The organism is Yinghuangia seranimata, from assembly GCF_029953285.1.
GTDB lineage: Bacteria > Actinomycetota > Actinomycetes > Streptomycetales > Streptomycetaceae > Yinghuangia > Yinghuangia seranimata.
Window position 1 is genome coordinate 1 of the sequence record NZ_JASAOI010000026.1, and the last position, 57,671, is coordinate 57,671.

The following is a 57,671-nucleotide window of genomic DNA, read 5'->3' on the forward strand; positions in this document are numbered from 1 at the left end:
GGGGGCCCGCCCTCGGGCCGGCCGGGGGCGCCGGGGGGGGGGGCCCGGCGGGGCCCCCCCCCCCCCGGGCCCCCCCCGCCGTCCCCGTCGCCACCACCCATATTCGAGTCGCTTCGCTCCACCCCTTTTGCCCGTGGTGCGAGGGCGGGGTCCGGATCAGTCCTCGGACGCCGCCGTCGGGAGCTTGTCCTGGATGAGCGCCATCACCGAGGCGTCGGTGAGCGTCTGCACGTCGCCCAGCTCGCGGTTCTCGGCGACGTCGCGCAGCAGCCGGCGCATGATCTTGCCCGAGCGCGTCTTGGGCAGCTCCGGCACGATCATGACCTTCTTGGGCTTGGCGATCGGGCCGAGCGTCGCGCCGACGTGGTTGCGCAGCTCGTCGACGATCCCCGGGTCCTCGGCGGCGGTGCCGCGCAGGATGACGAACGCGACGATCGCCTGCCCGGTGGTGGCGTCCGTGGCGCCGACGACCGCAGACTCGGCGACCTTCGGGTGCGACACCAGCGCCGACTCGACCTCGGTCGTCGAGATGTTGTGGCCGGACACGAGCATGACGTCGTCCACCCGGCCGAGCAGCCAGATGTCGCCGTCCTCGTCCTTCTTCGCGCCGTCGCCCGCGAAGTACAGGCCCTCCCAGCGCGACCAGTAGGTGTCCTTGAAGCGCTCGTCGTCGCCCCAGATGGTGCGGAGCATCGACGGCCACGGCTCGGTCAGCACGAGGTAGCCGCCTCCGCCGTTCGGGACGGGCCGCGCGTTGTCGTCGACGACCTCGGCGGCGACGCCCGGCAGCGGGCGCATCGCGGAGCCGGGCTTGGTCTCGGTGACGCCCGGGAGCGGGCTGATCATCATCGCGCCGGTCTCGGTCTGCCACCACGTGTCGACGATCGGGCAGCGGTCACCGCCGATGTGCGTGCGGTACCACATCCACGCCTCGGGGTTGATCGGCTCGCCGACCGAGCCGAGCACGCGCAGCGACGACAGGTCGAACTTCGCGGGGATGTCGTCGCCCCACTTCATGCACGTGCGGATCGCGGTGGGGGCGGTGTAGAGGATGGTCACCCCGTACTTCTGGATGACCTCCCACCAGCGGCCCTGGTGCGGGGTGTCGGGCGTGCCCTCGTACATGACCTGCGTGGCGCCGTTGGAGAGCGGGCCGTACACGATGTACGAGTGGCCGGTGACCCAGCCGATGTCGGCGGTGCACCAGTAGACGTCGGTCTCGGGCTTGAGGTCGAAGACCGCGTGGTGCGTGTAGGAGGCCTGCGTCAGGTAACCGCCCGAGGTGTGCAGGATGCCCTTCGGCTTACCCGTGGTGCCGGACGTGTAGAGGATGAACAGCGGGTGCTCGGCCTCGAACGCCTCGGGGGTGTGGGTCTCGGGCTGGGAGCCGACGAGGTCGTGCCACCACACGTCGCGGCCCTCGGTCCACGCGACGTCCTCGCCGGTGCGGCGGACGACGAGCACGTTGCGCACGTCCGGGCAGGACGCGAGCGCGTCGTCGATGGCCGGCTTGAGCGCGGACGCCTTGCCGCGCCGGTAGCCGCCGTCCGCGGTGATGACGACGCGGGCGTCGGCGTCCTGGATGCGGGAGGCGACGGCGTCGGCGGAGAAGCCGCCGAACACGACGGAGTGCGGCGCGCCGATACGGGCGCACGCGAGCATCGAGAACACGGCCTCGGGGATCATCGGCAGGTAGATCGCCACCCGGTCGCCGGCCTGCACGCCCAGCTCGGTCAGCGCGTTCGCGGCCTTGGACACCTCGCGCCGCAGCTCGGCGTAGGTGATGGCACGGCTGTCGCCGGGCTCGCCCTCCCAGTGCAGCGCGACGCGGTCGCCGAGGCCGGCCTCGACGTGCCGGTCGACGCAGTTGTAGGCGACGTTGAGCCGGCCGTCGGCGAACCACTTCGCGTGCGGCGCGTTCGACCAGTCGAGCGTCTCGGTGGGGGCGGTCGCCCAGTCCAGCCGCGCGGCCTGCTCGGCCCAGAAGCCGAGCCGGTCCGCGGCGGCCGCGTCGTAGGCGGCAGCCGTCACGTTGGCCGCCTCCGCGAGCGCGGCGGGCGGCGCGAAACGGCGCTCCTCGCGCAGCAGGTTGGACAGTGCGTCGCGGGGCTCGGATCCCTCGGCTGCGTTGCTCACGCGTCTTCCTCCGTCATACACAGACTCTTCCGGCACCTTCTCTCGGCTGTAGCGAATCAGTCACGAGGCGCGGCTGACAAGACGCCGAAAGAAATTGGTTTAGACCTCTTGGGGTGCACCGCCGTGACTCGCGGCGGTGTCCGGGCGCGCCTGTGGAGCCGGGTTGGGGGGAGCCCGGCTCCACAGGCGTCGGAACCACCCTGGTCGGAGGTGATCAGCGGCCGATGGACGTTCCATGAACGCCGCCCGGCGAGTGCGGCGGCGTGGTCGCGGTGGGGCGGGTGCGCCGGTCGATTTCTGGCATGACGTGCCGGAAATCACGCCCGCGCGGACCGGCTCACGTGGGGTCCGGGGCGGGCGGCGGCGCGTCGTCGTCCGTCGCGGCGGGCTCACCGGTCGGCCCGGCGACGTTGTTCGCCGGCGCCGGGGCGTCCTCCATCGGCTCGGCGGGCGGCTGCCCGCTGCCGCCGAGCGGCGCCGCGAGCAGACCGGGGTCGGCGCCGAAGCCGAGGAACAGCTTCGCCCACTGCCGGTCGAGGTCGGTCGGCGGCTTGCCGTCGCAGAACGGCTTGAGGCCGTTCGCGGTGTAGTGCCGCAGCAGCTCGAACACCTTGCCGGTGTCGCCGTCCTCCTCGGAGGTGTACTCGGTGCCCGGCTGGTTGCGCTGGTGCTCCTGGCAGGCCGCGGTCGGCGGCGCGGGCGCGAACGCTCCTTGGGCACCCGAGGGGCCGCCTTTGGCGCCGCCCCCGCCGCCGGACGAACACGCGGTGAGGCCGAGCAGCGCGGCGAGCAGCACGGCGGGGACGGAGGCCGCGAGCCGCCGCCGCGGCCGGGACGAGGTGGTGTGCATGGCCGTTCCTTTCCGAACGTGGTTGGGACGCGCCGGATCACCCGAACGCGGCAGGCGAGGACAACCCGCGCCACGCCAGCACCAGCCCGACCACGAGCACGAACGCAGCGGTCAGCACCGGCAGCCGGCTGACGACAGGACGGATCAGACGCAACGACCGCTCCCCGGCCCCACGCCGCCGGACCCGGTCCCGGATCCGGACGAGGACGAGTCCGGCGGCGGTGAGCACGGACGCCATCCCGAGGCCGTACGCGAGGACGAGGAGAACCCCGAACGCGGTCCGCCCGAGCGCGATGGCCCCGAGCAGTACGACGAGCGCCGACGGACTGGGCACGAGCCCACCGGCGACCCCCATCCCGACGAGCAGCCGCCGACGGGCGAGGCGGACGTGGTCGTGGTGGCTGTGGCTGTGGCTGTGGCCGTGGTCGGCGTGAGGGTGGGCATGCCTGTGGCTGTGGTCGTGGCTGTGCCTGTGGTCGTGGTCGTGGCTGTCGGCGTCGACGTGCCCACCTACCCCCGAAAGGCTGACCCGCCCCGACATCGCAACTTCGACATCCACATCGCCCGTTGAGTGGGCAGGGGGGCTCCACCGCGCGGTCGGACCACGTTCGACCCGCCCCACCCCGACCGGCTCGCGCCGCCGCGTCTCGCCGCGGTGCACGTGCCCCGCACCGTGGCTGTGCTCGTGCCCGACGCCTGCTCCTTGCCACGCGCTCCGCAGCAGGCTCACTCCGACGCCAGCGACCAGCAGGCCGCTCAGGGCCCCTAGATACGCCAGGGCGCTCTCGCCCGTCAGGGACGTCGACAGCGTCAGCGCGAGCCCCAGCGCCAGCACTCCGGCCGTGTGGGTCAGTGTCACGGTCGCGCCGACCGTGACCGCGTCGCGCACGCCCTGGCGCCGGCCGTCGGCACCCCGGACCGCGAGGTAGGCGGCCATCACGGTCTTGCCGTGTCCCGGCAGCGCCGCATGGGACGCGCCGAGGAGGAGGGCGAGCAGCACAGCCGCGACGCCGGCGCCGAGGGTCATGTGGTCGGCGCCGACCAGACTGTTGAACGCCGACTGCACCGCGCCGTACGCCCGCACGACCACGTCCGGCAGCGGTCCTGACGGTGCCGTCGGTGCGGCGCCCGCCTGGTCGTGGCCCGGGGCGGTCGCCACGTCGATCCCGCGCACGTTGAGCGGGGAGCTCAGCAGGTCCACGGGGTACGTCCGTAGTTCGTCGCTGACGCTCGTGCGCGCGACGCCGTCCGGCGGCAGAGCCACCCCGTCGCCGACCGCGGTCATCTCGCGCCACCCGACCCGGTCGGCGAGGTGCGTGGTGGCGACGCTGAGCCGGGCGGGCCGGTCGAGTGCGGCCGGGGCGGTCAGTCGGCATTCCGTGCGGGTGGTCGGCAACCCTCCGCTGCCACGAGGCTGTTCGGCGTGCGCGGAGACGAGCGTCCATGCCGACGCTCGCCCGTCGACGGTGATCCGCAGGTCGTGCGCGATCTCCTCGCAGCCGGTTCGCGCGTACGCCGCCAGCTCGGCCGTCGACGCGGTGCCGTCGTGGTCGGTGTCGAGCCGCCCGCGCGCCTGGAGTGTGGGCAGTTCCGCCTCGTCGAGGACGGCGAAGTCGTCCACCCGGTCGGGGTGCACGGTCAGCCCGTGGTACTGGTTCACGCTCAGGTTGCCCATCGGGTGCGCCGACGCCGTGCCCGCGCCGAACGCCAGTTGCCCGGCCGCGAGGACGAGCGCAGCGAGCCCGACCAGGCCCAGTCGTCGGGGAGCGAACGCCCCATCGCGCTTTCGGTCTTCGCGACCACGACGATTCGCATGCGCCGCGCGCCCGGTCGTCCTCACGCCGCACCTCCGGAGCCGCTCGCCGCCAGCGCGGCCTTGATGTCCCGCAGGTGCCCCAGCGGCAGCGGGTCGTGCCAGCCGCCCGCGACCGCGCGTTCGGCGTACGTCAGCGCTTCCGCGTCGCGTCCGTTGCGGTGCAGCGCCCATGCGAGCGCATCGGCCACGAACACGGCCTGTCTGCGCCCCCATTCGGCCTGGGCGCGGCGCAGTGCCTCGGCGGGGTCGCCGTGGTCGGCCTCGAACTGGGCGCGGGCCAGGTCGTCGCTCGCGCCGTTCGCTTCGAGGAGCCGGAAGGACGCCGCGACCAGGTCGAACTGGGCGCGCGCGGCGTCCGGTCGGCCTGCCGCGTCGAGGAGTTCGCCGTACTCGACGAGGAACTGCGGCAGGGGGAGTGCGGCGGTGGCCGCGGCGTATTCGGTGAGCGCCTCGTCGCGGCGCCCGAGCGCTGCGAGTGCCGCCGCACGCCCGGCGCGCAGTGCGGGATTGCCCGGCGCGGCGGCGAGGCCCGCGTCGAAGTGCGCGAGGGCGCCGCCCGGATCACCCGCGCGGCGGGCGAGTTCGCCGAGGTAGCGGCGGCAGTAGGCGGTCTCGTCGGGTGTCGCGGCGATCTCCAGCGCGCGTTCCAGCGCGGTGCGGGCGTCGTCGGTGGCGCCGCGCAGTTCGAGGTCGTAGCTGGCCCGCGTGAAGGACGCGACGGACGGCCGCAGGTCGAGCATGCGCTGGATCGCCGCGGTGGCCTCGTGGGCCGCGCCGAGCTGGGTCAGCGCGTCGCCGAGCGTGCCGTAGACCGCGGCGTTGTACGGGGCGGCCTGCGCCGCCCGGTCGGCGAACCCGCGGGCCGCGCCGAAGTCGTGCCGGGCGTTGGCGAGTGCGGCCATCCCGACGAGCGCCGGAGCGTACGCGGCGGAGCCTTGCGGCGCGTGGGCGAGCGCCCGGGTGAGTGCCTCTTCGGCACGCGGGTAGTACGCCGGATCGCCGGTGGAGCGGGCCTGTTCGACGTACGCGGTGCCGAGCGCCGCGAGTGTGTCCGCGTCGTCGGGCCGGGTCCGCAGCCGCGCCTGCGCCGCCGCGATCACGGCCTCCAACGAGCCTCGCCCGCTCGTCGCGTCCGGCGCCGCGAGCGGCACGGCGGCGGCGCGCGCCGGCGACCCGCCGTCACCGTGCCGGGCGACCAGCACCGGCACACCGATGAGCACCCCGGCCGCGACCACCGACGCCGCGGCAAGCCGTACTCGTCGCAGATTCCTCATCACACGTCCCCCAAGGGAAGGCCGGCCCGCGGTCCCCGGGGCGGCGGCAGGCCGCCGCCCCGGACCGCGTCCGGGAAAGACCCGGATCCGGTGTCCGCCCGTCAGCCCTTCGGGAGGGCGCGGTTGACCGGCCAGTACTCCGGCAGTCCGACGTACGGGAACGACCCGCCGAAGCCCTTGTTGTTGGCGTCGACCATGTCGCCCTTGGCCAGCGCGGGGACGATCTGCCCGGTGGCCGCGGCCCCTTCGAGGGCCTGCAGTTCGATGTCGACGACGTCGTCGGACAGCCGCCGCCCGTTCGGGAAGCCGCCCAGGTCGCCGCCCAGGACGCCGAGCCGGTTGGGCTTCGCGGTCGGCGGGATTGCCGTGTTCAGCCGCAGTTCCTCGGCGGGCACGACCTTCTTCGGGTCGACGTCCTTGTTGAGCAACTGCGAGTTGAGGTCGGCCTTGATCGGCCCGTTGGCCGCGTTGGCGATGCCGGTCAGGAAGATCTCGACGAGGTCGGCGCGCGGCGCGGCCGGCGCCTTGAGGCCGTAGATCTTCTCGATGAGCTGCGGCACCTCGGGGTTCTGCACGCGGTCGACCAACTGCGGGACGGTCGCGTCCTGGTCGGGCCGCAGCGCGTTGAACCGGTCCTTGAGCGCGGCCGGCACGACGACCTCGTTGACGAGCGGGTTGCCGAGCCGCGAGACCTGCACGAACTTGCCCCAGTCGCGGTTCTTCCCGTCGTCCGTGACGATGTCCATCCCGCGCCGCTCGGTGGTGCTCCACACGCCGATGACGGGGTTGCGGGCGGCGTCGCCGTTGAGCGCGAGCGCGTTCTTGGGCAGTTGCAGCACAAGGGTGTTGACGTTGTAGCCGGCGACGGTGTCCTGCCCGACCTCGGTGAGGTTGCCGCCGTACAGCAGGTCGAAGACGCGCAGGTCGAGGAAGAACGGGTCCTCGGTCTGCCCGGCGAACGCCTTGCCGCCGCCCTGCACGTCGGTGACCGCGGCGTCGCGCAGCCCCTGGTAGTCGGGCATGGAGGCCTTGCCGACGTTGGACGGCGCGGCGACCGCGTTCTGGACGATCGTGCGCGGCGCCTTGCCGGGCCGGATCTCCTGCACGGTGTACGTCTGCCGGAACAGCAGGTTCTCGTCGTCGAGCGAGGTGACGGGGCCGTTGTTGTAAAGGAACGTCGACGTCCCGCGCTTGTCCTGGTTCTGGAAGGTGAACCGGTAGGTGACGTCGGGCTTGCCGTCGCCGTCGGAGTCGATGTTGAGGTTGTAGCGGGCGTCGGCGGCGAACGGGTAGAAGTTCGGCCCGCCGTTGGGTTCCTCGAACGGAATGAAGTTGGCGACCAACGTGACCGTGTCGGTCTTGTCGGGGCTGACGAACGCGTAGACGTCGGTGTTGTCGAGCTGCGGGCTGGTCGCGATCAGCGGCGCCTCGCGGTGGCTGGACGCGTGGGCCCGGCCGGGGCCCGGCACGGCGGCCACGCCGGCGGCGAGGAGCGCGCCCGCGCCGAGGACGGCGACGGCGCCGCTCCCGCGACGACGAACGGCCGTGCCGGACGAAGTCGTTCGGGACGTGCGGTTTCTGCGGGCGGTGCGCGTGCTGCGGCTCATGGACGTGTCCTTCGGTCCTGGGACGGCTCCGCGCCCGCCCCGGATCGGGGCGGGCGCGGATCTGTCAGGTCGGACCGGGTCCCCGGTGTCGTCCCGCCACGACGTCTGCAGCCGTCTCGCGTGGCGGTGCCTGTGAATCCACCCCTGCTTCGGAGCGGAACGGCCCGGGGTTGGGCCTGGTTTCCCGGAATTCTCCGGGCGGCCCGGGAAGGGTCACGCCAAGGTGTGCTCCGGCTCCGGTTCCGCCGCGGTCTCGGCCACCGCGGCGGTCGGCGCGTCCACAGGTTCGAACGCCCCCGTGGCCGGGTCGTGTACGTACATCTGCGCGGCGCCGATGTCGAAGTACAGGCCGAACAAACGCAGTTGCCCGTCCTCGACGGCCCGGTACACGACCGGGTGGCCGAGCAGGTTGTCGAGCTGCTGCAACACGTTCGTCAGGCACAGCTGTTCGAGGGGCGCGGGCGCGTAGCCGGACAGCGTCGGCGCGGGGCGTGCGAGGAACCGGTCGACGCTCGGCTTGCCGTGGGCGAGCCAGCGCCGCAGGTGCGGCGTGTGCTCGGGAGCACCGTCGCCGCCGTCGCCCTCCGATTCCTCAGCGGCGGCGTCCGCTTCCGCTTCCGCGTCGAGGCTGCCCAACAGGGCCTGCATCGCGCCGCATCCGGAGTGCCCGCACACGGTGATGCTGCGGACGCCGAGCACGGACACCGCGTACTCGATGGCGGCGCCGACCGACGCGTCGTCGACGGGCGGTTCGGGCGCGTGCGCGGTGCCGTGGGCGTCACCGTGCGCGTGATGCGCGTGGTGCGGCACGAGGTTCCCCACATTGCGCACCGTGAACAGGTCGCCCGGGCCGCTCGCGGTGATCAGGTTGGGCACGATCCGCGAGTCGGCGCAGGTGATGAACAGCTGTGCGGGGTTCTGCCCTTCGATCGCGAGTCGTTCGAGGAACGGCTGGACGAGCGGCGCGGTGCGCAGCTGGAACTCGCGCGTCCCCGCGACCAGCGGGTGCGCGGGCGGGCGGCCGCGCCGCGGGTGCAGCCGCTGCCAGTGCCACCACGGCGCGAACCAGCGTGCGGACGGGGTGGGTCCGACGCGGCGCACGCCCGCGGGCCGGTTCAGGCCTTCGGCGGCGCGTCCGTAGTGGTCGTCGTGGATCTCCTCGATCTCGACCTGCCCGCCGCGCGCGACGTACGCGGTGCGCCACGTGTGTACGGCCTCGAACGCGGCCTGGTCGAGGTAGTCGACGGTCAGGTCGAGGACGACGTGCTCGCCGGGCGGCAGCTTGTCGAGCGCACGGGAGAGCCTGGGCACCGAGAGGAACGTCAGCGAGCCCTGCACGATGACGTGGAACGCGCCGTCGCGGAGGACCGTGCGCACCGTGCTGCGGCTGAGCCGCGCGAGGGCGATGGCCACCGCGACGACGACGCCGAGCGCGACGCCTTCCAGCACGCCCGCGGCGACGACGCCCGCCACCGTGACGACGTACACCGGGAATTCGCGGTGCCGGTGCACGTGCCGGATGTGGGCGCGGTTGACCATCTGGACGCCGACGACCATGACCAGCGCGGCGAGCGCCGCGAGCGGGATGCGTTCGACGAGGAAGCCGAGCAGTCCGGCGAACAGCAGGATCCAGCAGCCGTGCAGGATCGCGGAGGCGCGGCTGTGGGCGCCGGCCCGGATGTTCGCGGTGGAGCGCATCGCGCCGCCGGACACCGGGAAGCCGCCGAGCATGCCGGACACGACGTTGCCGAGGCCCTGCGCGGCGAGTTCGCGGTCGAGGTCGGAGCGCGGGCCGTGCTGGAGCCGGTCGGTGGCGACGGCGGACAGCAGCGATTCGACGGCGCCGACGACGGCGACCGTGACGACGGCGGTGACCAGCGCCGCCCAGCCGATCCCGGTCGGTGACGCGGGGAAGGCGACGGCCGCCGTCGGCAGGCTGATCCGCGAGACGTCCATGCGGCCCGCCGCCACCAGCAGCGTGGCGAGCGCGACGGCGACCAGCGGTCCCGGAACGCGGCGCAGCGCGCGGAGCACCGGCCGTTCGGGGTTGGGCAGCAGCGGCCAGGCCAACAGCGCGGCGACGGTCACCAGCCCGACGACGAGCTCCGGCGTGCGCAACGTGGCGAACTGCTCCGGCAGTTGCCGCAGGTTGGCGAGTGCCGAGCTCTGCGGCGACCCGCCGAGGACGACGTGGAGCTGCGCGATGGCGATCACGATGCCGATGCCGGCGAGCATCCCGTGCACGATCGCGGGGGAGAGGGCGAGTGCTGCGCGGGCCACTTTGGCGAGGCCGAGGAGCACCTGAAGTACACCTGCCAGCACGGTGATCGCGCAGGTGACGCGCCATCCGTAGGTCTGCACGAGCCCGGCGACGACCACGGTCAGTCCCGCGGCGGGGCCGCTGATCTGCAGTGGTGCGCCGCCGAGTGAGCCGACGACGATGCCGCCGACGACGGCCGCGACGATGCCGGCGGTCAGGGGTGCGCCGGCGGCGAGGGCGATGCCCAGTGACATGGGGATCGCGATCAGGAAGACGACCAGGGATGCGCCGAGGTCGCCGCGAATCTGGGGGAAGCGCGCTGCCGCGCGCGTCGTGAGGCTCATGGTCCCGTCTCCTCCGAGTCCTGCGGGGGTGTGGCGGGGGGTGACGCCTTGTGGGCGGAACGCCAAGACTGCGCTAAGTAGTGTTTACGCTACCGTCAGCTTCTCATAGTGAAACGGTAAAAAGCTCCGTCAAACGGGTGAAAGGGTGACGTCGCTCGTGCCCCGTGACCTTCTGCGACCCGGTCAGTTGTCACTGAGAGCTGTGTGGCCAGCGTCACGGCGGGCCGGGCGTCCCTTCCTGGATTCGTCGGGTAAACGGCGTTAGTCGTGTATGGGCCATGCAACCGACCGACCGCGTCGTGCGTGTGTATGAGCAGGTAGTCGCGCCAGATCCGTCCAGGAGCGCGCGGTCTCGTCTATCTAGAGGTGAACTGTGCGTTCTGTCCGGGGTGCCGCCGTCCTCGTGGTCGTGGCGGTGTTGGCCGCCATAGGCTTCGTCGTCTTCGCCAAGGACGGCGGCAAGGATTCCAACGCCTCGCCGACGAAGCACTCCGGCCCGGCGCCGGACCCGAGTTCCTCCTCCGCGAGCGGCGGTCCGCGCAAGGAAGTCCCGATCGGCGACGGCTCCACCGCCGACACCGGCCCGCAGCCCAACCAGCCGAAGACCGAGAAGCTCAAGCCGGGCGAGAAGCCCCCGCAGTTCGTGGTCTTCTCCTGGGACGGCGCCGCGGAGATGGACGGCGTGAACCTCGTCACCCGCTTCCGCAAGGTCGCGCGCGAGAGCAACGCGTACATGACGCTCTTCCTGTCCGGCATCTACGTGCTGCCGGAGTCGAAGAAGGCGCTGTACCAGGGCCCGCAGCACGGCGTCGGCGCGAGCGACATCGAGTTCCTCTACGACAAGAACGAGAAGGCGACGATCAAGGCGATCCGCGACGCCTGGCTCGAGGGCGACGAGGTCGGCACGCACTTCAACGGCCACTTCTGCGGCGCCAAGGGCGGCGACCACTGGTCGGTCGACGAGTGGAAGAAGGAGATCGACCAGGTCTACTCGTTCGTGCAGAACTGGCGGACCAACTCCGGCTGGACCGACGTCCCGTCGCTGCCCTTCGACTACAAGAAGGAGCTCATCGGCGGCCGCGCCCCGTGCCTGGAGGGCCAGAAGACCCTGATCCCCGCCGCCAAGCAGTACGGATGGCGCTACGACGCCAGCTCCAAGGGCGGCAACCAGGTCTGGCCGAAGAAGATCGACGGCCTGTGGGACCTGCCGCTGCAGTCGCTGCCGTGGCCGGGCAGCCCCACCAAGACGCAGCTGTCGATGGACTACAACATCATGGCTGAGCAGACCAACGCCAAGAAGGACGCGCCCAAGGAGCAGTGGGACGCGCTGCGCAAGCAGGCCACCGACTTCTACCTCGGCGGCTTCAACCGCGCCTACACCACCAACCGCGCCCCGCTGTTCATCGGCAACCACTTCGAGACGTGGAACGGCGGCGTCTACATGGACGCGGTCGAGAACACCATGCGCACGGTGTGCAAGAAGGACGGCGTGCGCTGCGTCTCCTTCCGGCAGTTCGTCGACTGGCTCGACGCGCAGGACCCCGCGGTCGTCGCGAAGCTGCAGGGCCTCGGCCTCGGTCAGACCCCCGCGGACTGGGGGACGGTCACCGGCGGTTCGGGCGCGCCCGTCCCGCCGGCCGGCTCCGCTCCGTACATCAACCCGCCGGCCCGCAAGGAGTAGCCGGGCGTTGTCGCCGGACGAGTGAGGGCGGGCCCGCTTGGCGGGCCCGCCCTTTCGCATGCGTACCGGCTGTGGTCAGGTCCGGGACGCGAGGGCCTGCGGGCCGAGCGTGAACTCGGGGTCGACCTGCGTCGTCAGGTCGACGCCGGTGCGCGAGTTCGCCCAGCTGTGCGCGTTCTTGACGTGGAACTCGACCATCTGGTCGGTGTAGCGCCGCCAGTCGCGCGTCTCGTGCGTCGCGTCGACGGCCTCGCGCATGCGTTCCAGCGCGGCGTGGTTGTCGGGCTCCAGTGCCTCGAACTCCGGCGCGCGGCCCTTCTCGATGTCCCGCACGAAGTCCGACTGCCCGGCCCAGGTCAGCAGGTCGGCGCCGACGTGTTCGCGCAGGAACGCCAGGTCGTCGGGGCCCTGCACCTTGTTGCCGACGACGGCGAGCTTGATGCCCCAGTCGCGCGCGTACTCGCGGTACTGGCGGTAGACGCTGACGCCCTTGCGGGTCGGCTCGGCGACCAGGAAGGTCACGTCGAAGCGGGTGAACAGGCCCGACGCGAAGGCGTCCGAGCCGGCCGTCATGTCGACGACGACGTACTCGCCGGCGCCGTCGACGAGGTGGTTGAGCAGCAGTTCGACCGCGCCGACCTTGGAGTGGTAGCAGGCGACGCCGAGGTCGCCCTCCTGGAACGGGCCGGTCGCCATGATCCGGATGCCGCTGCAGCAGCTGCCGACGGGGCGGCGGCACGCGTCGTAGATCGGGTTGTCCTCGTCGAGCGTCAGCAGCCGCGAGCCGCGCCCGGGCGGCGTGGTCTTCACCATCTCGTCGGCGGACGCGATGCGCGGGTTGTGGCTGCGCAGGTACTCCTTGATCAGCGGGAGGTGCCCGCCGAGCGGCGGGATCGCGGCCGCCCGTTCCTCGGTCAGGCCGAGCGCGACGCCGAGGTGCTGGTTGATGTCCGCGTCGATGGCCAGCACGGGCAGCCGCGCGGCGCCGAGGTGGCGGACGAACAGGGAGGAGAGGGTGGTCTTGCCGCTGCCGCCCTTGCCGACGAACGCGATCTTCACGATGGCTGCCCTTCCGAGCGGCGGGCGGTCACGGCCGTCCCGCCCTGTCGAGATTGACAATCGTTTTCGACAAGGATCATCGGTTGCGGTGCGTGCCCGCGTCAAGTCGGAGAGTGATGTTCCGGTGTCCCTCGGTCACCGGAACCGGCGTGCGGAGGCTTGCCGCGAGGTGCCCGCCGCACGGATCTCAGGGGGCGTGCGCGCGGCCCCACGCGGGCGCGTAAGGTCGGCCGGGTGAGCACCGGAACCGCACCCCACGACCCGTTCGCCGCCATCGCGGCGCTGCCCGGCGTCCCCGAGGCGGTCGAGGACGCCCGCAAGGCCGTCGACGGCCTACTCGGCCACCGCACCATGCGCCGCCGCAGCCCCGAGATCAGCGCCGAGTCCGCGCTGCGCGGGGCGCGTGCCAGCGCCGCGCTCGAAGGCGCCGACTGGTCGCTCGAAGAGGTCCGGCGACGCACCGACTACTCGCACACCGACGATACCGAGGCGGGCATCGTCGGCGGCGCGCTGCGCGTGTCCGCCGAGTACGGGACGCTCGTCGACGTGTGGCGGCGCAGTCCCATCCAGGTGCTGGCGCGCCTCCACATGGTCGCGGCCGCCGACGCCGTCCCGGCCGACGAGCTCGGCCGGCCCCGGCTCGCCGGCGAATCCGTCGCGGTCCGCCCCGACCCCGGCCCGCTGCCTTCCGCCGACGAGGTCGCCGCGCGCCTCGACGGCCTCGCCCGGCTGCTGCTCGTCCCGAGCGACGCGCCCGCGATCGTCGTCGCGGCCATCGTGCACGGCGAGATCCTCGCGCTGCAGCCCTTCGTGTGGGGCAACGGCCTGGTGGCGCGGGCCGCGCAGCGGCTGGTGCTGATCGACCGCGGACTCGACCCCAAATCGGCGGTGGTGCCCGAGGTGGGACACCTCGACCAGGGGGCCGACGCCTACGAGAAGGCCCTGCGCGCCTACGTGTCCGGCACCGGCGACGGCGTCGCCGAATGGGTGCGGCACTGCGCGGAAGCCGTCACCCTCGGCGCGCGCGAAAGCGTCGCGGTGTGCGAGGCGGTCATGCGCGGCATGTGAGCCGCGGCCGGTGCGGCCGGCGCAAAAATGGGCGGCGCCCACGGGGAGGACGCCGCCACTTTTGGCACTTCCATCGGGGTACCAGTGCGTGCACCGTGTTGACGGCCGGCCCGGAACGAAGTCCGGAGGTCCGGCGCGTTCGGCCCCTACGAGGGTCGGTCGCGCGTGGGTTCCCGATGTCCGTGCTCGGTCCGTGTGGCCGTCTGCCTCGGTGGAGCTTTCACTCCCCCCGGAGGCGGTCCCGCGGGCCGTTGATCCCCTTTCTACTTGCTCGCCGAAGTCAGCGGAACCCCCCGCCCAAGATCTTTACCTTTCGGGTCGAAGGTGATGGATCGGGCACGGATCATGTCCGGACCGGACAACGAAACGCCGGGATTCGGCGGAACCCGCGCGGGACTTCCGCCGGACCCCGCCGACCTCGTGCGAGCGGTCCTCAGCGGCGCCGCTTCGCCGCGTACCAGACCAGCCCGGCCGCCGCCGCGCCCGCGGTGAGCGCCGTCGCGGCCAGCACCGAACGGGACGGCACCGGCAACGACGGGACCCGCTGGCGCAGTTGAACCGGCCGGTTGAACGTCAGCACCGGCCAGCCGCGCGCGACCGCCTCGCGCCGCAGACCCCGGTCCGGGTTCACCACGTACGGGTGGCCGACCTCCTCGAGCATCGGCAGGTCGGTGACCGAGTCGCTGTACGCGTACGAGCGCGACAGGTCGTACTTCTCGGCCTCGGCGAGCTCGCGCACCGCGGCGGCCTTGTTCTCCGCGTACGCGTAGAACTCGATCTCGCCCGAGTAGCGGCCGTCCTCGACCACCATGCGGGTCGCCACGACGCGGTCGGCGCCGAGCATCTCGCCGATGGGCTCCACGACTTCGGCGCCGGACGAGCTGACGATCACCACGTCGCGGCCGGCCGCGTGGTGCTCCTCGATCAGCGACGCCGCCTCGTCGTAGATCAGCGGGTCGATCAGGTCGTGGAGGGTCTCGGCGACGATCTCGCGTACCTGCTGCACGTCCCACCCGCGGCACAGCGCCGACAGGTACTCGCGCATCCGCTCCATCTGGTCGTGGTCCGCGCCGCCGACGAGAAACACGAACTGCGCGTAGGCGCTCTTGAGGACGGCGCGCCGGTTGATCAGGCCGCCCTGATAGAAGGATCTGCTGAACGCCAGGGCGCTCGACTTGGCGATGATGGTCTTGTCGAGATCGAAGAACGCTGCGGTCCGCTTCGGTACGTGGTTTTCCACGTTGTCGAGGATAGGCCCCACCATTCGGCGTAAACTCAGGCATGCGGGTTTGCCCGAGAAGCCTCTCGGGTACATCCTGGAAGCCACGGATCGTTCTGCGACCGTGCTAACCCGGTCCGGCTCCTCCCCCCCCGAGTCGGCCGTGGAGACGACCCCCGCTCTCCCCCCCGGCGGGGGTCGTCGCTTGTCCGCGTGGCTTTCCGGCAGGGAGTACGTACCCAGCGCCGCGACCTGCGATGCCTCGTTCCGCTTACGGGCTCCGGGCGGCCTGTGGCCGGTCTTACGGGGGTGGTTCGCGGTTCGTCGGGGATTTCCGGTTTCCCGGGGGAAGCGACAAGTTCCGGCGCGTTCTGACGAGTTCCGGCAGCTTCCGGCAACTTCCTTCGGTTTTCCCTGAGTTGGCCGCGGACTTGGCTGCGCGGTCGGTGGTGTCGGATGTCCGGTTCGCACTGTGGCCGGGTGTAGGCGCTTGTGTACGGGGGGTTCTGCGATTTTCGTCACTCCGCGCTCGCATAACCACTCGATCGCTTCGTCCTCATCGCTCGTTCGGGTGATTTCGGTATCCACAGGAGTCGCGTTATCCACAACTTTGCGGCGGAGAACCCGGGTTGGCCGCGGACCCCGGTCGCGGTGGGGCATGGTTGATCCGACCCCTTCGGGAGGCCGCAGAGACCCGGCTCCGAGCACTCGGACCGGAACCATGTGGCCATTGACGATGTGAACGCGCGCGGCGGCCCCGGCCCCGCGACTTGCCCGACCTCCCGAGCACATCCAGGCCCGCCCGCGCCCCGCGCGCCGGCCGGTCCGCCCGCAGGGAGGAACCGCCATGTCTCCGCCGCCCTCGCCGCCGTCCTTCCCCAGGACGCCCCGGCCGCCGGGCCCGCCCCGCCCGCTGCTGGTCACCGCCGACGCGCACATGCTCGACGCACTGCTGCGGCTGTGCGCCGCCACCGGCATCGAGCCCGAGGTGTACGTCGAGGCGGGCGCCGCCCGCGCGGCGTGGACCGCCAGCCCGCTCGTGATCGTCGGCGACGACGTGGCGGACGACGCGGTGCGCTGCGGCCTCCCGCGCCGCGACGACCTGGTGCTGCTCGGCTCCGACCTCGACGACGCCGAGGTGTGGCGGCGTGCCGTCGCCGTCGGCGCCGACCACGTGGTCTTCCTGCCCGACGCGGAGACCTGGCTGATCGACCGGCTGGCCGACGTCGCGGACGGGGCCTCGGCGACCGCCCTGTCCGTCGCCGTGATCGGCGGCCGCGGCGGCGCCGGCGCGAGCACCCTCGCCGGCGCCCTGGCCGTCGGCGCCGCACGCCGCGGCCGGAACACCGCGCTGGTGGACGCCGACCGGTTCGGCGGCGGCATCGACATCCTGCTCGGCGGCGAGACCGAGACCGGCCTGCGCTGGCCCGACCTGACCGGCGCCCGAGGCCGCGTCGACGGCGGCGCCCTGTCCGCCGCCCTGCCCCGCCTGCACGGCCTCACCGTCCTGTCCTGGGACCGGGGTTCACCCGCCGACGTGTCGCAGGACGCGGTCCGCGCCATCGTCGGCGCCATCCGCCGCCGGCACGAGGTCGTCGTGGTCGACATGCCCCGCCGCCCCGACCCCGCCGCCGAAGAGGCCCTGGCCCAATGCGGCACCGCCCTCGTCGTCATCCCCGCCGAACTCCGAGCGATCGCCGCCACGGCGCAGATCGTCGCCCTCTTCCGCCCCACCGTCCGCGACCTGCGCGCCGTGGTCCGCGGCCCATGGCCCCTGGGCCTGACCTCCACAGAGATCGCCGCCAACGTAGGACTCCCCCTGGCCGGCGAACTCAAGCCCGAACCAGGCCTCGTCGACTCCACCGACCGCGGCAAACCCCCAGGCGACCGCCCCAAAGGTCCCCTAGCCCGCTTCTGCCGCGCGTATTGGGACGAGGCCACACCCGAGACGGCAGCGGCATGAGGGGCGGGCGTGTGACGGGCCGACGTGTGCGGCGCCGTTGCCACCTTGGCGCGGAGCGGGCGCGACCGGCCCGTGCCCGACGCCGAGCCGGAAGCGCCGAGCGCTGTGACCAGGCCGTCAGACACGGCGGCCGATCCGGCCCGCGTGCGAGCCGGCGCATGCTGCCGCGGCCTGGATACGGCCGCCACGGGACGGGCTGGTGGGTGCGGGCCTGTTCCCGCGTCGGCGCGGAGCGGGCGCGTCTGGCCGACCGGTCCTGCCCGCACATGGCCCACCCGGTGCCACCCCTGTACGGCGGCTGCCGCGCGACGAACTGTCGGGTGCGGCGTTGCTGCAACGCGGGCGGGGAACGAGTGCGACGGCCTGGTCGATCACGCCGGCGTGCGGTCCGTCCTTTGCCTCTGCCGCCGTTCCAGCGGGCGGCGTTCGCGCCCTAGGGCGCCCTGCGTGCCTCCCCGCCGACCGACCTTCCCCACCGATGACCTTCCGCGGTACGGGCCTTCCGCGTCGCTGACCTTCCAGGGATTCCCCGGCCCGTCCGTCGGCCGGTCCTGCGGCCGCCCGCGCGCCCGCCTGTCTCTTCCGGATTCGTCACCTCGTCCTGCACCCGACCGCCGTTCAGGAGCCCCACCCATGAGCACCACGTCGCGACTTCGCCCTGCCGTCCACGCCCCGACGTCCACCCGGCGTCGTCGTCATGTGCCCCGCTCCAGCCTCAGGCGCCCATCCGGCCCCGCAGGCCTCGATGAGCCTCCACACCAGTCGACCTGACGTCACCTCGTCCCGCACTCGATCGTCGTTCAGGAGCCCCACCCATGAGCACCACATCGCGACTTCGCCCCGCCGTCCCCGTCCCGGGCGTCTACCCGGCCGCGCCGTCACTCGCTCCGCTCCCGCCTCAGGCGCCCATCGCGCCTCCGCGGCCGGCGGCACCACCGCCGGTGCCGCCGGCCCCGGCGCCCACTCCGGCGCCTGCCCAGCCGCCCGCGCGGCCTCCGGGGCGACCTCCCGTCGCACCACCCGCGGGCACTGATCAACAGTCGGGCGAGCCGCAGCTCGATCCACAGCTTGTGGAAGACGTACGGGCACGGCTTGCCGCCGACGGGAGCGAACCGACGCACGCCGCGGTCGCCGAGGCGGTCAGGGCTGCCGGACGAGTACTTGGCGACGCCGCAGTGCTCGCCGTATTACGCGCGCTCCGTTCGGAGATCGTCGGCGCCGGTCCGCTCGACCCCCTGCTCGCCGACCCTGAGACGACCGACGTCCTGGTCAACGCGTTCGACGAGGTCTGGGTCGATCGAGGCGCGGGCCCACAGCGCGCACCGGTGACGTTCCCGGACGACGCCGCAGTGCGTCGGCTCGCCCAACGGCTCGCGAACACCGCCGGCCGCCGCCTCGACGACGCGTCGCCGTACGTCGACGCGCGGCTGCCCGACGGGACACGCCTGCACGCCGTCCTCAAACCGATCGCCGTGCGCGGCACCTGTCTGTCACTACGCGTTCCGCGCCGGACCGCGATGGGCCTGCCCGACCTCGTACGCGCCGGGGCGCTCGCCCCCACCTGTGCGGACCTGCTGCGCGCCGTCGTGGCGGCCAGGGTGGCGTTCCTGGTCTCCGGTGGCGCCGGGACCGGCAAGACCACACTGCTGGGCGCCCTGCTCAGTACCGCGCATCCCGCCGAACGCCTCGTCCTCATCGAGGACTCCGCCGAGCTCAACCCTCGGCACGCACACGTCGTGCGGCTCGAGTCGCGTCCGCCCAACATCGAGGGCGCGGGGGAGGTGACACTGCGGGACCTCGTCCGCCAGGCGCTGCGGATGCGCCCGGACCGGATCGTCGTGGGCGAGGTCCGCGGGGCCGAAGTCACCGAACTGCTGGCAGCGTTGAACACGGGCGCGGAAGGCGGCTGCGGCACGGTGCACGCGAACTCGGCCGAGGACGTCCCAGCCCGTCTCGAGGCGCTGGCGGCCACAGCAGGGCTGACCCGGGACGCGCTGCACAGCCAACTCGCGGCCGCGCTCGACGTCGTGGTGCACCTCGTGCGCGACCGCGACGGCCTGCGCCGGATCGCCGAGATCCACGTCCTCGACCGCGACCCGACCGGCCGGGTCCGACCCGTCCCCGCACTGATCATGGAACGTTCCACCTCACCCCGCCCGGGCCCCGGCTACGCCCGCCTGTGTGCGCTGCTGACGGGCTGGTGGCGCCCATGAGGTCCGTCGATCGGCCCCGAGGCCCACCAGGCTCATGACGGCGCGCCGGAGCCCGGCCAAACGCGGAGAGCACGGCCCCAGGAAGGTCGGCAACATGCCCCGGCCACCTACCTGGGGCGGTGCCCCGCCGGATACCGGCTCGGGGCGGTGCTGTGCGCCCTGCTGGGTGCCGGCTCGTGGGCGGTGGCCGGGCCGGTTGCGCGGCCGGGTTGCCGAAACCGCCGGGCTGCGCTCGGTGATGGCGTCACCATCGCCGTCAGTCCGGCCTCAGCGACGAAGTAGTCCTGGCCGACGGCCGCGCAGATTGCGCGGTACCTGCGCCAGGCCGCGACTCGATCACGGAGGCATCGTCGGCGCCCCGGGCGCGTCCTGCGCGGACGCCCGTCGGGCCGCGCGGTCGGCGGCGCCGTGCCCCAACCTCAACCGTCTCGTGGGTACTTCCCGCCGTGACGCGCCACATCTGCCGCAGCGTGCTCGACGCGGACTGCGCGCCGATAGGCGTCCCGTCCAGCGGCTGGCGCGAGCAGGCCGTGTGTTCGAACTCGTGTCGGACAGGCCGCGTCGTGCTGAGCCAAGCCTTGGCGGCCTTCCTTCGTGCCGTACATGGGAAGGCTCCCCAGCCGTCGGCTGGGGAGCGGCGCGAGGAGGGCCGCCAGGCCTGGCTTACTCCCCGGTCAGAACTCGTACTCGGCGTACTTGGAGGACGCCGGGCCATGACGACCTCCTATGAAACACCGCGGGGCGCGCTGACACGCGTCGTACACCTGCCCGTTCGCCAGCCCCCGCGCCCAACCCCAGTCGCCCCGCGCGCACTTCATGGCCTGCCACGCCACATGCGCCGCAGTGCGCGCACCGGTGACCACATTCCATTCCCCGTCCCACAGACCTTGGGAGGACCCGTGCCTGACCTGCTGCTTCCTCATTCACCTTCCCTCGCGGCCGTGGCCGCACCGGCGTTGGTGGCCGTCGCGATCCTGGTTGCCGGCGCGCGGGCCGGGCGGACCCGGGTCGGAGCCATCGCCGTCGTGAACTCCGCGAACCGGAAACGCGACTCACCATCGGCTCCAGCGGAGCTGCGGGTCCGCGTGGTGGCCTGGTCGGCTGATCCCGGAGTGCGTACCGCGGCCGTGGTGCTCGCCGCCACTGGGGTGACCGCGTTCGCGTTGTGGTCGCCCGTCGCAGCGCTGCTGGGCCCGCCTGCCGCCATCTATGCCGCACGGCGACGGCGGCGTGCCCAGGCGCGACGGGACGCCGACCGGGTCCGGGCCGAGGCCGCGGACCTGGCCGGCGCGATGGTCGCCGAACTCCGCGCCGGGCAGCCCGTCTTCGAGGCCTTCACCCTCGCCGCGGGGACGCTCGACGGGCCGATGCGCGGCCTGCTGGTCGAGGCCGTTGCCGTGGCCCGTGTCGGCGGGGACATCCCGGCCGCGTTGACCCGGACCGCGTCCGCGCCCGGCGCGGAGGCCCTCGCCCGCGTGGCCGCCTGTTGGCGGGTCGCGGCCGAGCGCGGCGCAGGCTTCGCGACCGCCCTTGACCGCGTCGCCGCGGGCCTACGCGCCGAGGAGGCCGGGCGCGGCGAGCTGACGGCCGAGCTTGCCGGGGCACGCTCGACGGCCCGACTCCTCGCTGGACTGCCGCTGTTCGGTGTGCTCCTCGGCACCGGGATCGGTGCCCACCCGACCGATGTCCTCCTACGAACTCCGCTGGGCGTCCTGTGTCTCACCCTCGGCCTTGCGCTGACGGCTGCGGGACTCACCTGGACCGACCGCATCGCCGACCACGCGTGCAGGGGGTGGTGACGGTGCCTCGCCGCATCCCTGGCGCGGCACCGCAGGCAGTGTCGGGACGGGACGCCGGACCCGACAACGAGCGCCCAGAGACCCGTTCGCGGCCTGCCGTTGGCGTGCCGCCGTCGTGGAGGTGTCCACGACCCGCGGCCCTCTCGGGGCGCGCGAGGTGGGGTTCACAGCCTGCCGGAGGTGTGGGGGCGTTGTGGCTGTCGCAACTCCTGGCGCTCTCGGGGTGCGCGAACTCGCGTTCGCATACCGCCGGACATGTGTCGTTGCCGTCGCGACCTCCACGATCCGCGGGCCCGCGAGGCTGTGCGATCAAGCGCCCATGGCCTCTCAGGGCGATGCCATCGGCATTTTGGCTACCCGCACTGCTCTCCAGGCGTGGTCCCGATGGCTGATCCGACCGGTATGCCGGACACGGCCGTCGTCGGGCTCTGCGTGGCCTCGGCCGGGCTGGCCGGGTGGTTCGGGGTGCCGATTGGACGTACGCCGCGCGGGCTCGGCGTCGGCTCGGTGCCATTGACCGATCCGAACCCCGGGCCACAGACGTCCGGTCCGCGTTCGCGGCGTCGTGCGGCGGCCGGGTTGTGCGGGCTTTCGGCCGCCGTCCTGGTCGGCGGCCCGGCGGGGCTGCTGGTTGGCGCGGTCCTCGCGCCGCTCGTCGCCCGCTGGCTCGCCGGCCGTGCTCCGGCAGGGGAACTTCGTCGCCATGCCCGGCTGGTTGCGGATCTGCCGACCGCCGCCGACCTGCTGGCGGCGTGCCTGCTCGCGGGTGCGACGCCGGTCGACGCGGTGGCCACCGTCGCGGATGCCGTCGGCGGACCGCTCGGTGACGAACTGCGGTCGGCGTCCGGCGCGGTCCGGCTCGGCGCGGACCCGGTCCGCGCGTGGTCGGAACTGGCTCGGCACGGTGAACTCGCCGCACTGGCCCGTGCCCTCGCCCGCTCAGGCGACGGCGGGGCACCGCTCGCCGAACGCGTCGCCCGGCTCGCCGACGAGGCCCGCGAGCGGCAGCGGCGCCAACTGACCGCCGTCGCACGCCGCACCGCCGTGCGCGCGACCGTGCCGCTCGGCGTGTGTTTTCTGCCCGCGTTCCTGTGCGTGGGCGTGGTGCCCGTCGTCGTGGGCCTCGCCGGCCCTCTGCTCAACCCTGGCTGAAATCCGGCCCTGCGGCGGCCTCCAAGCCGCTCCAAAGCCTCCCGAGCCCGTCCTGCCATCCGTACGAACACCTGACTGTCGAAGGAGACGTCATGTCCGCGAACCCCACCGCCCCGCCCGCGATCCGACAGCGGATCGGCCGCCGTGCGCACGTCGTCCTGGTCCGTCTAGGGCGTGCCAGCCGTGACGAATCCGGCATGTCGACGGCCGAATACGCCGTCGGCACCGTCGCGGCTGTCGCGTTCGGCGGCGTGCTCTACAAGGTCGTCACCAGCGACTCGGTGATGACCGCGTTGAGCGGGATCATCGGCAAGGCGCTCAATGCGTCGTTCTGACCGGCGCCGTACCCGCAGGATCCGGCCACGGCGCGACGCCGGTTACGTGACGGCCGAAACCGCCGTCGTGCTGCCGGTCCTGGTCCTGTTCGTGCTGGGGCTGACCCTGGCCGTGCTCGCGGTCGTGGCCCAGATTCGGTGCGTGGACGCCGCCCAGGCCGGTGCCCGCGCGGCGGCGCGGGGCCAGCCGCCCGACGCCGCGACGGCGGCCGCGCTCGGCACCGCGCCTCGGGGCGCGCGTACCGAACTGGTCGCCGAGGACGGGCTGGTCCGGTTCACCGTCACGGCCGACGCCCGGCTGCCGGGCCTGTGGTCCGCGGTGCACATCCCGGTCCGGTACTCCGCCGTCGCCGTCGACGAGGCGGTGCCGCCGTGACCAGGATGCGGGCGCCCCGGCCCGACGGCGCCATGACCCGGCGGCGCAGGCGGTGCCGTCCCGGCGGTGCGGTCGGGGCTGCGGCCACAGCCGTCCGCCGACCCGACTCCGGCTCCGCGACCGTGTGGGCGGCGGTCTGGGCGCTGGTGCCCGTCTGGGCGGTCCTGGTGGTGCTGGCTTACGGCGGCGCGGTCGGTGCCCGGCACCGGGCTGCCTCGGCGGCCGATGCCGCGGCACTGGCCGCCGCCACGCAGGCCGGGCTCGGCGCGGCGGAGGCCGAGGCCTGCGCCGCGGCGGGACGACTCGCCGAGCGGCACCGGGCGGTGCTGGTGGGGTGCACGGTGCGGTCCGGGTTCGCGGACGTGGTCGCGGAGGTCCGTCCGGTGCGCCCGCTCGACCGCTTCGGCGCCGCCCGCGTACCGGCGCGCGCCGGACCACGCTGACGGCGCACGGCCCCGTGCGGGTGGAGTCGTCCGACCAGGTCCGACACGGCGTGTCCCGCCCGCTTTCCGATCGTTGGCTCAACTCGAACGAACACCGTTCAGTCGTCCGGACTCTGACGGGCGCTCAGGCCGCGCGGACCCGCGCCTGACGCCCTGACCGGTGCGCGCAGGGTCGCACGGGGGTCGGCCCCGCACCGCGCACCAACCCCGTCCCGGGCCGCCGCGCCACCCCGCCGCGACCCGGGACGGCCCCGAACCGGCCCCGCCGCGCCTGTGCGCGGACGGTCTCCGCGACCCGCCTACTCGCTCCTCCGCGCCCTCTAGTGCTCTGACCGCTACGGTTCGCCGGGTCGAGAGGTAGGACCGGAGTGTTCGTCGAGATCGTGTTCGTGGGGCTGCCGATCGATCGTGACGAGGTCGAGGAGGCTCTCGAGGCGGCGTTCGAGCTCGACGGCGAGGTCACCGGCGCGGGCAGCGGTATGGGTCGCTCCATCTCGACCTCGAGCTCGCGCCGGACTCCGACCCTGCTGCGGCCCTGGAGCGGCTTCGGGCGGTGCTGTCCGAGCTGGGGGTCGCGGACTGCGCGACCTTGAACGTCAGTGAGTGACCGGGCCACGATTCGCGCTCGTCCGCCCCAGCGCCGGCTGGCGCGCCACGCTCCACGGCTGGGCGTCGCTCTCGGCCCCGTCCAGGGCTACCACCCGCCGCACCGTCCCGCCTCGTCCAAGCCCTCGGTCGAGCGCCGCTCTCGGCCCGTCCGGACCTACTCCGGCCGGCCCCGTAGCAGGACTCCCAGGAGCCGCACTGCTCCCGCCTTGTCGAGGGGGTGGTTGCCGTTGCCGCATTTGGGGGATTGGACGCAGCTCGGGCAGCCGGATTCGCATTCGCAGGCCGCGATGGCCTCCTGGGTTGCGGAGAGCCAGCGGGGGGCCGTGGCGTAGGCGCGTTCGGCGAAGCCTGCGCCGCCCGGGTGGCCGTCGTAGACGAAGACCGTCGGGAGGCCGGTGTCCGGGTGGAGGGCTGTGGAGACGCCGCCGATGTCCCAGCGGTCGCAGGTCGCGAACAGGGGCAGGAGGCCGATCGAGGCGTGTTCGGCGGCGTGGGCGGCGCCGGGGAGTTCGGAGTCGTCGAGGCCGGCCTCGGCGACCTGGTCGGGGGTGACGGTCCACCACACGGCGCGCGTGCGCAGGGAGCGTTCCGGGAGGTCGAGGCGGTGTTCGCCGAGGACTTCGCCGGTGACGATGCGGCGGCGCTGGTAGGACACGACCTGGCTGGTGACCTCGACCGCGCCGAAGTGGAGGCGGGCCGCGCCCCAGTCCTCGGACCTGACCTCTTCCAGCACCCGGATGTCGGTCTTCTCGCGGGCCGACGTCGTCCAGTCGGGCGCGGCGGGCCGGACGAGGGCGACGGCGTCTTCGAGGTCGAGGTGGACGACCACGAAGGTCTCGCCCTGGTGCAGGTGGATCGCGCCCTGGTGGACGGCGCTGTGCGCGGCCGCCCCGTCGACGGTCCCCAGCACGCGGCCGGTGCCCTCCTCGACCACGCGCACCGCCTGTCCGCCGGCGCCGCGGATGTCGGTCAGGTCCGTGGCGCGTTCGGGGCTGGTCCAGTACCAGCCCGTGCTGCGTCGGCGCAGCAGGCCGCGTCGTTCGAGGCCGGGGAGCAGCGGGGCGGCGACCGGGCCGAAGAGTTCCAGGTCGGCGTCCTGCAGTGGCATTTCGGCGGCGGCCGCGCACAGGTGGGGCGCGAGCACGTAGGGGTTGTCGGGGTCGAGGACGGTGGCCTCGACGGGGCGGTCGAAGAGTGATTCGGGGTGGTGCACGAGGTAGGTGTCGAGCGGGTCGTCGCGGGCGATGAGGACGGCGAGCGCCTCCTGGCCGGAGCGTCCGGCGCGGCCGGCCTGCTGCCACAGGGAGGCGCGGGTGCCGGGGTAGCCGGCGAGGAGGACCGCGTCCAGGCCGGAGACGTCGACACCGAGCTCGAGGGCGGTGGTCGCCGCGACGCCCATCAATCGGCCGTCGTGCAGTGCGCGTTCGAGGTCGCGGCGTTCCTGCGCCAGGTAGCCGGCGCGGTAGGTGGCGACCCGGTCGGCGAGCCCGGGGTCCATGCGGAGGAGCTGGTCGCGGGCGATGACGCGGACGACCTCGGCGCCGCGCCGGGAGCGGACGAAGGCGATGGTGCGCACGCCGTCGGCGACGAGGTCGGCCAGCAGGTCGGCGGCCTCGGCGGTCGCGGTGCGGCGTACGGGGGCGCCGCGCTCGCCCTTGAGGTCGGTGAGCGGCGGCTCCCACAGCGCGAAGGTCAGGCCGCCGCGCGGCGAGGCGTCGTCGGTCACTTCCACCACGTCGCCGTCGGGCACGCCGATGAGCCGGGCCGCCGAGCCGCCCGGGTCGGAGACGGTCGCGGAGGCCAGCACGAAGACGGGGTCGGACCCGTAGCGCAGGCAGATCCGGCGCAGTCGGCGCAGCACCTGCGCGACGTGCGAGCCGAAGACGCCGCGGTAGGTGTGGCACTCGTCGATGACGACGTACTTCAGCGTTTTGAGGAACGCCGACCACGTGCGGTGTCCGGGCAGCAGCGAACGGTGCAGCATGTCCGGGTTGGTGAGGACGTACGACGCGTGGGCGCGGGTCCAGCGGCGTACTTCGGTCGGCGTGTCGCCGTCGAAGGTCGCCGCGCGGACGGCGGAAAGCCCGGTTCCGGCGCCGCGCAGCGCGTCCACGGCCCGGAGTTGGTCCGCTGCGAGTGCTTTTGTCGGAGAAAGATAGAGCGCGGTGGCACCACGTCCGTTCGGAGCCCGGGTACCCTCCAAGAGGGCGGTGAGTACCGGCAGCAGGTAGGCCATGGACTTGCCCGATGCGGTGCCGGTCGCCAACACCACGGACCGGCCCGACACGGCGGCCGATGCGGCATGCGCCTGGTGTTCCCAGGGGTGGTCGATACCGGCCGCCCGAAAAGCGTCCACGACTTCCGGGCGCGCCCAATCGGGCCACACGGTGGGCCTGCCCTCGCGAGGGGGTATCCGCCGAACGTGGGTCACTCGATCAGGTTGCGCGCGGACCGCAAGGAGGCGGCCCAACAGGGCTTCCTGAGAGTGTGGATTGGGCGACATCGGGCACCAGTCTCGCATCGAATGTCGTGGGATTCATCGTCCTGTAGCGCCCATAAGTGGTTGAATGCCTTGGCGGCTGCCGATCCTTGGGGGGCGACCGCTCGATAGCAAGGTGCTGGAGGATCCGTGGACCTGTCCCTGTCGACCCGAACCGAGGGCGGCCGTACGGTCGTCGAGGTGGGCGGCGAGATTGATGTGTACACCGCCCCCAAACTTCGCGAGCAATTGGTGGACCTCGTCAACGAGGGTAGCTACCACCTGATCGTGGACATGGAGGGCGTGGACTTCCTGGACTCGACGGGTCTGGGCGTCCTGGTCGGCGGGCTCAAGCGCGTACGCGCGCATGAGGGCTCGCTGCGCCTGGTGTGCACTCAGGAGCGCATCCTGAAAATCTTCCGCATCACCGGCCTGACGAAGGTGTTCCCCATCCATGCCACAGTCGCCGAGGCCGTTGCGGCCACGGACTGACTGACGGGCTTGATGGCGAAGGACTGATCGCGAGCGCCCGTCCGCTCCCGGCGGAGGGGCGTTCCGCCCGCCACCGCTCAACCACGTAGCGCTTCGCACCGGATAGACCGCCGGTCGGATCGTCGGCAAGTACGGCTGGGGGATCTATGGCCATCGTCGAGTTGCGCTTCACCGCGCTTCCCGAGCACGTCCGGACCGCGCGCCTGGTCGCGGCCGCTGTCGCGCGCCGCGCGGGCGTGGCCGAATCGGTGCTGGACGAAGTGCGGCTCGCGGTCGGCGAGGCGTGCCTGCGCGCGGTCGGGCTGACCCGGCAGATGGGCGGCGAAGAGCCCGTCACGGTGACGCTGGACGACGGCGAGGGCCGTTTCTCGATCGAGGTGCGGGACGCGGTGCCGCAGCCCGTGGCGGCCGGCGTCGGCGGTTCCAACGGGTCCGCCGCGGACGCATCCGGCGCGGCCGCGAACGGCGCGAGCCTGGATGTCGGGGAGAGCGAGCTGGGCCTCGCGGTGATCCTCGGCCTGGTCGACGAGCTGGATGTGAAGGCCGGCGCGGAAGGCGGCGTCATCCGGATGTCGTGGCCGTCCGCGAAGGACAAGCGCGGCGGTACGGAGCTCTGAGTTCCCCTTAGCGCGCGCATGGCGCCCGGTGCGCCGGGCGGGTGAATTTCGACGTACGGCGGGCGGCCCGATTCCCGGGCCGCCCGCCGTTGTCGTGTCCGGGGGCGGTCGCGGGAAGCCCGCCATATCCCGGCGTGGGGCCGGGAAAACCTGTTTAACCTGGGGATTGTCCGTTACGCGGCAAAGCACGCGTATTTCATAAGTAATTTGCTATGATCATGAAGATTTCAATGGTGTGTTCTTGATCATTTGCATACACTCCCATTCACGTTGTAAAAGATCGTCTAGCGCCCGTCTGAGCAGCCAGTCCGAAACATCCCTCGCGATGGAGGACGCATGTCCGGGCTCCAACACACCGATCCAGCCGTCGTCACAGCAAGCTCGTCCGCCGCACAAGTCGCCGGGAGCGACCTGACGTACGTCGTGGTGGTCGCGGTCATTGCGCTGGCCGCCCTCGGCGTCGCGGCGGTACTGGTACGCCAAGTGCTCGCCGCCGACGAGGGCACGGAGAGCATGAAGCGCATCGCCGCGGCCGTCCAGGAGGGCGCCGCGGCGTATCTGACCCGACAGTTCCGCACCCTTGCGGTGTTCGCCGCCGGGGTGTTCTTCCTTTTGATGCTGCTCCCGGCCGACGGCTGGGGCCAACGCATCGGCCGTTCCCTGTTCTTCCTCGTCGGCGCGGTGTTCTCCGCCGTGACCGGCTACACCGGGATGTGGCTCGCGGTGCGCAGCAACGTGCGCGTCGCCGCGGCCGCGCGCGCCGGATCCGGGCCCGAGGGCTCGCACGCCGCGATGCGGATCGCGTTCCGCACCGGCGGCGTGGCCGGCATGTTCACCGTCGGCCTCGGCCTGTTCGGCGCCGCGCTCGTGGTGCTGATCTACCGCGAGAACGCCCCGACGGTGCTGGAGGGCTTCGGCTTCGGCGCCGCGCTGCTGGCGATGTTCATGCGTGTCGGCGGCGGCATCTTCACCAAGGCCGCCGACGTCGGCGCCGACCTGGTGGGCAAGGTCGAGCAGGGCATCCCGGAGGACGACCCGCGCAACGCCGCGACGATCGCCGACAACGTGGGCGACAACGTCGGAGACTGTGCGGGCATGGCCGCCGACCTGTTCGAGTCGTACGCCGTCACCCTTGTCGCCGCGCTCATCCTCGGCAGGACCGCGTTCGGCGACGCCGGGCTGGTGTTCCCGCTGCTGGTGCCCGCGATCGGCGTCGTCACCGCGGTCATCGGCATCTACACGGTCGCGCCGCGCACCGGCGACCGCAGCGGCATGACGGCCATCAACCGCGGCTTCTTCCTGTCCGCGGCGATCTCCCTGGTCCTGGTCGGCATCACCGCGTTCGCCTACCTGCCCGACAAGTTCAGCAAGCTCGACGGCCTCTCCAGCACCACCGAGACCGGCAGGGCGATCCTGGACCACTCGGGCGACCCGCGGGTGTTCGCGCTGGTGGCCGTGCTCATCGGCATCGTGCTGGCCACGGTGATCCAGCAGCTCACCGGCTACTTCACCGAGACGTCGCGGCGCCCGGTCAAGGACGTCGTCAAGACCGCGCTCACCGGCCCGGCGACGGTCATCCTGTCCGGTATCTCGCTGGGCCTGGAGTCCGCGGTGTACGCGGCGGTGCTCATCGGCATCGCCGTCTACGCCGCGTACCTGCTCGGCGGCGGCATCATCATGCTCGCGCTGTTCGCCGTGGCACTCGCGGGAACCGGCCTGCTGACGACCGTCGGTGTCATCGTCGCCATGGACACCTTCGGACCGGTGTCCGACAACGCGCAGGGCATCGCCGAGATGTCCGGCGACGTCGAGGGCGAGGGCGCGCGCGTGCTCACCGACCTCGACGCGGTCGGCAACACCACCAAGGCGATCACCAAGGGCATCGCCATCGCGACCGCGGTGCTCGCCGCGACCGCGCTGTACGGCTCGTACCGCGACGCGGTCGAGACCGCGCAGAGCGAGGTCGGCGCCGACGCGCTCGCGGGCATGTCGCGGCTGCAGACGCTGTCCTTCAGCCTCGACATCTCGCAGCCGAACAACCTCGTCGGCCTGATCCTCGGCGCCGCCGTGGTGTTCCTGTTCAGCGGCCTGGCGATCAACGCGGTCTCGCGCGCCGCGGGCGCGGTGGTGTTCGAGGTGCGCGAGCAGTTCCGCACCCGGCCGGGCATCATGGACGGCTCCGAGCTGCCGGAGTACGGACGCGTCGTCGACATCTGCACACGTGACTCGCTGCGCGAACTCGCCACCCCCGGGCTGCTCGCCGTGATGGCGCCGATCGCGGTCGGCTTCGCCTTCGGTATCGCGCCGCTCGGCGCGTACCTCGCGGGCGCGATCGGCGCGGGCACGCTCATGGCGGTGTTCCTCGCGAACTCCGGCGGAGCGTGGGACAACGCGAAGAAGACCGTCGAGGACGGCACGTTCGGCGGCAAGGGCACCGACGCGCACGCCGCGACGGTCATCGGCGACACCGTCGGCGACCCGTTCAAGGACACCGCGGGCCCGGCGATCAACCCGCTGCTGAAGGTCATGAACCTCGTGTCGCTGCTCATCGCCCCCGCCGTGGTCAAGCTGACCGTCGGCGAGCACGCCAGCGGCGGACTGCGGGCCGGCATCGCGGTGCTGGCGATCCTCGTCATCATCGGCGCCGTGTGGTTCAGCAAGCGGAAGTCGATCGCCGTCGGCACCCCTAACAACAACCACGGCGCGAAGGAGGCCGAAGCGGTGGTCGGTTGACGGGGCGCGCGACAGGCGCACCCGAGTGTCGGGGGGGGGGGGGGGGGGGGGGGGGCGCGGGGCGCCCCCCCCCCCCGCGGGGGGGGGGGCGCCCCCCCCCCCCCGGGGTGGGGGGGGGGGGGCCGGGGCCGGCCCGCGCCCCCTCCGCCCGCGTCGTATGCGACCCTCGGACACGCCCGAGGCGTAACGGCGATGCGAAAAGACGGAGACGAGCGTGGCGAGGAAGAACCCGGCGAAACTCCCGGCGCTGGTGGTCGCGGCGGCCGCCCTGCTGGCCATGACGGCGGGGTGCAGCGACAGCGGCGGTGGCGACGACAAGAACAAGCAGGCGCTCGCCGACTGGGCCGCGAAGGTGTGCACCACCGACGTCACGGGCAAGATCGACGAGTCCAAGGCCGCGCTCGCCGACATGAACGCCGTCGTCCCCAAGGAGACGCCCGACGCGCTCAAGGCCCGCCTTGCCGCGGACGTCACCAAGCTCGCCGACGCCGACACCGCACTGGCCGTCGCCCTCGACAACGCCGGCGACCCCGTGGTCAAGAACGGCAAGGCCCAGGCCGTCGCCGCCGCGGGCGAGCTCCGCGCCGCCGCCACCGGCTGGAACGGCCTCAAGACCGAGGTCGAGGCGCTCCCGACGACGGACCAGAAGGCCTTCGCCGACGCCCTGCGCGCGCTCCAGCCCAACATCTCCAAGTACACCGCCGGCTCCCGCAGCGCCCTGGAGGAGCTCCACAAGGGCGAGTTGGGCAAGGCCCTGGCCGCCACGCCGGGCTGCGCCGCGACCGTCCCGGCCCCTGCCGCGAGCACTCCGGCCGCCGCCGCGAACGCGCCTGTCCCTGCTGCGAGTGCGCCGGCCCCGGCGGCGAGCACGCCCGCGGCGAGCACGCCTGCTCCCTCCGCGAGCACGCCGGTTCCCGCCGCGAGCACGCCCGCCGCCGCGACGAGCACGCCGGCCCCCGCCGCCACGTGACGGTCCGCCGCACGGGCGGGCGGGCCCGCCCGATCCGAACCGCCGCGTGGGCGGGCGGCGATCGGCTCACGGTGATCCGCCGCGGCACGTCCGACGGTTCCGCCGTCGGAGCCCGCGCGGCACGTCGGGGTGCCGCTTCGTCGTGACCTCGTCCACCCGTCCCGAGCCGCGCATACGGGTCGCGCCGCAGTGTCCCGCCCCGCCTGTGGCCGATCCGCGCCGCGGGCGAGGCAGGATGGTGTCTGTGACGATGCACGACTCCTCCCAGGTCGCCCGGCTGCGTGCCGCGCTGGACGACGCCGACTACACCGTGGACGGCTGCCTCGACGCGCTCGGGCCGCAGGCCTACGGGGCGTTGTCGCGCAGCGAGACCGTCCCGGCGCTGCGCGCGCTGCGCGGCGACGGCGGCCCGTTGGCGACGCTGATCCGGCTGTTCCTGCTGCAGACCCGCGTGCCGTACGCGCAGGCGCTCGGCGCGCTGCCGTTCGACGAGGCGGTGGCCGGCGGCCTGTTGGAACGGGACGGCGACGAGGTGCGCGCGCTGGTCGACATCCGGCCGTACGGCGAGGCCGACACCGACTGGTGGGTGGTCTCCGACCTCGGCAGCGGCATCGGCGGCGTGTCCGGGCCGCTGCGTCCGGACCACGTGCTCGGCATCGGCGGGGCGTCGACGACGCTGGCGGGCATCACCGTCCGCGAGCCGGCCGACCGCGTCCTGGACCTCGGCACGGGCTGCGGCGTGCAGGCGCTGCACGCGTCGCGGCACGCCCGTTCGGTGACCGCCACCGACGTGAACCGGCGGGCCCTGGACCTGACCCGGCTGACGATGGCGCTGTCGGGCGTGTCGAACGTGGGCCTGGCGGAGGGCAGCCTGTTCGAGCCGGTCGAGGGCGAGACGTACGACCTGATCGTGTCGAACCCGCCGTTCGTGATCTCGCCGAAGGGCCGGTTCACCTACCGCGACGGCGGCCTGCCCGGCGACGGGATCTGCCGCCGCCTGGTCGGGCAGGCGCCCGCGTACCTGGCCGACGGCGGGTTCTGCCAGCTGCTGGCGAACTGGCAGCACGTGAAGGGCCAGGACTGGCACGACCGGCTGCGGGACTGGCTGGCGCCGACCGGGTGCGACGCGTGGGTGGTGCAGCGCGAGGTGCAGGACCCGGCGCAGTACGCCGAGTTGTGGCTGCGCGACGCCGGCGACCACCAGAGCCCCGAGTACGCGGCGCGCTATGACGCGTGGTTGGACGCGTTCGAGCAGGACGGCGTCGAAGGCGTCGGCTTCGGCTGGATCACGTTGCGCAAGTCGGGCTCGGCCGATCCGGTGGTGCACGTCGAGGACTGGCCGCACCCGGTCGAGCAGCCGCTGGGCTCCGAGGTCGCGGCGTGGTTCGCGCGGCAGGACGCGTTGCGCGCGCACGACGACGCGGCGCTGCTGGACACGGCGTTCACGCTGGCGCCCGCGGTCCTCCAGGAGCAGACCGGCCAGCCGGGCGCGGAGGACCCCGAGTACGTGGTGCTGCGCCAGCAGCGCGGCATGTGCCGTGCGGACCGGGTGGACACGGTCGGCGCCGCGCTGGCGGGGGCGAGCGACGGCCGGTTGACGGCGGGCGCGATCGTCGACGCGATCGCGGAACTGCTGGGCGAGGACCGGCTGGCGCTGCGCGAGGCGGTGCCCGGCCCGCTGCGGTCGCTGGTCGCCGACGGCTTCCTCATGTTCCCCTGACCGATGCCTTGTCGGCACCCGCCCGCTTCACCGGCAGGCGGGTGTCGCGCATCGACGCGGCGGCCGCGAGTCCCAGCAGCGTGCACGGGATGACCACGAGGTACACGCCGCTGATGCCGGCCGAATACGCGTCGTGCACGGCGTCCTGGAGGGCCTGCGGGTAGCCGCGGAGGGCTTCCGGGCGGGGGAGCGCCGTGCCGCCGGCCGGGAGCCCCGGGCCGCCGGCCTCCGCGGCGCCGTGCGCGGCGAGCGCGTCCGGCAGCGTGTCGGTGAAGCGCCGCGCGATGACGGCGCCGAAGACGGCCGTGCTGATGGTGCCGCCGAGGGTGCGGAAGAAGGAGATGGACGACGTCGCGACGCCCAGGTCGCGGCGTTCGACGGTGGTCTGCGCCGCGAGGATCAGCACCTGCGAGGTGAACCCGATGCCGAGTCCGGCGACGACCATCGCGGGCCACAGCGCGACGGCGGGCGCGTCGGTGGCGCGCACCTGCCACGCGAACAGGACGGCCGCCGCGGTGGACAGCGCCATGCCGATGACCGGGAACGGCTTGACCCGTCCGGTGCGCCCGATCAGCCGTCCGGACGTGGTCGACCCGACGAAGTTGGCGGCGATGAACGGCAGCGTCAGCAGCCCGGCCTCGGTCGCGCTGAAGCCGCGCCCGAGCTGGTAGAGCTGCGGCAGGTAGACCATCGACGCGTACATGCCGGTCCCCATGAGGAACGCCGACGCGCACTGCGCGGTGAAGGAGCGGCTGCGGAACATGCGCGGCGGCCACAGCGGTTCGGCGGCCCGCCGCTCCCACAGCGCGGTCGCGGCGAGCAGCGCGAGCGCGGTGCCGCCCAGCGCGTACGCGGTGCCCGACGTCCACGCGAAGCGCTGCCCGCCGAAGGACACCAGCAGCAGGAGCGCGCTGACCCCGGAGACCAGCAGCAGCGCCCCGGCGTAGTCGACGGAGACGTCGGCGCGGCGCGGCGGCAGGGTCAGGCTGCGCTGGATGACCACGAAGGCGAGTACCGCGAACGGCAGCATGGCGAAGAAGCACCACCGCCAGCCGACGGTGTCGACGAAGACGCCGCCGAGCAGCGGTCCGATCGCGGTGGACGACGCGAAGGCCGCGCCGATCCAGCCCTGCCACCGGCCGCGCTCCGCGGTGGCCACGATGTCGCCGATGACGGCCTGGCAGAGCGTGATCATTCCGCCGACGCCGGCGCCCTGGACGGCGCGGAAAGCGATCAGCTGCCATATGCCGTCCGCGAAGCCGCAGAGTGCCGTGCCGGCGGTGAAGACGCCGATGGCGGTGAGCAGCAGCGGCTTGCGACCGTACAAATCGGACAGCTTTCCCCACAGCGGGGTAGCGGCACAATTGGTGAGGAGGTGTCCGGCGACCACCCAGGAGACCTTGTCGACGCCGCCGAGCTCGCCCGCTATCGTCGGCAGGCCGGTGGTGACCACGGTGCTGGCCAACGCGGCGATGAACATCGCGATCAGCAGCCCGGTCCCGACGGTGCGGCGCTGAGCTGCGGATATGTCGGGTTCGGCGAGGGGTGTCGCCGGTTCGGCGGCGGCCTCTCGGCTCATGGGGGAACCGCCTCCCTCATTCGGCCCGGCGCAGATCTGATGGCCCATCAGAGTTACGGGCCGTGGTCGAGGAAGCAAGATGTACCGCGCAACCATCGAGGCCCCGAACGCGCCAGCGGCGCGCCCGGGGCGTCCGAGGTGGCGGAGGGTTAGCGGCCCGGGAAGCGGGAACGGTTGCGTGCGCGTTACCGTTCGAGTGGCATCGGGCCGATCCGTGTCGTATACCGGGCAGGGCCGGTTTGACTTCGGGGGCTGGGGTACCGTCACACTCCGCCACCCGGCGGCTACAGTCCCCTGAAGGCCCCGGCCGCCACCAGCAACCTGGAGAGAAGAGCGAAGGTGTCCCCGAGCAGCGAGACCGCGCGCGAAGGCAGTCGACTCGTCATCGTCGAGTCGCCCGCCAAGGCGAAGACGATCAAGGGCTACCTTGGGCCCGGTTACGTGGTCGAGGCCAGCGTGGGTCACATCCGCGACCTCCCCAACGGCGCCGCCGAGGTCCCGGCCGCGTACGAGGGCCAGTCGTGGGCCCGTCTCGGGGTCAACGTCGATGCCGACTTCGAGCCGATCTACGTCGTCAACGCGGACAAGAAGCAGCAGGTCGCCAAGCTCAAGAAGCTCCTGAAGGACGCCGACGAACTCTTCCTCGCGACGGACGAGGACCGCGAGGGCGAGGCCATCGCGTGGCACCTCCAGGAGGTCCTCCAGCCGAAGGTCCCGGTCCGCCGGATGGTCTTCCACGAGATCACCAAGGACGCCATCCAGTCGGCCGTCGCCAACCCGCGCGAGCTCAACCAGCGCCTGGTCGACGCCCAGGAGACCCGCCGCATCCTCGACCGGCTCTACGGCTACGAGGTCTCCCCGGTGCTCTGGAAGAAGGTCGGCCCCAAGCTGTCGGCCGGCCGCGTCCAGTCGGTCGCGACCCGCCTGGTGGTCGAGCGCGAGCGTGAGCGCCGCGCCTTCCGCTCCGCGTCCTACTGGGACGTGCTGGGCACCTTCGACACCGGCCGGGCCGGCGACGCCAGCGACCCGCGCACCGTCAACGCGCGCCTGGTGAACCTGGACGGCAAGCGCGTCGCCACCGGCCGCGACTTCGGCCCGGACGGTCAGCTCAAGGGCCGCGACGTGCTGCACGTCGACGAGGCCGGCGCCCGCGCGCTGGCCGCCGCGCTCGAGTCCGCGGCGTTCTCGGTGCGGGCCGTCGAGCGCAAGCCGTACCGCCGCTCGCCGTACGCGCCGTTCCGCACCACCACGCTCCAGCAGGAGGCCTCGCGCAAGCTCGGCCTCGGCGCCAAGGCGACGATGCAGGTCGCCCAGAAGCTGTACGAGAACGGCTTCATCACCTACATGCGTACCGACTCGACCACGCTGTCGGACACCGCGATCACCGCGGCCCGCGCGCAGGTCCGCGAGCTGTACGGCGCCGAGTACCTGCCGGACGCGCCGCGCTCGTACGCCGGCAAGGTCAAGAACGCGCAGGAGGCGCACGAGGCGATCCGCCCCTCCGGCGACCGCTTCCGCACGCCCGCCGAGACCGGCCTGACCGGCGACCAGTTCCGGCTCTACGAGCTGATCTGGATGCGCACCGTCGCGTCGCAGATGAAGGACGCGGTCGGCCAGTCCGTCACGGTCCGCATCGGCGGCGTCGCGGCCGAGGCCGAGGGCCTGCCGGGGCGGGACGCGGAGTTCACCGCGTCCGGCAAGATCATCACCTTCCACGGCTTCCTCAAGGCGTACGTCGAGGGCTCCGACGACCCCGAGGCCGAGCTCGACGACCGCGAGCGCCGGCTGCCGATGGTCGACGAGGGCGACCCGCTCACCGCGACCGAGCTGACCCCCGAGGGCCACGCCACCAAGCCGCCCGCCCGCTACACCGAGGCGTCGCTGGTCAAGGAGCTGGAAGAGCGCGAGATCGGCCGCCCGTCGACGTACGCGTCGATCATCGGCACGATCCTCGACCGCGGCTACGTCTTCAAGAAGGGCACCGCCCTGGTGCCGTCCTTCATCGCGTTCGCCGTCGTCGGCCTGCTGGAGAACCACTTCGGCCGGCTCGTCGACTACGACTTCACCGCGAAGATGGAGGACGACCTCGACCAGATCGCGCGCGGCGAGACCGAGTCGGTCCCGTGGCTGCGCCGCTTCTACTTCGGCGAGGACACCCCCGGAGGCCAGTCCGGCGACCACCTCGAGGGCCTCAAGAACCTGGTCACCGACCTGGGCGCGATCGACGCGCGCGAGGTCAACTCCTTCCCGGTCGGCGAGGGCATCGTGCTGCGCGTCGGCCGCTACGGCCCGTACGTCGAGCGCGGCGACCAGCGCGCGGACGTGCCCGCCGACCTGCCGCCGGACGAGCTGACCGTCGAGAAGGCCGAGGAGCTGCTCAACAAGCCGAGCGGCGACTACGTGCTGGGCACCGACCCGGCGACCGGCCACACGATCGTCGCCAAGGACGGCCGCTACGGCCCGTACGTCACCGAGGTGCTGCCGGAGCCCGAGGCGGCCCCGGCCGCCGCCGAGCCCGAGCCGGCGCCGGTCGCGGACGCCGAGGGCTCCGCGCCGGCCAAGAAGACCGCGGCGAAGAAGACCGCCAAGAAGACCGCGAAGAAGGCCGCCGCCAAGGGGCCCAAGCCGCGCACCGCGTCGCTGTTCAAGTCGATGGCGCTGGACACCGTGACGCTCGAGGACGCGCTCAAGCTGTTCTCGCTGCCGCGCGTGGTCGGCGTCGACCCGGCCAGCGGCGAGGAGATCACGGCGCAGAACGGCCGCTTCGGCCCGTACCTGAAGAAGGGGACGGACTCGCGGTCGCTGCAGACCGAGGACCAGCTCTTCGACGTCACCCTCGAAGAGGCGCTGGCCATCTACGCCCAGGAGAAGCAGCGCGGCCGCACCGCCAAGCCCCCGTTGAAGGAGCTCGGCACCGACCCGGTCAGCGGGAAGCCGGTCACGGTGAAGGACGGCCGCTTCGGCCCGTACGTCACCGACGGCGAGACCAACGCCACGCTGCGGGCCGCCGACAGCGTCGAGGAGATCACCCCCGAGCGGGGCTACGAACTCCTCGCCGAGAAGCGCGCCAAGGGCCCCGCGCCCAAGAAGCGCGCGGCGGCCAAGAAGGCCCCGGCGAAGAAGGCTCCGGCGAAGAAGACCACCAGCCAAGCAGCGAAGAAGGCTCCGGCCAAGAAGACGACCTGACGCGGCACCCCGCCGGCCGTGGCCGGAAACCGGGCAAAGGCCGAGCCCCCGGACAACTGTTCGGGGGCTCGCGCGCGTACCGCCGCGGCCGTGACGCAAGTGTGACGGACCACGCCGAGGCCGTGGGGAAACGCCGTATCGAACGTCGTTTCCCGCCCCGCCGTCCCGGCTAGGGTTGACGGCATGACGCAAGCCGAGCAGCAGAAGGCCGAGGCGGCCATACCGCCCCGGGCCACGGATCCCGTGCACGGTATCGGGGGCGTCCTGAAGATCGCCCCGTACCGCCGGTTCTGGACCGCCGTCGCCGCGTCCGCGCTCGCGGACTGGCTCGGCCTGCTCGCGCTGACATCCGCCGCACTGTGGACCGTCGACGGCGACTACCTCGACTTCGCCGCGGCCGTGGCCGCGGTGTTCGTGCTGCGCCTCGTGCCGGCCGCGCTCGTCGCGCCGCTCGCCGGCCAGATCGTCGACCGCCTCGACCGGCGCTGGACGATGGCGGTGTGCGACGTCATCCGGTTCGGGCTGCTCGTGTCCGTGCCGTTCGTCGACGAACTGTGGTGGATCCTCGCGGCCACCGCCCTCGGCGGCATCGCCGGGGCCTTCTGGGGTCCGGCCCGGGACGCGACGGTGCCCAACCTCGTGCCGCGCCAACGGCTGGCCACCGCCGCACAGTTCAACCTGGTCACCGGCTACGCGGCGGCGCCCGCCGCGGCCGTGCTGTTCATCCTGCTCTCGCTGCTGACCCGGCTGCTGGTGCCGTCGGTCTCCACGCTGCAGACCCACCCGTCCGACATCGCGCTGTTCGTCACCGCCGCGATCCACCTGGTGTCCGCGGTGTGCGTGTACATGCTGCGCATGCCCACCCGCGGCCGCGCGGTCAGCGCCCGGCGGGCCAACCCGCTCACCGTCCTCGGTGACGGGCGCCGCGTCTTCGGCAACGGCCGCACCACGCGCGGCCTCGTCACCGGCCTGCTCGCGCTGTTCCTCGCGGGCGGCGTCCTGGTCGGGCTCACGCCGCTGTACACCGCCGAACTCAAGGCGGGCAACGCCGCGTACGGCACGGTCTTCCTGGCCCTGCTCGGCGGCATCGCGCTCGGCCTGCTGTGGGGGCCGCGCGTCGTCCCGGCGTTCAGCCGCCGCCGGCTCTTCGGTATCGCCGTCGCCGCCACCGGCGTGGTGCTGCTGTTCATCGGCGTCATCCCGAACGTCGTCGTCACCGTGGTGCTGACCACCGCCCTCGGCGCGCTCGCGGGCATCGCGTGGGTCACCGGCTACACGCTGTTCGGCTTCGAGGCCGGCGAGGACCTGCGCACCCGCGCGTTCGCCTTCGTCCAGGCCGCCGCGCGCATCACGCTGGTGGTCGGGCTCGCCGCCGGCGCGCTGATCGCCGGCGCCATCGGGCTGCACACCTGGACCGCCTCCCGGTACGTGTTCACCTACAACGGCTCGGCGATGGCGCTGGCCGGCACCGGCGTCGTCGTCGTGCTGCTCGGCGTCGTCGCGCTGCGGCTGGTCGACGACCGGCCCGGCACCCCGCTGGTGCGCGACCTGATCGACTCGGCCCGCAACGTCGACCACGTCAACGGGCGCCCGGCCGGCACCCCCGGCTACTTCATCTCGCTCGAGGGCGGCGAAGGCGTCGGCAAGTCCACCCAGGTCGAGGCGCTCGCCGCGTGGATCCGCAGCAAGGGCCACGAGGTCGTCGTCACCCGCGAGCCCGGCGCCACCGAGATCGGCAAGCGGCTGCGCGCGATGCTGCTCGACATCGACAACACCGGCATCGACCCGCGCGCCGAGGCGCTGCTGTACGCCGCCGACCGCGCGGAACACGTCGCCACCGTCATCCGCCCCGCGCTCGCCCGCGGCGCGATCGTCATCACCGACCGCTACGTCGACTCGTCCGTCGCGTACCAGGGCGCCGGCCGCGACCTCGGCACCCGCGAGATCGCCCGGGTCTCGCGGTGGGCCACCGACGGCCTCACGCCGGACCTGACGATCCTGCTCGACCTCGACCCCGAGATCGGCCACGCGCGCTTCACCGAGGCGCCCGACCGGCTCGAGTCCGAGCCGCAGAGCTTCCACCACCAGGTCCGCGCGGCGTTCCTCGACCTGGCCGCCGCCGACCCCGACCGGTACCTCGTCGTGGACGCCGCCCAGGAGCCGGACGCGGTCACCACCGCCATCCGCCACCGCCTCGACCGCGAACTGCCGGTCTCCGAGCAGGAGAAGCGGCAGGCCGAGGAGCTCGCCCGCCGCGAACGCGAGGAAGAGGAGCGCCGCAAGGCCGAGCGCGCCCAGGCCGAGGCCGAGAAGCAGGCCCTCATCGCCCGGCTCCGCGCCGAGAGCGAGGAGCGCCAGCGGTTCGCCGAGCAGCAGCGCCTCGCCGAAGAGGCCGCCAAGCGCGCGGAGGAGGAGCGGATCCGCGCCGAGGAGGAGGTGCGGCGCCGCGCCGAGGAGCAGGAGCGCCTGGCCGCCGAGGCCGTCCGCCTGGCCGAGGAGGCCAAGCAGCGCGCCGAGGCCGATCGCCTGCGCCTCGAAGAGGAGGCCGCCCGCCGCGCCGAGGAGCAGAAGCGGCTCGCGGAGGAGGCCGAGCGACGCGCCGAGGAGGCCCGCCGACGGGCCGACGAAGAGGAGCGCATCCGCGACGAGCAGCGGCGGCGCATCGAGGAGGAGACCGCCCTCCGCGCCGAACGCGACCGCGTCGCCGCCGAGCACGAGCGCGCCGCCGAGGCCGAGCGCCGCCGCCGCGCCCAGGAGGAGCGGCACCGCCGCGAGGAGCAGGCCGCCGCGGACGCCGCGCGCCGCCGCGAAGAGGCCGCCGCCCGCGCGGTCGAGGCCCAGCGCCGCGCGGAGGAGCGCGAGCGCGCCGAAGAGGCCCTGCGTCTCGCCGAGGCCGAACGCCGCGCCGCCGAGGCGGACGCGGCCCGCGCCGTCGTCGCCGCCGCGGCCGCCCAGGCCCGCGCCGCGAAGGAAGCCGCCGCCCTCGCCGCGGAAGCCGACAAGACCCCGCTCCACGGCACCCCGATGGTCACCGACGAGGACGAGACCCCCCTCCACGGCACCCCGCTGAGCACAGCCAACGGCTCCGCCCCGGATGCCCCGGAAGCCCCGGAAGGCACCCTCCCGGCCGACCCCGAGGCCCCGTCGGACACCACCGAGCCGGAAACCACCGAACTCCAGGTCGTCCGCCCCGGCCCGACCGAGGAACCGCCGGCCGGATCCGAGGACGACACCCAGCAGATCCCCAAGCTGAAGCTGGACGCCAACGGCAAGCTCCCCCCGCTGGCCGACCACCCGGCCCCCGCCGACGAAACGGCCGTCCTCCCCGCCCTCACCCCCGACCAGCTCAACGGCGACGACCCGGACCACACCCTGGCCGACGACCTCCTGGGCCCCTGGGGCCGCACCGACCCCCGCCCCGAACCCGAAGAGGCCGAACCAAAGCGCACCCGCTGGCGCCGCAAGCCCTAGCCCCGACGAGACGCCGGCCCCGGCGGTGCGCCCGCACAACGGGCCACCGCCGGTTCCACACCCAGAGACCGACGAGGCCGAGCCGAGGCCCGGCCGCGGCTGCGGCTGGTCCCGACGAGCGGTGGAACCCGGCATGCGGAGGCTGCGCGGAGCCACGTCTGGACGCCGACGAGGCCGAGTCGCAGCGTGACGGGGACGGAGCGCTGAAGCCGGCGGTGGGCCCCCCGAAGGGCTGTCGCCGGTTCGCGCCAGGACGCCGCCGCAGCGCGGCCGCCGGCGCCGCAAGCCCTGGCGCCGACGAGGCCGCCGAACGGTGTACGCCGGCGCCGCAAGCTACGGCCCCGACGGGCGCTACGGCCCCACAAAGGGCCACCGCCGGTTCCCGCTCGGCCCCGCTTCGCCGCAGCCGCCACGAACAGGGCGCGCACCGCGTCGCAGGCCTGCCGCCGGTGCGGCGTCTGCGCGCCCGGTCGTCTGCGTGGACGCGTGGCCGCACCGCGATCGACGGATCGCCCCGGCCGCGCAGCCGACGAAGGCCACCGCCGGTCCCGCGCCCGGCCGCGCTCCGCTGCTTCCCGGCATTCCGCCGTCCAAGGGCTGCGCGGAGCCTCGTCCGGACGCCGAGGAGGCAGGCCGAGTCGCAGTGCGGCCGCTGGCGCCGCAAGTCCGCCGACGGGTGCAGCGTCTGCGCGCCCGGTCGTCTGCGTGGACGGGGGGCCGCACCGCGATCGACGGATCGCCGCGGCCGACGAAGGCCCAGTCCCGCGCCCCGCGCCGCGCTTTGCTGCTCCCGGTGCACCGGCCCGGGTGAGCATCACGTCCTGCCGCCGGTGCAGACGCCGCGCGGAGCCACGCGGGGGCACCTGCGCGGGCCGGTGACCGCACCGCGATCGACGGATCGCCCCGGCCGCGCTTCCGACAAAGTCCACCGCCGGTCCCGCGCCCGGCCGCGCTCCGCTGCTTCCCGGCATTCCGCCGTCCAAGGGGGAGGCAGGCCGAGTCGCAGTGCGGCCGCTGGCGCCGCAAGTCCGCCGACGGGTGCGGCGTCTGCGCGTCCGGTCGCCCGGACGGGCTGTGACGGACCCGCGGTCGGCCTGTGTCGCTGTCGGGCAGCCACCGCTGCGGGGTGCCGGCGATCGCACCCGCCCGTCCGGCGATGTCGTGGTCGGTGGTCGGGCGGGCCGGCGTCGTGTCGTGGCGCTGTTCGCTCGCTGTCGGGTGGCCCGGGTACCGTCGTAGCGGAGCCCGTCCGCCTTTGTGGCGTCCGAGGTGCCGTTGTTGGAGCGTTGCAAGCCCGTACTCGAGGAGCCCGTACCCGTGACCGTGTGGGACGACCTCGTCGGCCAGGACCGAGTGATCGCGCAGCTGCGGTCCGCCGCGGTGGGGGCGCGGGGGGTGCTGGCGGGGGAGGAGTCGTCCGGCGGCATGACGCACGCGTGGCTGTTCACCGGGCCGCCCGGGTCGGGGCGGGCGACGGCGGCGCGGGCGTTTGCGGCGGCATTGCAGTGTGTGAGTCCTGACCTGTCCCTCGGCGGTGAGCCGGGGTGCGGGCATTGCGACGGCTGCCACACGTCGTTGACCGGTACGCACGCGGATGTCGACGTCGTCTCGACCGAGCTGCTGTCGATCGGCGTCAAGGAGACCCGCGACCTGGTCCGCCGTGCCGCGTTGTCGCCGGCGGGAGGCCGGTGGCAGGTGATCGTTCTCGAAGACGCCGACCGTCTGACGGAGGGCGCCGGGAACGTGCTGCTGAAGGCGATCGAGGAGCCGGCCCCGCGCACCGTCTGGATGCTGTGCGCGCCGTCGGTCGAGGACGCCCTGCCGACGATCCGGTCCCGGTGCCGCCACGTCGCGCTCCGCACGCCGCCGGTCGCCGCCGTCGCCGACATGCTCATGCGGCGTGACGGCATCGACCCGGAGATGGCCTCGTACGCGGCCCGCGCGACCGGCGGGAACATCGACCGTGCCCGCCGCCTCGCGACCGACGAGCAGGCCCGCAGCCGGCGCGCCGAGGTGCTCGGACTGCCGCTCCAGTTGGGCGACATCGGCAGCTGCATGGCCGCCGCGCAGCGGCTCGTCGACGCCGCGGCCGCCGACGCCAAGGAGATCACCGCCGAGCTCGACGCCCGCGAGACGGAGGAACTGCGCAACGCGCTGGGCGCGAACGGCCCAGGCGGCCGCCTCCCGTCGGGCACGGCGGGCGTCGTCAAGGAGCTGGAGAACCGTCAGAAGAAGCGTGCGACGCGTACGCAGCGCGACTGCCTCGACCTCGCGCTGGTCGACCTGACCGCGTTCTACCGGGATGTCCTCACCGTCCAACTCGGCGCCCCCGTACCGCTGGACAACGAGCAGGTGCGCCCGTCGGTGGACCGCGTGGCGCGGGCCGGGACGCCGGAGGACACGCTGCGCCGCATCGAGGCGATCCTCGCGTGCCGCGAGGCGATCGACGCGAACGTCGCGCCGCTGCTGGCGGTCGAGGCGATGGCGTTGACGCTGCGCGCGGGCTGATCAGGGGCCGCCGCGGTGCCGCCGTTCGGTAAAGATCCCCGAACGGCGTAAGGCAGGGAACCCGGAGCGGGGTTCGGAGCGTCGACATGGGAGAGTTCGGGACGGCACATCTGCCGCCTCCCCGGTCACATCGACCTCAGCCGCAACCCCCCAAGGACGGTGCAACCAGTGCGACCGGCGACGCGGAAAGCGCTTACGGCCCTGCTGATCGCGGTGACGTTGGGCGTCGCGTACGCGCTGGTGTCCCGCTCGCGGCGGGCGCCCGCCGAGCCCGCCGCTGTGCCCGACGAGGCGCCGCGGCCCGTCGAACCGGAACCCGTCCGTCCGGAACCGGTGCTTCCCGTACGCGAGTTCCGCGCCGCCCCGGCGGCCCCGGCCGAGCCCGCGCGGCGCCCTGAAGCCGAGCCCTCGGCCGTCCGCGCCGCCGACCGAAAGGCGAGGCCGACCCCGTCGCGCGCGTCCCTTCCGGTCGAACCGCCCCGGCCCGTACCGGACATCGTCGAGATCGACCCGGACCGCCTGCCTCCGGTCGCGCCCGTCGCGAACCCCGTCCCCGTGTCGGAGGTTCCGCCCGCCGCGGACGCGAAGCCGGCCCGCGGCGGGCGCCGTTCGCAGTTCGTGGTCGGCGGCGTCGCACTGGCGTTCGTGGTCACCGCCGCCGCGATCGGCACGATGGTCTACGGCAGTGTGTCGGACAAGGACAACGCGAAGTCCGCCGCGTCGTCGGCGCCCACGGGCCGCGGCGCGAGCCCGTCCGCCAGCCCGTCGGCGACGTTCGCGCCGCTGCCGCCGCAGAAGTTCGAGTCGGCCGGCACCCGTTCGGGCGGCGCGCTCAACCGCCTCACGCTGTCCGGCCGGCGCTCGGGCGTCACGGCGGACGTATGGGTGTGGCTGCCGCCGCAGTACCAGCAGAAGGAGTTCGCCGGGAAGACGTTCCCGGTGCTGGTCGTGCACTCGTCGTACCCCGGCGTGGACGCGAACTCGATGCTGGACCAGAAGTCGGGCCTGCTCGCCAAGCTGACCGAGGGCGTGTCCAACGGTTCGCTGCCGCCGTTCATCGTCGTCGCGCCGGAGCTGACGCCGTACACCCAGGCCGAGTTGGACCAGGCCGCCGACCCTGCGACGCTCGACACCGAGTGCAGCGACATCCCCGGCAAGCCCCGCATGGCGACGTTCCACAACGAGGATGTGCGCGAGGCGGTCGCCGCGACCTACCGCGTCGCGCCGGACCGCACCGCGTGGGCGCTGCTCGGCGAGGGCGCCGGCGGCCTGTGCGCCGCGAAGTACGCGCTGCAGTACCCGCAGTACTACGCCGCCGCGGCGAGCCTGTCCGGGCGTACGACGCTGCGCTCGCCGCTGTGGCCGACCCCGGCGGCCCGCTCCGCGCAGGACCTCGCGCAGCTGCTCGCGGCCAAGCCGGACGTCCGTGTGCTGCTGTCGAACACGACTGGCGACACGACGGGGCGCCAGGCGTCCACGGCGCTCAAGGACGTGGCGAAGGCCCCGACCGTGGTCGAGGCGAGCAGCGTCACGGGCACCGCGTCCGGCACCGGGTCGGGCGACACGGCCAAGCAACTGCCCGCCGCCCTGACGTTCCTTGATCGCTACATCGTCGACCCGACCGCCGCGGGTACCCCGGCGACCGGCGGCACGCGGCGCTCGTCGGGGCGCTGAACGGCGGCCGACCGGCCGCTGACCAGCCGCCTTCGGCCCGCCGCGGCCCAACGGGCGGGGGGATCGGCGTGATAGTCATGCCATGTGACTATCCCTGCCCGCCCCGCCTCGCGCGCCCGTACCGCGGGCCGCCGCGCGATACCCGCGGCCGTCCTCGCCGCCGCCCTGCTGGCCGGCTGCTCGTCCGGCGGCGGCACCGCCGCCGACAAGGCCAAGGAGGCCGCCGACCGCGCCGGTTCGGGCGGCTCCGCGAACCCGTCCGACGCGCCCGGCGGCCCCGCGACCGCGCAGAGCAACCCGGCGCTGAAGGCGTTCTACGGGCAGAAGCTCGCCTGGAAGCCGTGCGAGGACGACCCGGACACCAAGAAGAAGGACGAGTCCGACTTCCAGTGCGCGACGATGCGCGTGCCGCTGGACTACGCGAACCCGGGCAAGCGGTCGATCGACATCGCCGTCATGCGCATGCCCGCCGCGAAGCAGGCGTCCCGCAAGGGCTCGCTGCTGACCAACCCCGGCGGCCCGGGCGGCTCCGGCATCGACTACCTCAAGCAGGCGTACGAGCAGTTCGACGGCACCGTCCACGACAACTTCGACGTCGTCGCGTTCGACCCGCGCGGCACCGGCGCCAGCACACCCGTCGCGTGCCTGGACGACGCCACCCGCGACCGGCGCAACGCCGAGGACGGCCCGGACCCGCAGGACCACAAGGCGTCCAAGGACTTCTCGGACAAGCGGTCGAAGGAGTTCGCCGCCGCGTGCCAGGCGAAGTCCGGCGACCTGCTGCCGTTCATCGGCACCCGCAACGTGGCCCGTGACATGGACGTCCTGCGCGCCCTCGTCGGCGACCAGCGGCTCAACTACCTCGGCTACAGCTACGGCACCTACCTCGGCGCCCTCTACGCCGAGGAGTTCCCCGACCGGGCCGGCCACCTCGTCCTCGACGGCGCTGTCGACCCGAACGAGGACCCGCTCGACAGCTCCGTGAACCAGTCCGTCGGCTTCGAGAAGTCCTTCACCCGCTTCGCGAAGGACTGTGCCAGTCGCAGCGACTGCCCGCTGGGCACCGACCCGAACAAGGCCGCCCAGATCGGCGCCGACTTCCTCGACGGGCTGCGCACCAAGCCGCTGCCGACCCGCGACAAGGCCGCCCGCAAGCTGAGCTCCGGCCTCGGCTGGACCGGCGCCATCAGCCTGCTGTACGGCGACGAGGACCGGGCGTGGAAGTACCTGCGCGAGGCCCTCACGTACGCGATGCAGCGCGGCGACGGCACCGCCCTGCTCTTCTACGCCGACAACTACAACGGCCGCGACACCTCAGGCCACTACGACGGCTCCGAGGACGCCCTCCCGGCCATCCGCTGTGCCGACCGCCGCGCCGACGCCCCCACGCCGGAGCACATCGCGCAGGCGCTGGACCGGCTGCGCCGCGAGGCCCCGCTGTTCTCGCGCGACACCGACCAGTCCGACTTCGAGGGGCCCGACTGCGAGTTCTGGCCGTACCAGACGCCGGAGAAGCCGCACACCATAAAGGCGCCCAAGGACCACCCGATCCTCGTCGTCGGCACCACGGGCGACCCGGCGACGCCGTACGCGGCGTCCGAGAGCCTCGCGGCCGGGATGGAGAACGCCACGCTGCTGACCCTGGAAGGGGAAGGGCACACGGCGTACGGCAAGGGCAGCACCTGCATCGACACGGCGGTCAACGCGTACCTGATGGACGGCACGATGCCCGAGAAGGGCAAGCGCTGCACGTGAGCCGACCCGGCCCGCCGCGAGCCCTCGACGGTGCGTGACGCCGTGTCGCGTGTCATGTGAGCCCCGCCCCCTCCGGGCGGGGCTCACGCATGTCCGGGATTCCCGCCGCGCGCCGCCCGTCGGTGCCGGGCCACGGCACCGGTCGGCGGCTACGCTCGTGGGTACGAAGCAAGCGATCCGGCTGCCGCGCGCGGCCGAGGGCCGACGATGCGAGGGGCGGTACGGGTGAGGCGAGGCGTCGGCGCGGTTGTGGTCGCGGCGGTCCTGCTGGCCGGGTGCTCGGGAGCCGGCGACGTCAAGGACGCCGCCAAGCACCCGCCGAGCGGCTCACCCCTCCCCTCCGGCGGCGCGACCACCTCCGTGCCGATGCCGGAGGCCGGGCACATCAGCTGGTCGAAGTGCCAGGACGGGTTCGAGTGCGGCGTCCTGCAGGTGCCGCTCGACTACGCGGACCCCGGCGGCGAGAAGATCAAGCTCGAGCTGATCCGCAAGAAGGCCACCGGCCCCGACCGCATCGGCTCGCTGCTGGTCAACCCGGGCGGTCCGGGCGGCTCCGGCGTCGCGTTCGCGCGGTACGCGGCGAGCGAGTTCCCGAAGAACGTCCGGGCGCGCTACGACATCGTCGGCTTCGACCCGCGCGGCGTCGGCCGCAGCACGCCGGTCAAGTGCCTGAGCGACCCCGACATGGACAAGTTCACGCAGCTCGACCAGACCCCCGACAGCCCCGACGAGGAGCGCGCGCTCGTCGACGGCTTCACGCGCTTCGCCGACGGCTGCAAGTCCAACGCGGGCAGCCTCCTGGGGCACGTCAGCACGGCGGACGCGGCCCGCGACATGGACCAGATCCGGGCCGCGCTCGGCGAGCCAAAGCTCAACTACCTGGGCGCCTCGTACGGCACGTTCCTCGGCGCCACCTACGCCGACCTCTTCCCCGACAAGGTCGGCCGGCTCGTCCTCGACGGGGCGATCGACCCGAGCCAGCCCGCCGTGACCGCCAACCGTATCCAGGGCGGCGGCTTCGAGACCGCGCTCAACGCCTACCTCGACGACTGCGTCGCGGGCGGCTCGTGCTTCCTCGGCCCCACCCGGGACGCCGCCAAGGCCCGCATCAGCGCGCTGCTCGCCCAGCTGGACGCGAGCCCGCTGCCCGGCGACGGCACCCGCCGCGTCGACGAGGCCATCGCCACCACCGGCATCCTGTCGCCGCTGTACTCGCGCGACCAGTGGAGCGACCTCACCCTGGCCCTCCAGGCGGCGCTGCGCGGCGACGGCAAGCCGCTGCTCGAACTCAACGACATGTACTACGAGCGCGGTTCCGACGGCCACTACACCAACCTCATGTACGCCAACGCCGCCGTGAACTGCCTCGACGGCCCGCCCGCCGCCACCACCCCCGACCAGGTCAAGGCGCAGGTCCCCGAGTTCACCCAGACCTCGCCCACCTTCGGCCGCGCGCTCGCCTGGGCCGGCCTGACCTGCGGCACCTGGCCGACCGCCCCGACCGGCACCCCGCACACGATCAAGGCCCCCGGCGCCGCCCCGATCCTGGTCGTCGGCACCACCCGCGACCCGGCCACCCCCTACGCCTGGGCCCAAGCCCTCGCCGGCCAGCTCTCCTCCGGCCACCTCCTCACCTACGACGGCGACGGCCACACCGCCTACCTCCGCGGCAGCACCTGCGTCGACACCGCCGTCGACACCTACCTCCTGACGGGCACCACCCCGCCCGACGGCAAAACCTGTAATTGATCACCGCGCGGGCTGTGTATGCTTATCGCCGTCCCCACCACCACGGTGGCGACACGCCGCCTTAGCTCAGTCGGCCAGAGCGACGCACTCGTAATGCGTAGGTCAAGGGTTCGATTCCCTTAGGCGGCTCAGCGTAAAGACGCTGGTCACAGGCCAGTTGTCCACTGCCCGTCCGGAACACTCCGGGCGGGCAGTACGCATTTTGTACACGTGGTTCCGGGCGGGTGCCTACGCGACCAACGCGGTTTGGGGTGTGCGCGGCGTCGGGATCGCCGTCGGAGCACCCCGCTCGACGACCGCCCGCATCGCCGTGACGAGGCGCGTGCGCAGCAGCAGCCGCTCCCGCTTCGCGTCGAGCGCGTCGGCTACCTCGTCGAGCCGGTCGGGCCACAGGTGCCCGTAGATGTTCAGCGTCATGGCCGCGTCCTTGTGCCCGAGCATGAGCTGAATCACCTTCACGTCCGCGCCAGCTGCAATGGCCAGCGAGGCCGCGGTGTGCCGCAGCTTGTGCGGCGTGATCCCGAGACCGCCGAGCCCGGCCGCCTTCACAGCCTTGTCGAACACCCGGCCCCGGAAGTTGCTGTACCGGAGCGGCCCGCCCCCGGGCGCGGTGAACAGCAGATCGGCCGCCTTCAACCCGGCCGCCGCCGCGCTCAGTTCCTCGGCGAAGGAACGGGGGAGCGGGACGGAGCGCTTCTCGTGGTTTTTCACCGGCCCGAGTGCGAGCACGCCCTTCACGTCGCTATACGCCTGGACGATCCGCAGACGCCGCGTGGCGGCGTTGATCCGGCCGACCTTCACCGCGGACGCCTCACCCCAGCGGATCCCGCAGTACCCGAGAACCAGGATGAGTGTGCGGTAGTCGTCGGCCGCGTCCGCCAGCCGTTCCAACTGCTCGTGCGTCAGATAGACGTGATCGTCGTCATCGTCGACGGCCGGCAACTCGTGATCGGTCGCCGGGTTCACCGCGATGCGACCGGACTTCACCGCGTGCTTCATGACCATGGCGAACACCCGGTACGTCTTGATGACCCGCGCCGCGCCCAGCTTCCGACCGGACAGCCCCGGCTGATCGCACAGTTCAGCGATCCACGCGGACACCTCGGCCCACTGCACCGCCGAGACCTGCCAGCCACTCCACTTCGGCAGCACGTAGCTGTCCAGGAGTTCGCGGTAGTCCCGCAGCGTGGTCCGCGCCTTGCTGCGCTTCGTCGCGAACCACTCCTCGGCGACGACGGAGAACAGCGCCTTCCCGAGTGCGGGGTCGCGGTAGCTGCCCTTGTCGAGCCGCGTCGTGATCGCCGTGACCTCGGCCTCGGCCTGCGGCAGCTTCCCGAACGTCTTGGCCTTGCCCTTCCCGTCCGGCCCGTACCAGCGCACGCGCCACCGGCCCGGCGGCTGCCGTTTGCTGCCGGCCTTCTTGGCCGCTTTCCACTTGACGATCGCCTCTTGGTAGTCGGCGTGCGTCTCCCGGTCCTCAATCCATACCCGTGCCATCAGTCCTCTCCGGCTGGATAGAAGTTCTCGCGCCGGCCAGGCGGGCGAGCGTAGAAGTTCCACGTCAAGAGGCGACCCTCTGGATCGCCGGGGTTGATGGCTTCGATGGGCATGGCCCCATCGGCCCAGTCCCACGCACGATCAGCGCTGACCGCGCCAACGCCTGTGAGGTCGGCAATCTCGGCGTGGTCGTCGGTGAACGGCAGCAACATCGTTGAGACGTTGACGCCGAGGACGATTGCGAGCGCGACGAGATCGTCGACATCAACGCGACGGGTTCCGCTCTCGATGCGCGAGATACCCAGCGGCGGAATGGGGCGCCCCAACTCACCTACAGCGTCGGAGAGTTGCTTTTTCGTGAGCCCGCGCGCTTCGCGGAGCCGTGCGAGGTTTACGCGCACCTGATGCCCGGTCGGCCCCAACGGATTCTTCTTCTCGTCTGCCACCGCCTCAGAGTCGCATCAAAATGATGTGCGCGCAATCCCACTTGTTCCCTCCACCTCCATGGGCTTACTCTCGATCCGTCGACGCATCGTAATGTTGCGTACGACTATCGAAGGGATAGTCATGCCTGAAGACGGATGGCTGAAGGCGGCGAAGACGCTCGCCATTCCGACCGACCCCGACGCGCTCCTCACGCCCGAGCAGGTCAGCGAGTGGACACAGCTCGAAGAGCAGACGCTCGCCAACATGCGGTGGCGCAAGACCGGCCCGACGTACCTCAAGCTCGGCGCCAGTCGCGGCGCCCCGGTGCGGTATCGCCGCCGCGACGTCGACGCGTGGCTCGACAGTCGCGTCGTCGCTGCCTGATCCCGGCGTGGAGCGACCCCCGCCAGGAACCCCGGTGCTACCAACACCGGCCCAGCGGAGGCCGCGAAGCGAACCCAACTCAAGAGATGCGAAAGCCCCAGGTCACCGGCTACCAGACCAGACCCCGGGGCTGACGCTGAAAGGAACGCTGATGCCCAGCATCGCACAACCCCGAACGCCGGTCACCGGCGCCGACCTCAAGCGCATCATGCCGGTCGACCTGCCCGACGGCCTCGCCAAGACCGTCGCCGCCGCCGGCGCGCTCGTCTTCATCCTCGCCCGCCCGGCCATGCCGCCCCACACCGACGGACTCGTGTGGGACGAGCGAGACATCCCCCTCGCCCTCGTCATGGCCGACGACCTCGACCCCGCGCGCTTCGCCGAGGTCGGCGACATCGCCATCCGCGCGTGGTTCCACTCCGGACCCGACGAGTACCGCGAACCCCGCTGGGGCGCCAAGACCATCGCCGTCGGCAATCGCGCGGACGGTGCCTGATGAACACCACCACCACCCCGGAAGCCGTCGTCAGCGTCGAGGCGTTCGCCGAACACGCCGCCCGCCACGGCTACGACGACACCGACGCCGACATGACCATCGTGCGCGTCGCGCTGCCCTTCGGCGCCATCGGATACGGCCTGGTCGACGACAACGGCCGCCGCTGGCTCGTCGTCGCCGAAACCCTCGGCGAGTACGCCGCCCACATGTTCGGGCTCTACTTCGCCGACGTCCTCGACCGTCACCCGGACAAGGCCGACGAGCTGATCCGCATCGCCGAACACGTCCCGGGAACGTTCGTCGACGGGCCGGTCGAGTGACCAGCACCGACACCGCCGGAGCCCGGGGCGCATGGCCGCCCCGGGCCTCCCGGCCTACCCACCTCGACGGCCCCGCGGTGCGTGCCTGGCTCACGGCGCAGGCAGACGCGCTCCACGCCCTCGAACCCGGCTCCGACATCCCACAGTTCGGCACGCTCGAGTGGGAGCAGGCCGGCGAGACCATCCGCCGGGTCGCCGCGCTGCGGTTCGCCGCCGCCCGGTACGAGGACGACGTCGAGCTGCGCGAGCGCTTGCGCCTCGAGGTCGCGGACATGCGGGCCGCGCGGCTCGCCTACGAAAACGACGTCGTCGACGAGATCACCGCCGCCGTCCGCCCCGACCGGCACGACCTCGCCCGGCTCCCGACGCTCGAAGTCCTCCAGGCGCGGCGCCGCGAATACCCCGAACCACGACCCATGATCCAAGCCCCGGGCTGGCCTGCCCCGATCATCCCCGGATCGGGCGGGCGACGCCTGGGCGAACCCGAGACGGGTGCAGCGTGACCGACCAGCAAGAAACCGCCGACGGCGGTACCGGACTCGGCGCCTTCCGGCGGATCATCCGCCCGGACGGCACCGCCGTGGACCGGTACCGCTGTCCGACCGGGTACCGCGCGGACACACGCGGTATCTGGGCCGTACGCGAGACCCGGGAAGGCGACGTCCTCACGCGGGTCACGTACGCCCCCTTGATCATCCGCGCTGTCTACGTCGACCCGTCCGGCGACCAGACGGTGGAACTCGCATGGATCGACAACGGCCGCGTCGTCCCCCGCATCGTGGCCCGGTCGACCGCGAAACGCGGGCGCCTGCTCGTCGCCACCCTCGGCGACGCCGGACTGCCCGCGATCGAAGCGGACGCCAAGCTCCTCGAACGGTGGCTGGCCGCGTGGGAAGCGTGCAACTGGGACGCCATCCCGCGGTTCAACCTCGCCCGCACCCTCGGGTGGCAACCGGACGGCACGTTCGTCACGTCGCAGGACTCGCCGCTGCGGGTCGAGGTGAAGTACGACGAGCAAAAGCCCGCGCTGGCCGCACACGCCCCTCACGGCACCCTCGACGGGTGGCAGGACGCCGTCAAGCATCTGGAGGGCTACCCGGCCGCGCAGACCGCCCTCCACGCCGCTTTCGCCGCGCCGCTGCTGCCGATCCTCGGCGTCAACTCGTACGTCCTCGACATCGCCGGCCGGTCCACCCGCGGCAAGACCACCGCGGCGGCGGCCGGGCTGAGCGCGTGGGCTGACCCGAGCGAGAAGTCCGACGGCATGTACTCGTGGCGAACCACGATGCTCGCGCTTGAGAAGCGGCTCAACCTCGTCAACGGCCTGCCGGTCGTCGTCGACGAGACGAAGCTGGTCAAGGACCCCGAGTTCGTGCACGCCGTGCTCTACCAGGTACCCAAGAACCGCGGGCAGGCACGCGGCGGCGGATGGCCCAGCGGCCTGCCGTGGCACACCATCGTCATCTCCACCGGGGAACAGTCCGTCCTCACGTACACCACCGACCAGGGCGCCGCCGCGCGCGTCCTGACCGTCAAGGAACCGCCGTTCGGCACGGACGGCCCGGCATCGGCCGCCGCGGCCATCGCCGTACGGGACGGGTGCGCGGAGAACCACGGCACTGCCGGCCCCCGCTTCGTCGAGCACCTCATGCGCCTGCTCGCCGCCGAAGGGAAAACCCGGCTCGTCGCCCGACACCGCGAACTCGCCGACGCGTGCCGGGGCGAGAACGACATGAGCGCGCGGCGCGCCCCGCTCGTCGCCGCCCTCATGCTCGCGGCCGAACTCGCCCACGCCTGGGGCATCATCCCGTTCGCTCCTCCGGAATCCAGCGCGTGGAAGCGGCTGTTCACCTCCTCCGAGCCGACCGACAACCGCGGGGAAATGGCCCTCGACGTCGTCCGCGAGTACGTCGCCGCGAACAGCCGCGCCGTGTGGCGCCCCCACAGCACGGACGACGCGCCCGTCACCGGCTGGATCGGCCGCGAACTCGTGGAAAGCGGCCGGTCGACGGTGGCTCTCCTGCCCGAGCGGCTGAAGGAGTCCCTCCGCCGCGCCGGGTACGAAGTGGAGTCGGTCATCCCCGGGTGGCGGGAGAGCGGGGTCCTGATCGAGAACGCGTCGTACCGGCCCGCCTACCTGATCAAGAAGAAGATCAATGGCTCCGTCGCCCGGATGTACGTCTTTTCGCCCGACGTGTTCGCCAGCGACACGAACGACGGAGAGTGACATGACCCGGCCACGGACCGAAAACACAGCCCCTCTCTGGGCTTTGCGTGCGTACCCCCGGGTCTGCAAGGCAAAGCCACAGGTCAAGTCCTATGTGGCAGGGGTACGCAGTCGCGCGTACCCCCAGAACCGCTCAGGCGGGGGTACGCAGCTGCGCGTACCCCTCGCCGGAACCAGGTTTACGCAGGTCAGGGCCGCTTCTGCTATCGCGTCCCACGGGGGTACGCAACTGAGCCGAGAACAGGGCCCGCTGTTCGGAGCGCAGACACACATCGTGACGACGGACGACCCGGCATGACCAACCCTGACGACCGCGTCGCCCGCATGGTCGAGGACGCCCGCCGACGGCGCGAGCAGCAGACCGCCGACCGGGCCGCGTTCGCCGCCGCCCGCGCGGCCGGACTCCGCTCCCGCCACGCCCAGAAGCTCGCCCGACTCCGCGGCGACCTCACCGACCCCGAATCCCTCGACGAACCCGACGATGACGACCCCGGCCCGACGCCCGCGTGAGGACAGCGGCATGAACCCGAACCGGCCGGCATCCGCATACGTCCACGGCAACGGCGCCGTCGTCATCGTCCCCGGCCGGATCGCCGCACTCCTCGACAAGCTCGTCGACCTCACCCGACTGCGCATCGACGTCCGCGGGCAAGACCCCGAACTCGACAACGTGCTCGTCGCCCTGCGCGTCGCCGCCCTCGCGTGGCGGGCGTCCGTCGGCGGACACACCGAGCGGACAACCCCGGACCCGATGCCAGCGTGGATCACGACCGGACAGACCGCCGACCTCCTCGGCGTCGACCCCCGGCACGTACGACGCCTCGCCGCCGGAGGCCGACTCGCCGGACGCCAACTACCCCACGGGGCATGGCTCATCGAACGCGAATCCGCCGAGCACTACCGCGCGGTCCGACACCGGGCCGCCTGACCGTAAGGACCCCCATGGCCACCGCCGAGCAGATCCACGACAACTACGCCCGCCGCGTCGACGCCATCCGCGGACGCCGCGAACTTTCCGACCACGCCCGCCGCGTCGCCCTCGCCCGCGCCCACCGCGACACACAGAACGCCCTCACCGAACTCCACGACCAGGCCCTCGCCGACGTCGCCCACGAACGCACCCGCCTCGAACGGAAGATCTTCGGCAACACCGGCACCACTGACCCCGCCGCCGCCATCAGCCGCCGCGACGCCGCCGACCGCGCCGCCGGCCTCACCGACCCCCGTGCCGCCGCCCAACTCCTCGCCCGCGCCGAACGCTCCAGAGACGAACACCTCGCCCAAGCCGTCGCCGCCCACGCCGCCGAAAACGGATGGGGCGACATCCTCACCAGCTACACCGCCACCCGGCCCGCCGCCGCGCAGGCCCTCGACGAGCTGTCCAGCCTGCCCAACCCCGACGACCTACAGCTCAACTTCATGCGCCTGGTCGCCCACCAGGCCCCCACCCCGCCCGAACTCGGCACCCTCAGCGCCTGGCAGATCGCCCAGCTCGCCGACACCGACGAGTACGGAGACCTCGCATGACCTACGCAGCCCAAGCCCTCGCCGCCGCCCGCGCATACGGCCTCCCCATCCCGGACCAGGTCGACCAGGCCGACGCGCTGCACGCCGCGGTACACGCCGCCGCGAACGCCCACGACCCCGACCCGCCGCAACTCCCCACCAGCGCCGACGACCTCCCCGGCATCCTCGCCACCTACGGCCAAGACGTCGCCGCCGTCCATGCCGCCCGCGCCGCCGCGGCAGCCATGTGCGCCCCCGCCGCCCAACAACTTCACCAAGCCGTCGCCGCCATCGCCGCAGGGTGGATCAAGGTGCTCGCCACCGACTTCGACACCTCCGCAAAGCAGTTCACCGCCAAGGCACGCAACATCCCCTACAACGCCCGCGAAGACTCTCTCGGCCAGCTCAACCCCAAGCAGTTCGGCGACTGGCAACAGGCACGCAAACACGCACACACACTCGACACCATCACCGAACTCCGCGAGACCATCGCACGCGCAGCAGGCGAACCCACGCACCACGACAAGGCCCTGTTCGCCGTAACCCAACTACCACCCGCACCCGACAACCCCGACAACTGGCCCGACATCGCAGCCCACATCACCGCGTGGCGCGACCGACGAGCCGACCCCGTACGACGATGGGTCACCCTCACCACCGCCGGCCTCCCCCTCACCCTCGCCCCCCTCGGCGCACCCACCGAACGCGCAGCCGAACGCGAGCGATGGAGAGAGAACTACATCAACCGCAAGCAACGACGTTGATCAACCGCAAGACAAGAACAACGACAAGACGAACGAGAACAGCAACGCGGACACGACGCGGCAGCAGCACAGCCCCACAACACCGGCCCGAACCACCGGCCCCCGTCACCGCAACCGCGGTACGGGGGCGACCCGCACTCAGACCGGGACGGACATGGGCATACCCCCCTGGGGCCCAACCCCCCAGGGGGCATATCGGGCCTATCGGCTCGTGTAGCAGCTCCGATCCTGTACGGGTTGCCGGGCCTCTGACCTGCGGGTTTGCGGGCCGCCTCACGGGCTTGATCGCTCCGCCGAATCGACATTCGGCGAATGTGCTGGTCAGCCTGCCAAAGGTGTAACGCTCGCCGTAGACTGGCTGCGTGGCGAAGGGCAGCGTGTGCGCGCACTGCGGGGCGGAGATGCCGCTGCGGTCCCTGGCGTTGACCTGCTCGAACGCGTGTCGGCAGGCGGCGTACCGGGCGCGCCGGAAGGCGGAGCGGGCTGCGGCGGTGCCGGCCGAACTGCGGGCGCGGGCGCGCTGGGTGCGGCACGCGGCGAAGCGGCCGATGCGCACGGACGGGAAGTGGGCGTCGACGACGGACCCGTCGACGTGGTCGGACTACGCGACGGCGCGGGACTGTGCGCGGGGCGAGGGGATCGGCTACGTGCTGGCGCCGGGCGACGGCGTGGTCGTGGTCGACCTGGATCACGCGGTGCGCGCGGACGGCGGCCTGGAGCCGTGGGCTCGCCTGATCGTGGACGCCCTGCCGACGACGTTCATGGAGCGGGGCCGGTCTGGTACCGGCCTGCACCTGTGGTTCCGTGGCGAGCTGGTGCACGGACGGAAGATCCGTCGCGGTGAGGTCGCCCTCGAGGTGTACGGCCGCGACCGGTACATCATCCTCGGCGACCGGGTTCCGGGTTCGCCTTCT

At 72.8% G+C, this 57,671-nt stretch carries 43 protein-coding genes and 1 tRNA gene (1 of these 44 running past the window's edge); 32 read left to right on the plus strand and 12 right to left on the minus strand.

What is annotated here, in order from left to right:
• Nucleotides 1-156 precede the first annotated feature (156 nt).
• From acs to QI554_RS17365, 6 genes are all read right to left on the minus strand, one after another.
• The gene (gene acs / locus QI554_RS17340) at nt 157-2,136 is read right to left on the minus strand and encodes an acetate--CoA ligase (RefSeq protein ID WP_281470894.1); all 1,980 of its coding nucleotides are present in this window, start codon (nt 2,134-2,136) and stop codon (nt 157-159) included.
• Nucleotides 2,137-2,473: 337 nt separating this feature from the next.
• The gene (locus tag QI554_RS17345) at nt 2,474-2,986 is read right to left on the minus strand and encodes a hypothetical protein (protein WP_281470896.1); all 513 of its coding nucleotides are present in this window, start codon (nt 2,984-2,986) and stop codon (nt 2,474-2,476) included.
• Nucleotides 2,987-3,023: 37 nt separating this feature from the next.
• Nucleotides 3,024-4,826 carry an urease accessory protein UreH domain-containing protein gene (locus QI554_RS17350; RefSeq protein WP_281470897.1) on the minus strand — a complete coding sequence of 601 codons (1,803 nt, stop codon included), beginning with the start codon at nt 4,824-4,826 and terminating at the stop codon, nt 3,024-3,026.
• Nucleotides 4,823-6,076: a tetratricopeptide repeat protein gene (locus tag QI554_RS17355; RefSeq protein ID WP_281470898.1), complete on the minus strand. Its 1,254-nt coding sequence runs from the start codon at nt 6,074-6,076 to the stop codon at nt 4,823-4,825. The genes QI554_RS17350 and QI554_RS17355 overlap by 4 nt, the downstream gene beginning before the upstream one ends.
• Nucleotides 6,077-6,177: 101 nt before the next feature.
• A complete protein-coding gene (locus QI554_RS17360; protein ID WP_281470899.1) occupies nt 6,178-7,683 on the minus strand; it encodes a DUF4331 domain-containing protein in 1,506 nt (501 codons plus the stop codon).
• A gap of 213 nt (nt 7,684-7,896) precedes the next feature.
• Complete coding sequence (locus QI554_RS17365; protein WP_281470901.1) at nt 7,897-10,287, minus strand: SulP family inorganic anion transporter; 2,391 nt, start codon at nt 10,285-10,287, stop codon at nt 7,897-7,899.
• Nucleotides 10,288-10,660: 373 nt separating this feature from the next.
• Between QI554_RS17365 and QI554_RS17370 the strand changes: the two genes are divergently transcribed.
• Nucleotides 10,661-11,968, plus strand: coding sequence for a polysaccharide deacetylase family protein (locus QI554_RS17370; RefSeq protein ID WP_281470903.1), 1,308 nt, complete (start codon nt 10,661-10,663; stop codon nt 11,966-11,968).
• A gap of 75 nt (nt 11,969-12,043) precedes the next feature.
• On the opposite strand, the gene QI554_RS17375 is transcribed toward QI554_RS17370, so the two are convergent.
• Entirely contained in the window at nt 12,044-13,027 is a 984-nt protein-coding gene (locus QI554_RS17375) for an ATP-binding protein (RefSeq protein ID WP_281470905.1), read from the minus strand.
• A gap of 234 nt (nt 13,028-13,261) precedes the next feature.
• Here QI554_RS17375 and QI554_RS17380 point away from each other — a divergent pair, with 234 nt between their 5' ends.
• Complete coding sequence (locus QI554_RS17380; protein ID WP_281470907.1) at nt 13,262-14,095, plus strand: Fic family protein; 834 nt, start codon at nt 13,262-13,264, stop codon at nt 14,093-14,095.
• A gap of 433 nt (nt 14,096-14,528) precedes the next feature.
• Here the strand turns inward: QI554_RS17380 and QI554_RS17385 are convergent, their stop codons facing one another.
• A complete protein-coding gene (locus tag QI554_RS17385) occupies nt 14,529-15,347 on the minus strand; it encodes an HAD family hydrolase (RefSeq protein WP_281471037.1) in 819 nt (272 codons plus the stop codon).
• A gap of 814 nt (nt 15,348-16,161) precedes the next feature.
• Between QI554_RS17385 and ssd the strand changes: the two genes are divergently transcribed.
• From ssd to QI554_RS17425, 8 genes are all read left to right on the plus strand, one after another.
• Complete coding sequence (ssd, locus tag QI554_RS17390) at nt 16,162-17,277, plus strand: septum site-determining protein Ssd (protein ID WP_281470909.1); 1,116 nt, start codon at nt 16,162-16,164, stop codon at nt 17,275-17,277.
• Nucleotides 17,278-18,347: 1,070 nt separating this feature from the next.
• A complete protein-coding gene (locus QI554_RS17395) occupies nt 18,348-19,490 on the plus strand; it encodes a TadA family conjugal transfer-associated ATPase (RefSeq protein WP_281470910.1) in 1,143 nt (380 codons plus the stop codon).
• A gap of 941 nt (nt 19,491-20,431) precedes the next feature.
• A complete protein-coding gene (locus QI554_RS17400) occupies nt 20,432-21,289 on the plus strand; it encodes a type II secretion system F family protein (RefSeq protein ID WP_281470911.1) in 858 nt (285 codons plus the stop codon).
• 384 nt (nt 21,290-21,673) lie between these two features.
• A complete protein-coding gene (locus tag QI554_RS17405) occupies nt 21,674-22,441 on the plus strand; it encodes a type II secretion system F family protein (RefSeq protein WP_281470913.1) in 768 nt (255 codons plus the stop codon).
• 92 nt (nt 22,442-22,533) lie between these two features.
• Nucleotides 22,534-22,776 carry a DUF4244 domain-containing protein gene (locus QI554_RS17410; RefSeq protein ID WP_281470914.1) on the plus strand — a complete coding sequence of 81 codons (243 nt, stop codon included), beginning with the start codon at nt 22,534-22,536 and terminating at the stop codon, nt 22,774-22,776.
• 46 nt (nt 22,777-22,822) lie between these two features.
• A complete protein-coding gene (locus QI554_RS17415) occupies nt 22,823-23,152 on the plus strand; it encodes a TadE family type IV pilus minor pilin (RefSeq protein WP_281470917.1) in 330 nt (109 codons plus the stop codon).
• Nucleotides 23,153-23,157: 5 nt separating this feature from the next.
• Nucleotides 23,158-23,595 carry an Rv3654c family TadE-like protein gene (locus tag QI554_RS17420; RefSeq protein ID WP_281471039.1) on the plus strand — a complete coding sequence of 146 codons (438 nt, stop codon included), beginning with the start codon at nt 23,158-23,160 and terminating at the stop codon, nt 23,593-23,595.
• A 368-nt stretch (nt 23,596-23,963) separates the two neighbouring features.
• Nucleotides 23,964-24,188 (plus strand): hypothetical protein, encoded by a 225-nt coding sequence (locus tag QI554_RS17425; RefSeq protein WP_281470918.1) that lies wholly within the window; start codon nt 23,964-23,966, stop codon nt 24,186-24,188.
• Nucleotides 24,189-24,358: 170 nt separating this feature from the next.
• On the opposite strand, the gene QI554_RS17430 is transcribed toward QI554_RS17425, so the two are convergent.
• Entirely contained in the window at nt 24,359-26,725 is a 2,367-nt protein-coding gene (locus QI554_RS17430; RefSeq protein WP_425528000.1) for a DEAD/DEAH box helicase, read from the minus strand.
• 108 nt (nt 26,726-26,833) lie between these two features.
• Here QI554_RS17430 and QI554_RS17435 point away from each other — a divergent pair, with 108 nt between their 5' ends.
• The 5 genes from QI554_RS17435 (at nt 26,834) to QI554_RS17455 (ending at nt 33,215) form a co-directional block, all read left to right on the plus strand.
• The gene (locus tag QI554_RS17435; protein WP_281470920.1) at nt 26,834-27,175 is read left to right on the plus strand and encodes an STAS domain-containing protein; all 342 of its coding nucleotides are present in this window, start codon (nt 26,834-26,836) and stop codon (nt 27,173-27,175) included.
• A gap of 146 nt (nt 27,176-27,321) precedes the next feature.
• Entirely contained in the window at nt 27,322-27,792 is a 471-nt protein-coding gene (locus QI554_RS17440) for an ATP-binding protein (protein ID WP_281470921.1), read from the plus strand.
• 336 nt (nt 27,793-28,128) lie between these two features.
• A complete protein-coding gene (locus QI554_RS17445; RefSeq protein WP_281470922.1) occupies nt 28,129-30,525 on the plus strand; it encodes a sodium-translocating pyrophosphatase in 2,397 nt (798 codons plus the stop codon).
• 214 nt (nt 30,526-30,739) lie between these two features.
• Nucleotides 30,740-31,495 (plus strand): hypothetical protein, encoded by a 756-nt coding sequence (locus tag QI554_RS17450; RefSeq protein WP_281470923.1) that lies wholly within the window; start codon nt 30,740-30,742, stop codon nt 31,493-31,495.
• Nucleotides 31,496-31,730: 235 nt separating this feature from the next.
• Nucleotides 31,731-33,215: a class I SAM-dependent methyltransferase gene (locus QI554_RS17455; protein WP_281470924.1), complete on the plus strand. Its 1,485-nt coding sequence runs from the start codon at nt 31,731-31,733 to the stop codon at nt 33,213-33,215.
• Here the strand turns inward: QI554_RS17455 and QI554_RS17460 are convergent.
• A complete protein-coding gene (locus QI554_RS17460) occupies nt 33,202-34,794 on the minus strand; it encodes an MDR family MFS transporter (protein ID WP_281470925.1) in 1,593 nt (530 codons plus the stop codon). The genes QI554_RS17455 and QI554_RS17460 overlap by 14 nt on opposite strands.
• Before the next feature lie 339 nt (nt 34,795-35,133).
• On the opposite strand from QI554_RS17460, the gene topA reads away from it, so the two are divergent.
• The 7 genes from topA (at nt 35,134) to QI554_RS17495 (ending at nt 49,266) form a co-directional block, all read left to right on the plus strand.
• Nucleotides 35,134-37,980, plus strand: a complete 2,847-nt coding sequence (topA, locus tag QI554_RS17465; protein ID WP_281470926.1) for a type I DNA topoisomerase — start codon at nt 35,134-35,136, stop codon at nt 37,978-37,980.
• Between the two features lie 183 nt (nt 37,981-38,163).
• Complete coding sequence (gene tmk / locus QI554_RS17470; RefSeq protein WP_281470927.1) at nt 38,164-41,451, plus strand: dTMP kinase; 3,288 nt, start codon at nt 38,164-38,166, stop codon at nt 41,449-41,451.
• Between the two features lie 1,317 nt (nt 41,452-42,768).
• Nucleotides 42,769-43,959, plus strand: a complete 1,191-nt coding sequence (locus tag QI554_RS17475) for a DNA polymerase III subunit delta' (protein ID WP_281470928.1) — start codon at nt 42,769-42,771, stop codon at nt 43,957-43,959.
• Between the two features lie 168 nt (nt 43,960-44,127).
• On the plus strand, nt 44,128-45,633 hold the full coding sequence (locus QI554_RS17480) for an alpha/beta hydrolase-fold protein (protein ID WP_281470929.1): 1,506 nt from the start codon (nt 44,128-44,130) through the stop codon (nt 45,631-45,633).
• A gap of 84 nt (nt 45,634-45,717) precedes the next feature.
• Complete coding sequence (locus tag QI554_RS17485) at nt 45,718-47,388, plus strand: alpha/beta hydrolase (RefSeq protein ID WP_281470931.1); 1,671 nt, start codon at nt 45,718-45,720, stop codon at nt 47,386-47,388.
• A gap of 207 nt (nt 47,389-47,595) precedes the next feature.
• On the plus strand, nt 47,596-49,137 hold the full coding sequence (locus QI554_RS17490; protein WP_281470932.1) for an alpha/beta hydrolase: 1,542 nt from the start codon (nt 47,596-47,598) through the stop codon (nt 49,135-49,137).
• 55 nt (nt 49,138-49,192) lie between these two features.
• Nucleotides 49,193-49,266 (plus strand) — tRNA-Thr (locus tag QI554_RS17495).
• A gap of 99 nt (nt 49,267-49,365) precedes the next feature.
• On the opposite strand, the gene QI554_RS17500 is transcribed toward QI554_RS17495, so the two are convergent.
• Together QI554_RS17500 and QI554_RS17505 are read right to left on the minus strand one after the other, a co-directional pair.
• Nucleotides 49,366-50,634: a tyrosine-type recombinase/integrase gene (locus QI554_RS17500; protein WP_281470933.1), complete on the minus strand. Its 1,269-nt coding sequence runs from the start codon at nt 50,632-50,634 to the stop codon at nt 49,366-49,368.
• Entirely contained in the window at nt 50,634-51,080 is a 447-nt protein-coding gene (locus QI554_RS17505) for a transcriptional regulator (RefSeq protein WP_281470934.1), read from the minus strand. The genes QI554_RS17500 and QI554_RS17505 overlap by 1 nt, the downstream gene beginning before the upstream one ends.
• A 121-nt stretch (nt 51,081-51,201) precedes the next feature.
• Between QI554_RS17505 and QI554_RS17510 the strand changes: the two genes are divergently transcribed.
• From QI554_RS17510 to QI554_RS17555, 10 genes are all read left to right on the plus strand, one after another.
• Entirely contained in the window at nt 51,202-51,444 is a 243-nt protein-coding gene (locus tag QI554_RS17510) for a helix-turn-helix transcriptional regulator (protein WP_281470935.1), read from the plus strand.
• A gap of 151 nt (nt 51,445-51,595) precedes the next feature.
• Nucleotides 51,596-51,940: a hypothetical protein gene (locus tag QI554_RS17515; protein WP_281470936.1), complete on the plus strand. Its 345-nt coding sequence runs from the start codon at nt 51,596-51,598 to the stop codon at nt 51,938-51,940.
• Entirely contained in the window at nt 51,940-52,260 is a 321-nt protein-coding gene (locus QI554_RS17520; protein ID WP_281470937.1) for a hypothetical protein, read from the plus strand. Before QI554_RS17515 ends, QI554_RS17520 begins: the two co-directional genes overlap by 1 nt.
• On the plus strand, nt 52,257-52,763 hold the full coding sequence (locus QI554_RS17525; protein WP_281470938.1) for a hypothetical protein: 507 nt from the start codon (nt 52,257-52,259) through the stop codon (nt 52,761-52,763). The genes QI554_RS17520 and QI554_RS17525 overlap by 4 nt, the downstream gene beginning before the upstream one ends.
• Entirely contained in the window at nt 52,760-54,487 is a 1,728-nt protein-coding gene (locus tag QI554_RS17530; protein ID WP_281470939.1) for a DUF927 domain-containing protein, read from the plus strand. The genes QI554_RS17525 and QI554_RS17530 overlap by 4 nt, the downstream gene beginning before the upstream one ends.
• 294 nt (nt 54,488-54,781) lie before the next feature.
• Entirely contained in the window at nt 54,782-54,997 is a 216-nt protein-coding gene (locus QI554_RS17535) for a hypothetical protein (protein ID WP_281470940.1), read from the plus strand.
• A gap of 10 nt (nt 54,998-55,007) precedes the next feature.
• On the plus strand, nt 55,008-55,415 hold the full coding sequence (locus tag QI554_RS17540) for a helix-turn-helix domain-containing protein (protein ID WP_281470942.1): 408 nt from the start codon (nt 55,008-55,010) through the stop codon (nt 55,413-55,415).
• Between the two features lie 14 nt (nt 55,416-55,429).
• Complete coding sequence (locus tag QI554_RS17545; protein WP_281470943.1) at nt 55,430-56,014, plus strand: hypothetical protein; 585 nt, start codon at nt 55,430-55,432, stop codon at nt 56,012-56,014.
• Nucleotides 56,011-56,757, plus strand: coding sequence for a hypothetical protein (locus tag QI554_RS17550; RefSeq protein ID WP_281470944.1), 747 nt, complete (start codon nt 56,011-56,013; stop codon nt 56,755-56,757). The genes QI554_RS17545 and QI554_RS17550 overlap by 4 nt, the downstream gene beginning before the upstream one ends.
• Before the next feature lie 362 nt (nt 56,758-57,119).
• Nucleotides 57,120-57,671, plus strand: the 5' portion of a protein-coding gene (locus QI554_RS17555) for a bifunctional DNA primase/polymerase (RefSeq protein WP_281470945.1). The gene runs 75 nt beyond the window's last position; the window shows 552 of its 627 coding nt (coding positions 1-552); it begins with the start codon at nt 57,120-57,122; its stop codon lies beyond the right edge, outside the window.

Bases quoted from the DNA above. Each gene is read 5' to 3' on its own strand.
- QI554_RS17440 (WP_281470921.1), top strand. From the start codon at position 27,322: ATGGCCATCGTCGAGTTGCGCTTCACCGCGCTTCCCGAGCACGTCCGG.
- QI554_RS17510 (WP_281470935.1), top strand. From the start codon at position 51,202: ATGCCTGAAGACGGATGGCTGAAGGCGGCGAAGACGCTCGCCATTCCG.
- QI554_RS17500 (WP_281470933.1), bottom strand. From the start codon at position 50,634: ATGGCACGGGTATGGATTGAGGACCGGGAGACGCACGCCGACTACCAA.
- QI554_RS17515 (WP_281470936.1), top strand. From the start codon at position 51,596: ATGCCCAGCATCGCACAACCCCGAACGCCGGTCACCGGCGCCGACCTC.
- QI554_RS17345 (WP_281470896.1), bottom strand. From the start codon at position 2,986: ATGCACACCACCTCGTCCCGGCCGCGGCGGCGGCTCGCGGCCTCCGTC.
- QI554_RS17535 (WP_281470940.1), top strand. From the start codon at position 54,782: ATGACCAACCCTGACGACCGCGTCGCCCGCATGGTCGAGGACGCCCGC.
- tmk (WP_281470927.1), top strand. From the start codon at position 38,164: ATGACGCAAGCCGAGCAGCAGAAGGCCGAGGCGGCCATACCGCCCCGG.
- QI554_RS17545 (WP_281470943.1), top strand. From the start codon at position 55,430: ATGGCCACCGCCGAGCAGATCCACGACAACTACGCCCGCCGCGTCGAC.
- ssd (WP_281470909.1), top strand. From the start codon at position 16,162: ATGTCTCCGCCGCCCTCGCCGCCGTCCTTCCCCAGGACGCCCCGGCCG.
- QI554_RS17550 (WP_281470944.1), top strand. From the start codon at position 56,011: ATGACCTACGCAGCCCAAGCCCTCGCCGCCGCCCGCGCATACGGCCTC.
- QI554_RS17460 (WP_281470925.1), bottom strand. From the start codon at position 34,794: ATGAGCCGAGAGGCCGCCGCCGAACCGGCGACACCCCTCGCCGAACCC.
- QI554_RS17445 (WP_281470922.1), top strand. From the start codon at position 28,129: ATGTCCGGGCTCCAACACACCGATCCAGCCGTCGTCACAGCAAGCTCG.
- QI554_RS17355 (WP_281470898.1), bottom strand. From the start codon at position 6,076: ATGAGGAATCTGCGACGAGTACGGCTTGCCGCGGCGTCGGTGGTCGCG.
- QI554_RS17365 (WP_281470901.1), bottom strand. From the start codon at position 10,287: ATGAGCCTCACGACGCGCGCGGCAGCGCGCTTCCCCCAGATTCGCGGC.
- QI554_RS17430 (WP_425528000.1), bottom strand. From the start codon at position 26,725: ATGCGAGACTGGTGCCCGATGTCGCCCAATCCACACTCTCAGGAAGCC.
- QI554_RS17420 (WP_281471039.1), top strand. From the start codon at position 23,158: ATGCGGGCGCCCCGGCCCGACGGCGCCATGACCCGGCGGCGCAGGCGG.
- QI554_RS17405 (WP_281470913.1), top strand. From the start codon at position 21,674: ATGGCTGATCCGACCGGTATGCCGGACACGGCCGTCGTCGGGCTCTGC.
- QI554_RS17490 (WP_281470932.1), top strand. From the start codon at position 47,596: ATGCGAGGGGCGGTACGGGTGAGGCGAGGCGTCGGCGCGGTTGTGGTC.
- QI554_RS17360 (WP_281470899.1), bottom strand. From the start codon at position 7,683: ATGAGCCGCAGCACGCGCACCGCCCGCAGAAACCGCACGTCCCGAACG.
- QI554_RS17520 (WP_281470937.1), top strand. From the start codon at position 51,940: ATGAACACCACCACCACCCCGGAAGCCGTCGTCAGCGTCGAGGCGTTC.
- QI554_RS17455 (WP_281470924.1), top strand. From the start codon at position 31,731: ATGGTGTCTGTGACGATGCACGACTCCTCCCAGGTCGCCCGGCTGCGT.
- QI554_RS17410 (WP_281470914.1), top strand. From the start codon at position 22,534: ATGTCCGCGAACCCCACCGCCCCGCCCGCGATCCGACAGCGGATCGGC.
- QI554_RS17540 (WP_281470942.1), top strand. From the start codon at position 55,008: ATGAACCCGAACCGGCCGGCATCCGCATACGTCCACGGCAACGGCGCC.